The following is a 57671-nucleotide window of genomic DNA, read 5'->3' as shown; positions in this document are numbered from 1 at the left end:
ACGAAGCCACGGGGATGCTGGATTTCCTCACCCACACCACCAGCGGCGAAGAAAGCGCCCTGAGCCGCCAGCTGCAGACCATGAAAATCCCCGTGAAGGGGGATGCACTGCTCGAAGAAATCATGCAGGCCACCCACGTTGTGGTGGTGGAAGACGCGCGCACCGACCCGCGCACCAACAAGGCCGTGGTGGCGGCACTGCACAACCGCACCATCGTCAACGTGCCGCTGGTCATGGCCGACCAGCGCCTGGGCGCACTGGGCATGGGCACCTATGGCGACGAAGAAGGCGTGCGGCCGCCCAAGCCCTGGCAGGTCGCGCTGATGCAGGCCACCGCCGGGCATCTGGCCGTGGCGCTGGACCGGGTGCGCTTCATGACCGCGCGGCGCGAGGCCGAAGAAGCGCTGGTGCACCAGAAAGAGCGCCTGCAGGTGACCCTGCAATCGATCAGTGATGCCGTGGTCACCACCGATGCTGCGGGGCTGGTGCAATACCTCAACCCCGCTGCCCAGGCGCTGACCGGCTGGCCGCTGGCCGCCGCCTGCGGGCGCAGGCACCAGGATGTGCTGGGCCTGGGCACCGAGCCCGGCACCGACACAGCCCCCGACCTGGTGGGCCGCGCACTGGAGCAAGGCATTACCCAGTTCCATGCGAAGCTGCGATGCACGCCACAGGCGGGCGCACCGTTGCTGATCGATCTGTCGGCCTCCCCCCTGCTGCGCCCCGGTGGCGATGCCGACGGTGTGGTGCTGGTGTTTCGTGACGTGACCGAGGCCAGCCGGCTGAGCCGCGAAATGGAGTTCCAGGCCCTGCACGACACGCTCACCAGCCTGGGCAACCGCCGTGCGTTCGAGCACCTGCTGGCCCAGGCCTTTGCCGCCACGCGCGATGCCACGGCCCGCCACTGCGTGTGTTACCTCGACCTCGACAATTTCAAGGTGATCAACGACACCTGCGGCCATGCCGCAGGCGACGAGCTGCTGCGGCAGGTGGCGCGCCTGTTTCTGGCCCACCTGCAGCCCCAGGACCTGCTGTGCCGCCTGGGCGGCGACGAGTTCGGCATCCTGCTGTGGCAGCAGGATCTGCAACAGGCCTTGCAGGTGGCAGAGCGCATGCAGCAGGAACTGGCCGCGTTCCGCTTTGTGTGGCGCGACCATGTGTTCAGCGTGAGCGTCAGCATCGGGGCGGTGATGCTCGACGCCACCACCGAAAGTGTGGGCGCCTTGCTGCAGGCCGCCGACAGCGCCTGCTACGTGGCCAAGGACGGCGGCCGCAACCGCATCCATGTCTATGCCGAGAACGACCCGGCACTGGCGCAACGCTATGGCGTGATGGAATGGGTCAGCCGCATCGAAGACGCCCTGCAGCACGACCGGTTCGAGCTGTTCGGCCAGCCCATCATCGGCCTGGGCGCGGCCCCTGACAGCCAGCGCCGTGGCCTGCGTTGCGAAATCCTGCTGCGCATGCGCACGGCCGATGGCCGCCTGGTTTCGCCCGGAGAATTCATGCCCGCCGTGGAGCGCTACCAGCTGGCCGCCCGCGTGGACCGCTGGGTCATCAAAAAGGCCTTGGCATGGATGGCCGAACACCAGGAGGGGGTGGAGCTGTGCAGCATCAACCTCTCGGGCCAGTCGGTGGGCGACGCCGCCTTCCTGGGCCAGGTGCTGCAGGCCATGGACCAGACCCCGGTGCGCTGCGACCGCCTGTGTTTCGAGATCACCGAAACCGCCGCCATGGGCGACCTGGCAGCGGCCAACCGCTTCTTCCAGGCCCTGCGCGCGCGGGGCTGCCAGTTCGCGCTCGACGACTTTGGCAGTGGACTGTCTTCCTACGCCTACCTGCGCGAGCTGGCGGTGGACACGCTCAAGATCGACGGCCAGTTTGTGAAGAACATGGCCGACGACCCCGTGAGCTTTGCCATGGTGAAGTCCATCCACGAGATCGGTTGCCTGATGGGCAAGAAAACCGTGGCGGAGTTTGCCGAAAGCCAGGCCATCGTGGACCTGCTGACCGGCCTGGGTGTGCACTTTGCCCAGGGATACGCCCTGGGCCGCCCCGCCCCCATCGACGAATTGCTGCTGGAAACCGTGGCGCACTGAGCGCCTGCCATCGGCCACCGGCGTCCCGGGCGCTGATAACGGTATGCGTTCAAAAATACAAACCGTCCACGCTGAGCCTGTCGAAGCGCCGCGCGAGGCGCAGGCAGGCTCAGCCCGAACGGTTCTTGTTGACAGAAAATTTCAAGCCAAAACAGGCCCTTGCGCTCGACCATCATGCCCCGATAGCTATTAAATACATAGCAATCAACTCAACCCAGCGCTGTATCCAGCAGCATCATCACCACAAACCCCACCATCAGCCCGCCGGTGGCCCAGGCCTCGTGGCCCTTGCGGTGCGACTCGGGGATGATCTCGTGGCTGATCACAAACAGCATGGCCCCGGCCGCAAACCCCAGCCCCCAGGGCAACAGGCTGGCCGATGCGCTGACGACAGCCGCCCCCAGCACGGCGCCCAGGGGCTCGACCAGGCCCGAGGCCATGCCCAGCCCCACCGCCAGCGCGCGCCGGTAGCCCGCCGCCAGCAGCGCCATGGCCACCACCAGGCCCTCGGGCACATCCTGGATGGCGATGCCGGTGGCCAGCGCGTTGGCCCGCAGCGGGTCGCCGCCCGCATGCGCCACGCCAATGGCCAGCCCCTCGGGCAGGTTGTGCAGCGCAATCGCAAACACAAACAGCCAGGTGCGCTGCAGCGTGCGCGACGCCGGGGCGCCCTCCACGCCCTTGATGAAATGCTCGTGCGGCAGCAGGCGCTCCATCCACAGCAGCACCAGCGCCCCCAGCAGGATGGCCCCGCCCACCGTGGCGCCCGCCCCCCAGGCGCCCGCCCCTGCCCCGCGCGCCGCATGGAGGCCCGGGATGATCAGCGAGAACGCGCAGGCCGCCAGCATCACGCCCGCGCCAAAGCCAAACAGCGTGTCTTGCGCGCGCTCGGACAGGCGCTGCGACAACAGCACCGGCAGCGTGCCCAAAGCGGTGGCCAGTGCGGCCACCAGCCCGCCCCACCACGCCGCCTCCACCGTGGGCTGGCTGGCAATCCACTGCCACGCCTGGGCAGCGGCGGCCACGATGCCCAGCAACACAATGCCCAGGCCCAGCCACTGCCGCCAGCGCAAAGCCACGGCGCGCCCTGCAGGCGGGGTCACACCTTCAGCGGTGAGCGCAGGGGATTCCAAGGCGGTGTCGGGCGAACTGGGCGGCATCTGCATGGCGGCGGCTCCGGTGTGGGCAACAGGTGGGTCTAGGAACAGGAATCGCTGTGCAAGGCAGTCACGCCTGCGCGAGTGCAAAGCGGCGGGCCACCTCGGTCCAGTCGATCACGTTGTAGAACGCCGCGATGTACTCAGGGCGGCGGTTCTGGTACTGCAGGTAATAGGCGTGCTCCCACACATCCAGCCCCAGGATGGGCGTGTTGCCCGACATCGCCCCTGCCATCAGCGGGCTGTCCTGGTTGCCCGTGCTCTCCACCACCAGCTGGCCCGCCGCGCCCACACACAACCAGGCCCAGCCGCTGCCAAACCGCGTAAGCGCCGCCTTGGTGAATGCATCCTTGAACGCGGCAAAACCGCCCAGGTCGGTGTCGATGGCGCGTGCCAGCGCGCCCTCGGGCTGCCCGCCGCCCTGGGGCGACATCACGCGCCAGAACAGGCTGTGGTTGGCGTGCCCGCCGCCGTTGTTGCGCACGGCGCCCTGCAGGTTTTCGGGCAGCAGCACCAGCCGCGCCACCAGCTCATCAATGGGCAGATCGGCATGGGGCGTGCCCTCCAGCGCGGCGTTCAGGTTGTTGATGTAGGTCTGATGGTGCTTGGAATGGTGGATCTCCATCGTGCGCGCGTCGATGTGCGGCTCCAGCGCGTCATAGGCATAGGGCAAGGCAGGCAGCGTGTAAGGCATGGTTTTTTCGGTCGGGTTGAGAGAAGGAAGAACGGAAGAAACACATCCGGCGCGGGCAAAGTTGGCTGGTGTGCGAAGAAGGGGCCACAACGGCGTGGTGGTCGCGTTGCTGTCAGGACGACCGCCCAGCAGGCCCGCCCCCGGCAAGCGCCTGGGCAATGGCGGGATGGGGGCCATGGCTGCGCACATGGGCTAACAAGGCCGCATACGTTTCGCGCCCATGCCGCCACGCCGCCTGGCGCAGCGCGGCGCCACACCGGCCATCCGCCACAAGGCTCTGCAGCAGCCCATGGGCCCGGCCCAGCAAGCGCGCCGCCGCATCGGGCTCGGCCGCCTGCACCTGCAAATCGGCCACATTCAGGTGCGACACCACCAGGGCCGCAATGCAGTCATCCTCCCGCCCCGCCGGGGGCGTTTGCTGCACCAGACGCAACGCCAGCGCCAGCGCCTGCTGCTCAAACGCCAGCGCCATGGCCATCTGGCCCATCTGCCCGGCGGCGCGGGCACGCTGCATGGCGCGCTCCCACTGGGGCAAGGTGGCCGGGACTGGCGGCAAGCCTGTAGAGGTGGCGGCGCAGTCAGGGGTGTGGGGGTGGGAGGGGGTGCCCATCAGGTCCATCGCAAAACTCCTGGAGGAGCCTTTTGCGGTGGACGGGGTGTGGCGTACTCAGGCCACTAGATGATAACGATTTGCATTTGCAATGTCCAACTGGGTTGGGAAAAGCGTGCCTCTGCGTGGTGGATTGACGTGCGCACTCGGGGAATGGGAGGCCCACGTTGGCTCATGGCCCAGCTTGCTCGTTACCTGAAAGTTGCTTAATGGAGGGCTCAGGCCTTACCCGCTCGCAAGCTATAGTTTGCGTAATCAAACATCGCCGGGTTTTGCAGATTTAGACCAGAATATTTGAACAGCACTGCAACTGCAAACCCAAGCGTCAAGCCACTTTCAGGAAGATCCAATGCCCAGAATATCCCTCACGGCCTAGTTTATCCTGCAGGTTTTGCGGTCTAAGTTACGTTGGGCGTCATTAGCAGCAACTGTCGACTTGAAGGAATATGGGACTCAAATCGGACGTTGATGAAGTCACTAGTTATTGGGGTCGCGCACCATGGAGAGTGCGCATCGTGCTCGTTCTAGTACTCTTTCTTTCATCTACTTCACTGGCGTCCCTTTCCGAGTCAGTCATCAAGTGGAAGGGATTCCTGCTTGATGCTCTTACGTTCTATAGAGCGCATGTCCTGCGCCCTCTCACGGAAGTGGCCCAAAGCCTAGTCGGCCATCCTCTGTCAACAACCTTTTTAGACAACGCGGTTCTCTACGGCCTCTTTTTTGCGGCCCTGACCCGAGCGCTACTTCTTCGAAACTCTTCTAAACTAAAGAAGGCAGGGGATGTAGTCTTTATGGGTGCGATCTACGTCGCCATGCTCTGGAATCTTTCTGGCCTGCGTGACAACCCAGGAGAAACCACGATTTGGGCGCTGTACCCATTGTTCCTATTCAGCGCCTACTCAATCACAAAGGGAGCAGAGCGTCTTCTGGCCATGGTCTATATGCTTACGCCAGTCCTTGTTGTGGGAGTGCTAGCCGCTGTTTCTTTGGGCCTCTCGAAATGAAGCCCCGCCCTTCCATCAAGAGGACGCTCCCCGGCAAGCCGGGACTCGCCTCTCATGTCAAATGTCAGTCTTATTGGCGGACTCTATGAGCCAGGCTACAGACAGCTCGCAATTCACAACCAAACTGCTCCGCCCAACCACTTCAGGTGACGAGCATTCTTGGGCGTTTCTGGTTTTGCCAAAGTCCGTAAGTGAAAAACTACCCCGACGTGGGCGAACGAGCGTGGAAGGGACCATCAACGGCCATTCTTTTCAGGCAACGCTTGAGCCGGACGGTCAACTGAGCCACTGGTTGAAGGTTGACAACGCATTGCGCGAAGCCTCTGGTGCAGAAATCGGCGACATGGTTACGTTAAAGCTCGCTCCAGTGGAAAACGAGCCAGAACCAACGCTGCCCCCGGATTTTCATCAAGCTCTTTCTGCCTCCCCGAAAGCCAAGGCGGTTTGGGATGCCACGACAACCATTGCCCGTGTTGATTGGATTCACTGGATTGAATCCGCGAAGCAGGCGAGAACCCGCAAAAGTCGAGTGGAAACTGCCTGCGACAAGCTGGCGGCGGGCGAAAAACGCGTCTGCTGCTTTGATCAATCAGGCTTCTACAGCAAAAGCCTTAGCGCGCCCAAGGCGGCAGAGTGAGAACGTTGGGCTCGTTATGGTCAACCCGAGCATCCAATCATTTCTGAACGCCGCCCCTCAATCCCCCAGCCCCTCCTGCATCCCCCCACCCGGCGCAGCCACCAGCTCCCACTCGGCCAGCTGCTCATTGGTCGCAATCAACCGCCCCACCAGCAGTTTGATAAAGGCCTTGTCAAAGCGCGACTGCAAATCCTCCGACGCCTCGCGCAGTGCGGGGTTGCGCACCTTGAGGACCAGCACCTCGGTTTCGGCCACGGCGGTGGCGGTGCGCATTTTGTTGTCGGGGCGCAGGTAGGTCATCTCGCCCAGGGTGACGCCGGGGCCCAGGGTGCTGAGGTTCCAGCCCTGGCGGCTGATGGCGATCTGGCCTTCGATGAGGATGCAGAACGAGTCGCCCGGCGTGTTCTCGCGCATGAGCACGGTGCCCTGCTCCAGGCGGCGCCAGCTGCCCAGGCGCATCAGCTCCCACAGGGCCACGTCGTGAAAGTCTGCAAAAAACGGCAGTGCGCGCAGGCGGGCAAAACGTTCGGCCTCGGTGTCTTGCGAGCGCTGGCGGGGCAGGCCCCGGTGGGCGGCGAGCAGGGCCTGGGCAAAGTCGGGCCAGGTGGCAAAGCGGTCTGCGGGGTCTTTGGCCAGGGCGCGCAGCAGCACCTCGTCTACGTGCGGCGGCAGTGCGGCGCGCAGCAGGCTGGGGGGCGTGGGGGCTTCGTGGCTGATCTTGTAGAGGGTGGCGAAGTCAGTGTCGCCGTCAAACGGGCGGCGGCCGGTGAGCAGCTCGTACACCACCACGGCCAGCGAGAACATGTCGCTGTGGTGGGTGAGGTCGTGTTCGCGCACCTGTTCGGGCGACATGTACGAGGGCGAGCCGACCAGGCCCGACAGCTGGGTGGCGTCGCTGCGCAATGACAGGGCAGCGCCAAAGTCGGTCAGCTTCACATCCCCATCGCGCGCCAGCATGAGGTTGGCGGGCTTGATGTCGCGGTGCACCAGGCCTTCGCGGCAAGCGTAGTCCAGCGCGTTGCAGCATTTGAAGGCGATGTCGAGCACCTGGGGCATGGGCAGCAGCGCATCGGGCGTGGCAAAGTCCGACAGGGGCTGGCCGTCCACGTATTCGAGCACCAGGTACGGGGGCAGCGCCTCTTCGTCGGCATCGAGCAGGCGCACGATGTTGGGGTGGCGCAGGCGGCCCGACAAGGCGGCCTCGTTGCGCAGCAGCTTGCGGTAGCGCTCGGCCTGCTCGGGCACCTTGAGCAGGTGGGCGTGGGTTTGCTTGATGGCGACCTTGCGGCCCCGGAAGCCGTCGAGCCCCAGGTAAACAATGCCACTGGCCCCCCGCCCCAGTTCGCGCTCGATGCGGTACTTGCCGATGTTGGCGGGCGGTGCGGAGGTGGCTGTGGCCATGGCGGGGCTCCCGGTGAGGGTGGGCAGTGAAGGCGGCGGGTCGTCAGGCTCCGGCAAGCGCCTGCTCAAAATCGGCCAGCAGGTCTTCCGCCTCTTCCAGGCCCACCGACAGGCGGATCATGCTGTCGGCAATGCCCATGGTGGCGCGCACGGCGGGGCCGGCCTCCCAGAAGATGGTGTGGGCCACCGGGATGATGAGCGTGCGCGTATCGGCCAGGCCCGTGGCCTTGATGGGCAGCTGCAGGCGGTTGCACACGGGCAGGCATTGGTCGGGGTTGCGCAGCTCGAAGGACAGCAGCCACGAGCCCGCCTTGAGGTGCTTTTTTGCAAAGGCGTGCTGGGGGTGCGATGGCAACATGGGGTAGTGCACGCGCGCGATGGCCGGGTGGGCCTCCAGCCACTGCGCCAGCGCCAGGGCCGTGGCGCTGGTGCGGTCCATGCGCAGGGCCAGGGTTTCGGCGCCCAGGGCCAGTTGGTGGGCGGCGTGGGACGACAGCGTGCCACCCATGTCGCGCAGGCCCTTTTTGCGCAGCTGCTGCAGGCCCCAGCCCTTGGCGTCGCCCTTGCGGTAGGCAGCAAAGATGTTGGGGTAGCGCGACCAGTCGTACAGGCCCGTGTCGGTGATGGCGCCGCCCAGCGCGTCGCCCAGGCCGCCAATGCTTTTGGTGAGCGAGTTGACCACGAGGCCCGCGCCCACCGTAGAGGCGCGGAACAGGTAGGGCGAGGCCACGGTGTTGTCCACCACGTACAGCACGCCACGCTGCTGGCACAGCGCGCCAATGCCTTCCAGGTCGGGGATCTGGGTGCCGGGGTTGGCAATGGTTTCGACAAACACCATGCGGGTGTTGGGGCGCAGGGCGGCGGCCACGTTGGCAGCGTCAGTCACATCCACCGTGGTCACTTCCACGCCCAGGTCAGCCAGGGTGCCCAGCACGCTGTTGGTGTTGCCAAACACAAACTGGCTGGCCACCAGGTGGTCGCCCGCCTTGAGCAGCGTGAGGAACACGGCGCAGATGCCCGCCATGCCGGTGGAGAACACGATGGTGCCGTGCCCGCGCTCCATCTTGGTGACCTTGGCCTCCAGCGCCGCCGTGGTGGGCGTGCCCTGGCGCGCGTAGTTGAAGCCGCCCTTGGCGGTGCCCTGGAAGACGGCGATCAAGTCTTCGACCTTGTCGTAGCCGTACTGCACCGAGGTGTGGATGGGCTGGTGGATGGCGCCCTGCTCGGCGCCGCCCAGGCGGTCGGCGTGCACGATCTGGGTGGTGAAGCTTTGGTTCTGCGGTGTCGTCATAAAAATCAACGCTATATCTGCTGGTCTACGTGCAAGGCGGGGCGATAAATACCGGCGCGCCCGTAACGCCAGCGCTCCCGTGGAACTGGCTCTGCCAGGCCACCGGGTGCGTCCCCCTCCGGGGGAAGGCGCTCAGCGCCTCAGGGGGCTACCGTTCAGGAGCAATGTGTTCGGCGTAATCGTACAAGGCCCCCAGGATGTCCTGCGTGCGGTCGTCGTCTGCGGTCTCTGAGAGGGTATCGATTTCGGTGAACAGCTGCTCCACCGTGCGCGCCCCTCCCTGCCCGTCGAACAGGCAGGCGGCGCGGTGCGCCTCCCAGCGCTGCTGCTCTTCGGGGGTAAGGGTTTGCGGAAAGTTGCGCGCCCGGTAGCGCCAGACCAGTTCGGTCAGGCGCGGATCGTCAAAGCCCGTGCGGGCGGTGGCCAGCTTGGCGCCCGACATGCTGCGCAGGTCGTTCAAATAGCGCCGGTCGTTGTTGCCCACAAAGCCGCCATACAGGTCCTGGTCCACATCGGGCGCGGGCTCTTGCGGCCGGGCGAACACGGCGGGCCAGATGCCGCTCATGTCGGGCAGGCTGCGCGCCACCTCGGCGTGCTGCGCGGCCTGGGCCAGGTCGATGCCCCAGCGCTGCGCCAGCGCAGGCGTGAGGGTGTTCACATTGCCCACCACCATGGGCGACTTGTTGAGGTGGATGGTCTTGATGGGCAGGCGCGTGACGCCTTCGGGCAGGTCGGCCGTGCGGGTGAACATGCGCAGGCGGATGTCGTCCACGTTCAGCGCGGCCAGCTCGCGCGGGTCGTGGGCCAGGTCCCAGGCGATCAGCTCGTTCTTGTTGGTGGGGTGGCTGGCCAGCGGCCACATCACGCCCAGGCAGCCGCGCTCCACCGGGAACATGCCCGACACATGCAGAAACGGCCGCGCCGTGATGGCCGTGGCAGGCAGGCGCAGCTCGGCGGCCACGCGGTCCTTCTTGTGCAGGCTCAGCGCAAAGTCAAACAGCTTGGTGTTGTGCTGACGGATGAGGCGCGCGAGGGCAATGGTGGCGCGCACGTCCGACAGCGCATCGTGCGCGGCTTCGTGCAGCAGGCCGTTGGCTTTGGAGAGGTGTTCGAGCTTGAAGCTGGGCGTGCCATCTTCCTTCTTGGGCCACTGGATACCGTCGGGCCGCAGCGCGTAGGTCATGCGCACCACGTCCAGCAAATCCCACCGGCCACACTGGTTCTGCCATTCGCGCGCATAGGGGTCGATGAGGTTGCGCCAGAACATGAAGCGCGTGATCTCGTCATCAAACCGGATGGTGTTGTAGCCCACGCCGATGGTGCCGGGCTGGGCGAACTCGGCCTCGATGCGGTTGGCAAACTCGCGCTCGGGCAGGCCTTTCTCCAGGCAGAGCTGGGGGGTGATGCCGGTGATGAGGCAGGACTGTGGGTCGGGCAGGTAGTCGTTGGCCGGCTGGCAGTAGATCATCAGCGGCTCGCCGATCTCGTTGAGGTCGGCATCGGTGCGGATGGCGGCGAACTGCGCGGGGCGGTCGCGGCGCGTGTTGGCCCCGAAGGTTTCGTAGTCGTGCCAGAGGAAGGTGTGGGCAGCCATGGTCGGTGGGCAAACAGGGGGCGAGGCGGGATGCAGGCGGGGTGGAGGCGCAACTGTAACCGGATTTACAGGCTTTTTAGGCCCTCACCGCCTGTCCATCATGCCTTTATAGCTATATAAATGATAGCAATACATACCCGACGGCTGCAGGGCAGCCCACCGCATGCTCACAGGCATTCACGCCGTGATACACCTGCGCCCGGGCAATGGCATGGCTGCACGGGACAATGGCGCATGCATTGCCCTCACCCTGAATTCACCACCACCGCCGCCCCGCCCCACCGCCCACCTTCTCCTTCTGTACGGCTCGCACCACTCGCGGTCTGGTTCACGGCCGGGCTTGTGGGCCTGGCGCTGGCGGGCTGCGCAGCGGTTCCGGCTCCAACCCCCGGGCCATCCAAGCCCGCCAGCCCCAGCACCCCATCGGCACCTGCAGCCACAGGCACCACAGGCGCTGCATCCACCGTGGCAGCCGAGGCCTACGACCATGCCGCCGGTTTTGCCGCCTGGCGCACCGCCTTTGCAGCGCAGGCCCTGGCGGCGGGCATTGCGCCGCACACGGTGCGCGATGTGCTGGGCCAGGCGCAGTGGCAGCCGCGTGTGGTGGAGCTGGACCGGGCCCAGCCCGAGTTCTCGCGCACACCCTGGGCCTACCTCGACAGCGCGGTATCGGCCCAGCGCGTGGCCCAGGGCCAGGCCAAGTGGGCCGAGCACCGCCCCACGCTGGAGGCCGCCGCCGCGCGCTACGGCGTGCCCGCGAGCGTGGTCACCGCCATCTGGGGCATGGAGAGCAACTACGGCAGCAACTTTGGCAGCTTCCGCACCGTGGACGCGCTGGCCACCCTGGCCTACGAAGGCCGCCGCCGCGCCTGGGCCCAGGCCGAACTGCTGGCCGCGCTGCGCATCATCGACCTCGGCGACATTGCCTCCGAAGCCATGCTGGGGTCCTGGGCCGGGGCCATGGGGCACACGCAGTTCTTGCCGTCGGTGTTTCTGGCCCATGCGGTGGATGCGGACGGCGACGGGCGCCGGGACATCTGGGGCAGCATCCCCGATGTGGCGGCATCGACGGCCCGCTTTTTGGCCGATGCGGGCTGGCAATCGCAAGAGCCCTGGGGCGCCGAAGTGCGCCTGCCCCCGGGCTTTGACCATGCGCGCGCCGAGTTGACGGTGCGCCAGAGCGCGGCCCAGTGGGCGGCAGAGGGCTTGCAAACCATGGATGGCCGCCCGCTGCCCACCCTGGCATCGGCTGCCGTGCTGGAGCCTGCGGGCGCACGCGGCCCGGCGTTTCTGGTGGGGCAGAACTTCCGCACCATCCTGCGCTACAACAACTCCACCAGCTACGCACTGGCCGTGGCCCTGCTGGCCCAGCGCCTGGACGGCGGCCCCGGTGTGGTGGCCGACTGGCCGCGCAACCTGCAGCCCCTGTCGCGCGAGCAAACACGCCAGCTGCAATCGGCACTGAATGCGCGTGGCTTTGCCACCGGCACCCCCGACGGCGTGCTGGGCCCCGCCACCCGCGCCGGGCTGCGCCAGTACCAGCAAAGCCAGGGCCTGGTGGCCGATGGTTATCCGACGCTGGAGCTGTTGCAGGGCCTGGTGGGCGGCGCGCCTGCCAAGTAAGAACAGGTTTCAGGAGCAGCTGCAGCCGCCTGCCCCTCTCCGGCTTGATCTACCAGGCAAGCTGGCGCCAGGGCAGCGGGCACGGCAGCAATCAGGAGCCCAGGCCGTATTTGCGGATCTTGTCGTGCAAGGTGGTCTTGGCCACCCGCAGGGCCTCGGCCGTGCGGGCCAGGCTGCCGCCCTGCTGGCGCAGGGCTTCCGCGATCAGGGTGCGCTCAAACGTCTCTACCGCAGCCGCCAGGGCCTGGGGTTGCGCTGCGTCACCGGCGTCGCCCGCAGCCCCCGCAAAGGGCGCGGCGCCTGCGGCAATGCCCAGCACCACGCGCTCGGCCACGTTGCGCAGCTCGCGCACATTGCCGGGCCAGTGGTAGCCCAGCAGCTGGTGCAACTGGCCTGCGGGCAGTTCGGGCACGGGGCGCTGGTGGCGGGCGGCGGCGGCCATCACAAAATGCTCCAGCAGCAGCGGCACGTCTTCACGCCGATCGCGCAGCGGGGGCAGCTCGACCGTGGCGACGCTCAGGCGGTAATACAGGTCTTCGCGGAACTTGCCCTGGCGGCACAGCTCCAGCAAATCCACCTTGGTGGCGGCCACCACGCGACAGTCGATGGGGATGAGCGTGTTCGAGCCCAGGCGCTCCAGCACGCGCTCCTGCAGCACGCGCAGCAGCTTGATCTGCATGGCCAGGGGCATGCTCTCGATTTCATCGAGAAACAGCGTGCCGCCGCTGGCGTGTTCGATCTTGCCGATGCGGCGCTTGCCCGCGCCGGTGAAGGCGCCGGCCTCGTTGCCAAACATTTCGCTGTCGAACAGGGTGTCCGGCAGGCCGCCGCAATTGATGGCCACAAAGTGGCCTTTGCTGCGCGGGCTGGCCTCGTGCAGGCAGCGGGCGGCCAGCTCTTTGCCGGTGCCGGTTTCGCCGTGGATGAGCACATCCACCGTGCTGGCCGCCAGGCCCGCCAGCACCTCGCGCAGGCGCTGCATGTTGGGCGCGCGGCCCATCACCAGGCGCTCGATCACATCGCGCTGCGCCAGCTGGTTGCGCAGCTGGCGCACCTCCAGCACCAGGCGGCGCTTGTCGAGTGCGCGGCGCACGGCGCGCACCAGTTGCTCGGGGGCAAAAGGTTTCTGGATGAAGTCGTGCGCCCCATCCTTCATGGCCTGCACGGCCATGGAGATGTCGCCATGGCCGGTGATGAGCACCACGGGCAGCTCCGGGTCCACGGCCATGAGCTCTTGCAGGAAGGCCATGCCATCCATCTGGGGCAGGCGGATGTCGCTGACCACCACGCCGGGGTAGTCGCGCCCCAGGCGCAGGCGGGCCAGCTCGGCACTGGGGGCGCTTTCGGTGGCGATGCCTTCAAGCTGCAGGGCCTGCTCGCAGCCCAGCACGATGTCGGGGTCGTCTTCGACGATGAGGACCTTGAGGTCGGGGGTCATGGGCGGTCGGGGGAAAATTCCGGGGCTGATTCCGAATCTGGGCGGGGGGCTGCGGGCAAGGCCAAGTGGAACACAGCGCCACCGTCGGGGTGGTTGGCGCCGGTGAGGGTGCCGCCCGATTCGCGCACGATGCCGGCCGACAAGGCCAGCCCCAGGCCCAGCCCGTCGCCGGAGCTCTTGGTGGTGAAAAACGGCTCAAACAGGTGCGCCAGGGCTTCGTCGGTAAGGCCTGGGCCCAGGTCACGCACCTGCAGGTGTACCTGCTCACCCTCTGCTGTGGCCAGCTGCTCGCAGCGGATCTCGACCCGCAGGGCAGTGCTTCCCGCCATCGCATCCAGCGCGTTGTTGATGAGGTTGACCAGCACCTGCTCCAGGCGGTTGCCATCGCACCAGGCCACAGGCTCGGGCTCCGCCAGGTCCAGCAGCACCTGGGCGCCAGTCTGCTGGATGCGCGGCTCCAGCACCGCCAGCGCGTTGGCGAGCGCGGCGCGCAGTGGCACGGGCTGAGGCTCGCCAGTCGATTTGCGGGCAAAGGCCCGCAGCTCGCCGGTGATGCGGCCCATGCGGTCGGCCAGCTGGGCGATGCGCTCCAGGTTGACGCGCACCGTGGGCAAGTCGCCCCGTTCCAGAAACCGCACGCTGTTGCCCGACAGGGTGCGCAGCGCGGTGAGCGGCTGGTTCAGCTCATGCGCCACGCCGGTGGAGAGCTGGCCAATCACCGCCAGCTTGCCCGCCTGCACCAACTCGTTCTGTGCGGCGCGCAGCGTGCCTTCGGCGCGGATGCGTTCTTGCACTTCAGACTGCAGGCGCTCGTTGGTGCTGGACAGATCGGCCGTGCGCTGCTGCACCTTGCGCTCCAGTTCATCGTGCGCGGCCTGCAGTGCCTCACGGGCGGCCAGGCGGTCGCGCAAACGGTCGCGCTCATGGCGGCGGCGCTGGTTGAGCATGAAGCCCAGCAGCGCCACAAAGGCCGCACCGATGGTGGCAATCAGGGCATCGCTCTGCGCTGCCTCATCGGCGCGGGCCAGGTGCGAGAACACGGTCAGTGTCCAAGGTGTGCCCGGTAGCGCGCGTGACTGGGTCAGAAACCGTCCCGTCACGGGGTAGACGGAGGCCATCTCGGTGCCCTCGCGCGCCACGCGAACCACCCGCGCGCCCTGGTCCAGGTCGCTCAGCACCTTCATGCCCAGGGGCGTGAGGGCCTTTCGGTTGTATTGCAGGGTCTGGTCAAAGGCTTTGCGCGTGGCGTCGTCCAGGGGGCGCAGCGCCGTGAACTTCCAGTCGGGCACGGAGCCCAGGATCACCACGCCGTTCTCGTCGGTCACGATCACCGGCGCCTCGACCGTGGACCAGGACTGCTCCAGCTGCTCCAGGCTGACCTTGGTGACAGCCACACCCACGGTGCGGTTGCCGTCGAGCAGGGCCGACGCCAGGTAATACCCCGGCTCCCCGCGCGTGGTGCCGATGCCAAAGAACCGCCCGCTGCCCGTGCTCAGGGCATCCCGGAAATAGGGCCGAAAGCGCAGGTCCTCCCCCATGAAGCTGTCGGGTCGGCGCCAGTTGCTGGTGGCCACCACCTGCCCCTGCAGGTCGATCACATAGATGGAGAGCGTGTCCGCGCGCTCGTTGAGCTGCTCCAGATAGGCATTGACGCTGTCTGCCCCACGGCCCGGCGCGGAGGCCGACAGCAGGGTCTGCACCTCCTGCTCCAGCTCCAGCGTGCCCGGAAGAAAGGCGTATTTGCTGATCTCGCGCTGCAGGCTGGCCGTGTACAGCTCCAGCCGGTGCAGGCCCGTGGCCTGGATCTGCGCCTGCCCCAGGCGCTGGGCCAGCAGGTAGGCCAACCCGCCGCTCAGCCCCACTCCGGCCAGCAACAGCAGGACCGTGAACAGGCGCAAGGATCGGGGCAAAGGCATGGGGGGTGGGATGTTAGCAGCGAGCCCCCCTGCGCCCCGCCCGCTCATCCCAGGGGCGGCGGCAGGCCACCTCCGGGCGGCGTGAGAAGGATCAGGCCACGCGGGGCTGCACCTCGTCGTCGCCCGCTGCGGGCAGCATCTCTTCGCGCTCTGCCAGTGCCTCTGGCACGGGGTCGATGGCGTTCTCCCACTTGGCCACGACGGCTGTCGCAATGGCGTTGCCCAGCACGTTGGTCAGCGTGCGCCCCATGTCCAGGAAATGGTCAATGCCCAGGATCAGCAGCACACCCGCCTCAGGCAGGTGGAACATGGGAAGCACGGCCGCCACCACCACCAGCGAGGCGCGGGGCACGCCCGCAATCCCCTTGCTCGACACCATGAGCACCAGCAGCATGGTGATCTGGGCAGACAACGGCATGTCGATCCCGTAGGCCTGGGCAATGAAGATGGCGGCAAACGTGGTGTAGATCATGGAGCCGTCCAGGTTGAACGAGTACCCCAGCGGCAGCACGAACCCTGTTACCTTGGGCTTGATACCGAATTTTTCGAGCTGTTCCATGAGCTTGGGGTACACCGATTCACTGCTCGCCGTTGAAAAGCCGACCAGCATGGGGGTGCGGATCAGCTTGAGCAGGCGAAACACGTCGCGCCCCAGCACCAGGTAGCCCGCACACACCAGCACCAGCCACAGGGCCGCCAGGGCCAGGTAGAAACTGAGCATGAATTTGCCAAACACCCCCAGCATGCCCAGGCCCTGGGTGGTGATGGCGCCAGCCACCGCGCCAAACACGCCCACGGGGGCAAAACGCATCACATAGTCGGTGACCTTGAGCATCACATGGACCACCTCGTCGAGCGTGGCCACCAGCGAGCGCGCGGCCTGGTTGTGCAGATGCCCCAGCGCCAGGCCAAAGAACAGCGAGAACACCAGGATCTGCAGGATGGCGTTGTTGGCCATCGACTCCACGATGCTCTTGGGGAACACCTGGGTGATGAAGTCCCGCAGGTTCAGCGCTCCGGTCTTGAGCTGCGTGGAGGTGCCCGCATCGGGCAACGGGATGGACAAGGCGCTGCCAGGCTGCGTGAGGTTGGCAATCACCAGCCCCAGAGCCAGCGAGATCAGGGAAGCCCCCAGAAACCAGACCACCGCGCGCGTGCCGATGCGGCCCACCGTGCGCGAATCGCCCATGCTGGCCATGCCTGCGGCCAGCGTGGCGAACACCAGGGGCGCAATGATCATCTTGATCATGCGCAGGAAGATGTCGGTGAGCAGGCCAAAGTAGCCCGCGATCTCTTTGGCAGCCTCGGGCGTGGGCGCCCATGCGTGGCAGGCGTAGCCGACCAGAACCCCCAGAACCATGGCCAGGATGACCATCGTGGTCAAGCGATTGAGTTTCATGCGATGTGTGTGAATGGATGAAGCGAACATGGAGCGGCCGAACAGCCCAACCCGGCTACGGCCGCACCTCCGGCGGAATCGGCACGGCTGCGCAACGCAGCGAGCACACCTGCGCTCACCCGGGTGGGCGCGATGTCGACCGCAGACGGGAACCGGGCGCATGGGCGCGCCCGCAGTGAATGGCTTGTGGCAAGGCTTGTCTCCCCCAGAGTGGCTGACCGCGTCGGGCGCGGCCTGGCACCGTCATTGCACGCAATGTGCCAGGCGCCGACCCTGCGCCAAGTCCTTGATTTACCTGCAAAAAGCTGAACGCACGGCAGCCTTAAGGTTCGGTTTTCCGAGCACTCCAACCACCGTGCATTCGGAATTCCGAACAAGCCAGGGCGATGATCAACCTACACAAACCGCACGGGCTCCGCCGCAGGTTGCGGCCAGGGACGTGCTGGCCCCCTTTCTGCCCAGAACCTGCCTGCGTTTTCCCAGCCTCCCGCCCCCCCCCTTACAGCACACCAGCAAAAAGAAAAGCCGGCCCCGAGGGGCCGGCTTTGACGCTGAGGTGGAGACAGCGGGTCGGGACTCGCCAGCAATCAGTCTGCCGTGGCCTCTTCCGGCTCAGCAGGCTCGGACTTGGCAGACCGCTCCTTCTTGGGCAGCGGCTGGATGTCGAGCAACACCTCGGGCGTTTCCACCCCCTTGTCGTCGGTCTTCATCTCGATGTCCACCGTCAGGCGCCCACCTTCGGTCAGGCGACCAAACAGCAACTCGTCGGCCAGCGCACGGCGGATGGTGTCCTGGATCAGGCGCTGCATCGGGCGTGCGCCCATGAGCGGATCGAAGCCCTTCTTGGCCAGGTGCTTGCGTAGCTGGTCGGTAAAGGTGACTTCCACCTTTTTCTCGGCCAGTTGCGTCTCCAGCTGCAGCAGGAACTTGTCCACCACGCGCAGGATGATCTGCTCATCAAGCGCCTTGAAGTTGACGATGGCATCCAGCCGGTTGCGGAACTCGGGCGTGAACAAGCGCTTGATGTCGCCCATTTCGTCGCCCGCCTGGCGCGGGTTGGTGAAACCGATGGTCGCTTTGTTCATGGTCTCGGCGCCAGCATTCGTGGTCATGATGATGAGCACGTTGCGGAAGTCGGCCTTGCGGCCGTTGTTGTCCGTCAGCGTGCCATGGTCCATGACCTGCAGCAGCACATTGAAGATGTCAGGGTGCGCCTTCTCGATCTCGTCGAGCAGCAGCACCGCGTGCGGCTTCTTCGTGATGGCTTCCGTCAGCAGACCACCTTGGTCGAAACCGACATAGCCCGGAGGCGCGCCGATCAGGCGGCTCACGGCATGGCGCTCCATGTACTCGGACATGTCGAAGCGGATCAGCTCGATGCCCATGATGTAGGCCAGCTGCTTGGCCGCTTCGGTCTTGCCAACGCCGGTGGGGCCGCTGAACAGGAACGAACCAATCGGCTTGTCGCCCTTGCCCAGGCCCGAGCGTGCCATCTTCACAGATGAAGCGAGCACTTCGAGTGCCTTGTCCTGGCCGAACACCACGCTCTTGAGGTCACGCTCCAGTGTCTGCAGCTTGCTGCGGTCGTCGTTGCTGACATTGGCGGGCGGGATGCGCGCGATCTTGGCCACGATCTCCTCGATCTCGGCCTTGCCAATGGTCTTCTTGCGCTTGCTGGGCACCAGGATGCGCTGCGCAGCACCGGCTTCATCGATCACGTCGATGGCCTTGTCGGGCAGGTGGCGGTCGTTGATGTACTTGGCGCTCAACTCGGCTGCTGCCTGCAGTGCCGCAGCGGCGTACTTCACGCTGTGGTGCTCCTCGAAGCGGCTCTTGAGGCCCTTGAGGATGTCGATCGTCTCGGCCACGCTGGGCTCGACCACGTCCACCTTCTGGAAGCGGCGGGACAGCGCGGCATCCTTTTCGAAAATGCCACGGTATTCCGTGAAGGTGGTCGCACCGATGCACTTGAGCTGGCCGCTGGAAAGCGCTGGCTTCAAGAGGTTGGATGCATCCAGCGTGCCGCCCGAGGCAGCACCCGCGCCGATCAGGGTGTGAATTTCGTCGATGAACAGGATCGCGTTGGGCTTGTCCTTGAGCGACTTGAGCACGCCCTTGAGGCGCTGCTCGAAATCCCCCCGGTACTTGGTGCCCGCCAGCAGCGCACCCATGTCGAGCGAATACACCGTGGCCTCGGCCAGGATCTCGGGCACGTCGTTCTGGGTGATGCGCCAGGCCAGGCCCTCGGCAATCGCAGTCTTGCCCACACCGGCTTCACCCACCAGCAGCGGGTTGTTCTTGCGGCGGCGGCACAGGATCTGGATCGTGCGCTCGACTTCGTAGTTGCGGCCGATCAGCGGGTCGATCTTGCCGTCCTTGGCCGCCTGGTTCAGGTTCTGGGTGAACTGCTCCAGCGGCGAGGCCTTTTCGTTGCGTTCGCCACCGCCACCTTCTTCGCCCTCGGCCTGGTTCTCGGCCTTGGCAGGTTCCGGCGGCTCGCCTTTCTTGATGCCGTGGGCAATGAAATTGACCACATCCAGGCGCGTCACGCCCTGCTGGTGCAGGTAGTACACGGCGTGCGAATCTTTCTCGCCGAAGATGGCCACGAGCACATTGGCACCCGTCACCTCTTTCTTGCCATTGCCCGTGGACTGCACGTGCATGATGGCGCGCTGGATCACCCGCTGGAAGCCCAGCGTGGGTTGTGTATCCACCTCGTCGGTACCGGCGACCTGGGGGGTGTTGTCTTTGATGAAGTTCGACAGCGATGAACGCAGATCATCGATATTGGCCGAACATGCGCGCAGCACCTCCGCTGCGCTGGGGTTATCGAGCAATGCAAGCAACAGATGCTCCACGGTGATGAATTCGTGGCGCTGCTGGCGGGCCTCAACAAAGGCCATGTGCAAGCTGACTTCCAGTTCCTGGGCAATCATGTGAACTCCTTTGTGCTTGCGTGGAAGGGATAACTGTATTTCGGGATCAAAGACCTGTTATTCAACAGGCTCACTGACACATTGCAGTGGGTGGCCCGCCTTGAGGGCGGCGTCAAGCACTTGCTCCACCTTGGTGGCAGCGACATCGCGGGAGTACACGCCGCAAACGCCTTTTCCGTCGAGGTGGATCTTCAACATGATCTGGGTCGCTGTTTCGCGGTCCTTGCTGAAGAACTCCTGCAGCACCACGATGACGAATTCCATGGGGGTGTAGTCGTCATTGAGCATGACCACCTGATACATCTGGGGCGGCTGGGTCTTTTGCGTGCGCCTTTCGAGCACGACCGAACCGCCATCATCCCGCGCTGGCCGTGTAACCGGTGGCGCGGTGGGGGGTGAAGGTGGTTTTGTTGCCATGAAAATCATTCTAGCGACCCGCGCGGGGGGCTGCCGCTGAAGAAGTTGGGAGTTGACCCGGTATTTTTCAAGCCATGGCTCCACAAAGGGAGCCACACCCTGGGACCGCGCCGCCCGCTTACCCCCTGCCCTATTCGTACACCACCGTGGCCGCCCCTGGGCCCGCCTGCGCGGTCCATGCCGCCAGGGCCGCATCCGACGGGAAAAACCGCGCGTTTTCCCCCAGTTGCAGCTCTGCCACCGCCGCTGCGTCCTCGGCCTTGCAGCGCACACCCATGCGCACCCGCAGGCCATGCACCGCGACCTCGCCCTCGGCACTCTCCTCCCGCCGCGCGGGAAACTCCTGCACCAGGCGGGGCACATCGGGCAGCTTGTCTCCCACCACCACATGCAGGTACTTGCCAAACCGGCAGCGTGCACCAGCCAAATCCCACACCTGCTGCACCTTCACGCGCAGGCCTCCGCTGAAATGGTCCAGCTGCAGGCGCCCCATCATCACCACGAACTCGTCTTCCTTGAGCTGGTTGCGGTAGGTGTTGAGCAAGGCCTCATCGGCCGATGCCTCGATGACAGCGGATTTGTCATCCAGCTTGAACAGGGCCAGCTTGCCCCGCTGCCCGTTGATGACGCGGAAGTCGCTGATGATCCCGGCCAGCACCTGGGGCTCGCGGCTGTCGAGCAATTCGTCGATCTGTGTGCGCACAAAGCGGCGCACCTCGGTAGCCACTTCGTCGAACAGGTGGCCGGACAGGTAAAAGCCCACTGCGGTTTTTTCCAGCGTGAGCCGTTCCTTGATACCCCAGGGCAAGGCCTCCACCAGGTCAGGCTCCTGCGTGCTGGAGCCATGGGCGTCATCACCTATCATGTCGAACAACCCACCCTGGTTCACATTGGCCAGCGAGGCTGCCGCGAAATCGAAGGCCCGGTCGATGGACGCCACCAGCGCCGCGCGGTTCATGTTGATCGAATCGAACGCACCCGCCTTGATAAGGGCCTCCACCGTGCGCTTGTTCATGCGCGACTTGTCTACGCGCAGGCAGAAGTCGAACAGGCTCTTGAACGGCCCGGTGGTGGACCCGTTCGGCCCCTCGCCCCGGCCTTCGCGTGCGGCCACCATGGCTTCGATCGCCTGCTGGCCCGTGCCCTTCACGGCACCCAGGCCGTAGCGGATGATCTTGTCCGTGACCGGCTCGAACCGATACTTGCCCCGGTTCACGTCCGGCGGTTCGAAGGTCATGCCGAAATGCTTGACCGCGTCCTCGTACAACACCTTGAGCTTATCGGTGTCGTCCATTTCCACGGTCATGTTGGCGCAGAAGAACTCGGCCGTGAAGTGCACCTTGAGCCAGCCCGTGTGGTAGGCCAGAAGCGAGTAAGCGGCGGCGTGCGACTTGTTGAAGCCGTAGCCCGCGAACTTCTCCATCAGGTCGAACACCTCGTCGGCCTTTTCCTGCCCGATGCCTTTTTCGGCCGCCCCCTTGCGGAAGATCTCGCGATGCTCGGCCATCTCCTCGGCCTTTTTCTTGCCCATGGCCCGGCGCAGCATGTCGGCGCCGCCCAGGCTATAGCCGCCCAGCACCTGGGCGGTCTGCATCACCTGCTCCTGGTACACCATGATCCCGTAGGTTTCGGCCAGCACGGGCTCGACCAGGGGGTGCGGGTACTCCACCGGCTCCTTGCCGTGCTTGCGGTTCACGAACGTGGGGATCAGGTCCATGGGGCCCGGGCGGTAGAGCGCATTCAGGGCAATCAGGTCCTCCAGGCGGCTGGGCTTGGCCTCCTTGAGCATGCCCTGCATGCCCCGGCTTTCAAACTGGAATACGGCCTCGGTCAGCCCGTCCTGAAAAAGCTTGTAGGTCTTGCCATCATCGAGCGGCACGGTCTCGAAGGTGAAGTTCTCCTGGCCCTTGTGGCGCTTGATGATGAACTCGCGCGCAATCTCCAGGATGGTGAGCGTGGCCAGGCCCAAAAAGTCGAACTTCACGAGGCCGATGGCCTCCACGTCGTCCTTGTCGTACTGGCTCACAGCCGATTCGCTACCCGGCTGCTGGTAGAGCGGGCAAAAATCGGTGAGCTTGCCCGGCGCAATCAGCACGCCCCCCGCGTGCATGCCGATGTTGCGCGTCATGCCTTCGAGCTTCTGCGCCATCTCGATGACGGTCTTGACGTCTTCTTCCTTGCGCACGCGCTCGTAGAGCATGGGCTCCAACTCCAGCGCGTAGTTGTTCTTGTCGCCCTCCTTCTTCACTTCGGGCGGGTACTGCAAGGTGTACGACATGCCCGGTTTGCCCGGCACAAGCTTGGAGATGCCGTCGCAGAAGGTGTAGCTCATGTCCATCACCCGGCCCACGTCACGGATGGCCGCCTTGGCGGCCATGGTGCCGAAGGTGGCGATCTGGCTCACTGCGTTCTTGCCGTACTTCTCCTTCACATAGTCGATCACACGGTCGCGGTTGCCCTGGCAGAAGTCGATGTCGAAGTCAGGCATCGAGACCCGCTCGGGGTTCAGGAAGCGTTCGAACAGCAGGTTGTACTCAAGCGGATCCAGGTCGGTGATCTTGAGCGCATAGGCCACGAGTGAGCCCGCGCCCGACCCCCGTCCGGGCCCCACGGGGCAGCCGTTTTCCTTGGCCCACTGGATGAAGTCGCCCACGATCAGGAAGTAACCGGGGAACCCCATCTTGAGGATGGTGCCGATCTCGAACTCCAGCCGCTCCACATAGCGCGGGCGCTGCTGTTCGCGGTCGGACTCTTTGGGGAAAAGCAGCTTGAGCCGCGCCTCCAGCCCCTCAAAAGAGGCGTAGCGAAAGTACTCGTCGATCGGCATGCCATTGGGTGTGGGGAAATCCGGCAGTTGCGGCTTGCCCAGCACCAGCGTCAAGTTGCAACGCTGGGCGATTTCCACCGTGTTCGCAATGGCCGAAGGCACATCGGCAAACAGCGCCTCCATCTCGGCCGATGACTTGAAATACTGGTCGCGGGTGAATTTGCGCACCCGGCGCGGGTTGGCAAGGATTTCGCCCTCGGCAATGCAGATGCGGGCCTCATGGGCCTCGTAATCATCCGCCGTGGCAAATTGCACCGGGTGTGTGGCCACCACCGGCAGGTTCAGGCGCGCCGCCAATTGGGCCGCTGCGGCCACATGGGCTTCATCGTCGGCGCGGCCCGCGCGTTGCAACTCCATGTAAAAGCGGTGCGGAAAAATCCCCGCGAGTCGCAGCGCGATGTCAGCCGCGCCAGACTCATCCCCCTTCAGCAAGGCCTGCCCCACCGGACCCGCCTGCGCGCCCGCGAGGGCAATCAGGCCTTCCGACAGCTCCTCCAGCCACGCCCAGGTGCACAGCGCCAGGTTCTTGACAACGTTGCGCGTCCAGGCGCGGGCCAGCAGCTCTGACAGGTTGAGGTAGCCCTGACGGCTTTGCGCCAGCACGATCATTCGCGATGGCGCCGCCCCCGCTTCGCCTTCCAGAAAAATTTCTGCACCCAGAATAGGCTTGACGCCCTTGCCCCGGGCTTCCTTGTAGAACTTGATCGCGCCAAAAAGGTTGTTGAGATCGGTGATGGCCAATGCAGGCTGGCCATCCTTGGCGGCCGCCTTGGCCACCTCATCGATTCGGTTGGTCCCGTCCACGACGGAGAATTCGGTGTGCAGGCGCAGGTGAACAAACATGGAGCCATTGTAGAAAGCCCTGCACCTGCCCACCTGAAAGCAGAGCTTACGGCGCCGCAGGGCGGCAACGGCCCCCAGTACAATGCCTTTTCTGTTCAAGATGCCTGTGGACCCTTGGGCCGGAAGCGCAACTCACGCCCCGGACGAACCCAGCCCCATGTGCACCTGTTCCCTCATTTGCTGAAAGCTGCTTGCGATGCTGCGTGCCCCATTGCCCCTCGTTTCCGCCCTGCTGCTTGCCGGTCTGCTGGCGGGCTGCTCCAGCACCCCAGAAGACAAAACGGCCGGCTGGAGCCCCAACCGTATCCATTCGGAAGCCAAGGACGAAATGAGCAGCGGCGCCTACGACAAGGCGGTTCCGCTGCTCGAAAAGCTCGAAGGCCGTGCAGCCGGCACACCGCTGGCGCAACAGGCCCAGATCGACAAGGCCTACGCCCACTACAAGGCCGGTGAAAAGGCCCAGGCCATCGCCACGCTGGACCGCTTCATGAAGCTGCACCCAGCCAGCCCCGCGCTGGACTACGCGCTCTACCTCAAGGGCCTGGTGAATTTCAACGACAACCTGGGGTTGTTCTCCTTCATCTCGCGCCAGGATCTGTCCGAGCGGGACCAGAAGGCCGCCAAGGACTCGTTCGAAGCCTTCAGCGAACTGTCCACCCGCTTCCCAGACTCGCGTTACACGCAGGACGCGCGCCAGCGCATGACCTACATCGTCAACTCGCTTGCGCAGTACGAAGTGCATGTGGCCCGCTATTACTTCCAGCGTGGCGCCTATGTGGCGGCCATCAACCGCGCCCAGGTGGCCGTGGCTGATTACCAGGGCGTGCCTGCGCTGGAGGAAGCGCTGTACATCCTGATCCAGTCGTATGACGCCCTGGGCATGACCCAGTTGCGTGATGACGCGCGCCGCGTGATGGACAAGTCCTATCCCCAAAGCCCCTATATGAGTGGCGGCTTCAAGGGCAAGTCGGATCCGTGGTGGAAGGTCTGGTGAGCAGCGCCTGCAAGGCCTCTTCAAAAGCCTCTTCCGACTCCAGCCGCCGCATTGGCGGCAATGCGGCCAGCAGGCGTTTGCCGTAACCCATGGTGACAAGGCGGGTGTCCCCCACCACCAGAATCCCCCGGTCTGACTCTCTCCGGATCAAGCGTCCCGCCCCTTGCTTGAGCGCCACGGCCGCCTCAGGCAGTGCATAGGCCTTGAAAGCCTTTCCTCCCGCCTTTTCGATCCGCTGCGTGCGCGCCTCGACCAAGGGGTCGCCAGGTGGCGGAAACGGCAGCTTGTCGATGACCACAAGCTGCAGCGTGTCACCGGGCACATCGAACCCCTCCCAGAAGGTGGCGGACGCGACCAGCACACAGCCCGGCTGACCATGGTCAGCTCCTTCCCGAAAACGCTCCATCAGCCGCCGCTTGGGCCACTCGCCCTGTACCAGCACCTCCAGCGCTCCTGATGATGCAAACCGCTTCTGAAGCGCGTCACCCACTGCGCGCAACGCCTTCAACGTAGTGGTCAGCACCAAGGTGCGCCCCCCCAGCCGCTCGGCAGCCAGGCCCACCCATTGCGCCAGCGCTGGGCTGTGGGCCGGGTCGGCGGGTGAAGGCAAGTGGCGCGGCACATACAGTGCGGCCTGCGCCGGGTAGTCGAACGGACTGGCCACTCGCAGAATTTGGGCCTCCTGCAGCCCCGCCCGTTCAGTGAACCAGCTCAGGCGCTCGTCGTCGCCCAGGGTCGCCGAGGTGAAGATCCAAGCCCGGCCCGGCCCTGCGGAACTGTCATCCGGCCAGCCATCGCCGCCCGCGCCCTCAGAAGCCTCGGCAGGCGCTCCCAGCAAGCGCGTGCGCATGGCATCGGCAATGTCCAGCGGCGATTCGACCAGCCGCAATTGGGTGCCCACATCCACCCAGCGCACCACCTCGGGATCGCTGGGACCTGAAAAGCGGGCCAGGCGCGCCAGCAGCTCCGAGCCGCGCTCATACAGGCGCACAAAGTCTGGGGCGATCTCGCTGACCGTATCGAGCGCCTCCTGGGCCTGCGCGCAGGCCAGCGCCACGCCGCGCAAGGCGCCGTGCCAATGCTCGGCCGGGAATCCCTCCGGGGCATCATCCGCCCATCGCAGCTTGGTGGCACCCGTGGCCGTGCGAGCGACCAGGCGCAGGTCCTGCGCCGACAGCTCCACCCGGCGGGACAACCCCACCCAGTCCGCCAGGCCCCGGGCATGCTGCAGGCCTGCGGCCAGCAGGTCCCTGCTGAAATCCGTCACCTGCCCTGTGGACAACTGGGTGCCGAGGAACTGCACGCCCGTCTCATTGATCTGGTGCGCCTCATCAAACACCACCACGCGTACCGTGGGCAACAGCTCGGCCATGCCGGACTCGCGCACTGCAACATCGGCAAAAAACAGGTGGTGGTTGATGACCACGATGTCGGCCGCCAGCGCCTCGCGCCGCGCCCGGTGCACATGGCAGGGGCGGAACTGGGGGCATTGCGAACCCAGGCAGTTCTCGCGGGTGGATGTAACCAGCGGAATCACGGGCGAGCGGTCATCCAGCCCCGTCAGTTCCGCCAGGTCGCCCGACTGGGTGTGGTGTGACCAGTCTTCGACCTTGGCCAGCACACGCGCCACGCCCCGGTCCTGGGCCTGCGCGTCCTGGCGCGCAAGCTCCATGCGGTACAGGCACAGGTAGCTGGAGCGGCCTTTAAGCAGCGCCATGCGCACCGGCATGCCCAGCGTTTCGACAAGCCAGGGCAGGTCCCGCGCAAAAAGCTGGTCCTGCAGCGCCTTGGTGGCGGTGGACAGCAGCACCCGCTCGCCGCTGAGCAGGGCGGGCACCAGATAAGAAAAAGTCTTGCCCACCCCGGTACCCGCCTCCACCACCAGGGCGCCCCCTGCTTCGATGGTCCGTGCGACGGCGCAGGCCATCTGGGTTTGCCCTTCGCGGGGCTGGAAGTGTGCGTCCGCCCGCTCCAGAACACCACCGGCGGCAAACACCTCCGCCACCATGTCAACCAGCGCCATCAGGCAGGCTCTTGCGGCAGAAGCTCACGTTCCAGCCGGTCCATCGCATCACGCAGGACCAAGCGGCGCTTCTTCAGCCGCCGCAGCGCCAGTTCGTCGGGCGCCGCATCGGGGGCGCAGCGATCGATCAAGGCATCCAGATCGGCATGTTCCATGCGCAATTCGATCAGTTGTCGGTGGGGAGAGTGGAGGCTGGGTTTCAAGGCAGGAGCGCCACAAGCATGGCGAAAATGCCACAGGCGGGCGGATAATACGCGCTTAGCCCGTTTTCACGACGAGCGTTTGTGCACGCGCCCCCACAATCACCAGCATGACCAAAGCGTTTCGCCTCATCGCGTCCACCGGCATCCACAAGGGCGACCGGGAATACCAGCAAGACCAGGTCGCCCTGATCTCCCACGCCCGACACAATGGCTGCGTGCTGGGCGTGATCGCCGATGGCATGGGCGGTCGCAGTGGCGGCCGCAAGGCATCGGACCAGGTCATGATGACCGCACGGCAGCTGTTCGAGCGCTACTCGCCCGACACCGACGACGCGGTGTCCATGCTCAAGAACATGGTCGAAGAGGCCCACATCGTCATTCGCCTGACGGCCATTTCGGCAGAACAGGAACCCCACAGCACGATTGCGGCCTTCCTCATCAACCCCCGAGGGGACTGCCACTGGGTGCATGCAGGCGACTCGCGCATCTACCATTTCCAGGGCCCCCGCATGGTGTTCCGCACCAGCGACCACTCCTATGTCCAGGCGCTGGTGGACCGGGGCGAGCTGACCGAGGCCGAGGCCAACAACCACCCCCACTCAAACATCCTGGTGGGCTGCCTGGGCACCGAGAGCGACCCGCCCATCACCACCCACATCATTCCGCAACTGCAACCGGGTGATGTACTGCTCGCCTGCAGCGACGGTGTCTGGCACTACTTCTCGCCCACCGAACTGGCCTCGGTGGTGGATTCGCTGTCGCCCCGCGAAGCCACCGAGTTCCTGATTGAAAAGGCGCGCTCCCGGGCCCGGGGCGGCGGTGACAACCTGTCGCTGGTCATCGTGAAGATCGAAGCGCTGGTCGAAGAAAAGAAGATCGCACGCCTCGTTCCGATCGACGCAGGCCGCGCCTGACCCACAGCCCACGGCGCCTGTATCAGGCTATCTGGAAGCCAGGCTGCTATGACGGCGACCCACCAGCGGAGCAGCTTGCCCCCATAAATCAATGGGCCAGCGGGCCGACGATGCCCCTGCTGTGCTTTTCAGGCAATCAGCGCACTGGACTGGATACTGCGCGCGCCGGTGTTGGCAACGGCGCAGCAGGCGGGTGCCCCTTTGCGGCCGCATCAGCCTGGGACTTTTCGACCCGGGCGCGGCGCTCCTCCGCCGCTTTCAGGGTTTCTGCATGGCGAATGCGCGCCTGGGCGGCGCGGTCGGCCTGGACAGCCGCACGGGCAGCCTGCTCGCTGTCATGCTGCTGGACCCGGCTGCGCTGCAAAAGTGCGCGCTGCTCGGCATCGTGGTCCCGCTGCGCCTTGGTGCTCGCGGGGTCTGCCGGGGTTTTGCGCACCGTGGCATCCGTGCCCTGCCCTCTGGACGCCGGAGGCGGCACGGCCTTCTGCTTTTCCTCAATGGAGCGCAGGCGCTCAGCCGCCTTTTCCCTGCGCTCGGCGTCGTTCAACTCCACCTCCTGGGCACGGAGCCGATCGCCGGCTTCACGCGCCTTGGTGCGGACACTGCGCAGGCAGTCCTCCACCGCAAACTGCTTGTAGCAGGCTGCTTCCTCCTTCTGGCGCACGGCAGCCATCGCCTCGCGCTCGTGGCGGATGCGTTCGTGCTCGGCCTTGCGATGCGCAGCCGCAGCGGCCTGAGCGCTGTCCTGTGTTCCATCGGCGGCCTGGGCCCACACGGGAGCCACTGGCAGCACCAGCACAGTGGCAAGCACCGTTGCAGCAAAAAATGCACGCTGCATCATGTCAGCCCCGTATCCACCATGCGACGCTCCAGGTCCAGGAACTCCTTGGACTGCATCTCGTTGAGACGCGACACAGTGCGCGGGAACTCGTGTGCCAGCGGCCCATCGGTGTAAAGCTGCTCGGGCGGCACAGCCGCCGACAGAATGAGCTTGACACGCCGGTCATACAGCACGTCCACCAGCCAGGTAAAGCGCCGCGCGGGCGACGCCATGCTCACCGGCATGTAGGGCACGTCGGAAAGCAGCACGGTGTGGAACTGCGTGGCAATCTCCAGGTAGTCGTTCTGCGAACGCGGGCCGCCGCACAGCGCCTTGAAGTCGAACCACACCACGCCACCGGCCTTGCGCCGTGCGCGGATCTCGCGCTGCTCGATGTGCAGCACCGGATCTTCGTCATGCACTTCGGCCAGCTGGTCGAAGGCCTGGCTCATCTCGGCGTCGGCCTCGGGGCCCAGAGGCGTGTGGTAGAGCTTCACATGCTCCAGCGTGCGGCGTCGGTAGTCGGTGCCGTTGTCCACGTTGACCACTTCCAGCTTCTCGTTGAGCAACGCAATCGCGGGCAGGATGCGGTCGCGGTGCAGGCCGCCGGGGTAAAGATCGTCCGGTTTGAAATTGGACGTGGTGACAAAACCCACGCCGTTGTCGAACAGCGCCACCAGCAAGCGGTGCAGGATCATGGCATCGGTGATGTCCGCCACGTGGAACTCGTCGAAGCAAATGAGCTTGTAGCGCTTGGCAATGCGCTCGCCCAGCACATCCAGCGGGTTCTGCGTGCCCTGCAGCGCCACCAGCTCGCGGTGCACCTCGCGCATGAACTCATGGAAGTGCAGGCGCACCTTGCGCTTGAGTGGCACGGCGTCAAAAAAGCACTCCATCAGGAAGCTCTTGCCCCGCCCCACCCCGCCGTACATGTACACGCCACGCGGAATCTCGGGCCGGTTGATCAGCTTCTTGAGCGCGTTGGAACGCCGCGCCTTGTAGGCGGCCCATTCATCGGCACAGCGCTGCAGCGCATCCACGGCCCGCAGCTGGGCGGGGTCGCTTTGGTAGCCTTTGGCGGCCAGCTCGGCCAGGTAAGCCTGTTTGACTGTCACGGGATGCGCACCCTTCTGATACTATGAATTTGATAGCTACCAGCGCATGAATAGCAGGCGCTGGAGCCCTTTTTTATTCAAATATCAGAAGTTGAGAGTGCGCTTGTCCACGGCCAGGGCCGCTTCCTTGGTGGCTTCGCTCAAGGAGGGGTGTGCGTGGCAGATGCGTGCGATGTCTTCGCTGCTGGCCTTGAACTCCATGGCGACCACAGCTTCGGAGATCAGCTCGCTGGCCTGCGGGCCCACGATGTGCACGCCCAGGATCTCATCGGTTTCGGCATCGGCCAGCATCTTGACCATGCCGGTGGTGTCGCCCAGTGCGCGTGCGCGGCCGTTGGCCAGGAAGGGGAAACTGCCCGCCTTGTACTTGACGCCATCGGCCTTGAGCTGCTGCTCCGTGCGCCCCACCCATGCGATCTCGGGGCTGGTGTAGATGACCCAGGGAATGGTGTTGAAGTTGACGTGACCGTGCTGGCCGGCGATGCGCTCGGCCACGGCAACGCCTTCTTCCTCGGCCTTGTGTGCCAGCATCGGGCCACGCACCACGTCGCCCACCGCCCAGACGCCGGGCAGGTTGGTCTTGCAGTCGCCGTCCACCACGATAGCGCCGCGCTCGTCCAGTTGCAGGCCCACAGCTTCGGTGTTCAGACCGATGGTGTTGGGCACGCGGCCGATGGAGACGATGAGCTTGTCCACTTCCAGCGACTGGGCTTCGCCCTTGGCGTTGGTGTAGGCAATGCTCACACCCTTTTTGCTGGTCTTGATCTCGCCGACCTTCACGCCCAGCTCGATCTTCAGGCCCTGCTTGTCGAAGGCCTTCTTGGCTTCCTTGGCGATCTGCTCGTCCACCGCGCCCAGGAACGTGGGCAGGCCTTCGAGGATGGTGACTTCAGCACCCAGGCGGCGCCACACCGAGCCCATTTCCAGGCCGATCACGCCCGAGCCGATGAGGCCCAGCTTCTTGGGCACGGCGCCGACGCGCAGCGCGCCGTCGTTGGACAGCACCAGTTCTTCGTCAAACGGCGTGCCGGGCAGCGCACGGGCGTTGGAGCCGGTGGCGATGATGATCTGTTTGCCAACGATGGTCTCTTCAGCGGCACCCGCCACCTTGATCTCGTAGCCCCCTTCGGCAGCCTTCACGAACGAGCCGCGGCCGTGGAAGAAGCTGACCTTGTTCTTCTTGAACAGGTACAGGATGCCGTCGTTGTTCTGCTTCACGACGGTGTCCTTGCGGGCAATCATCTTGGCCACGTCCATCTTGACGCCAGTGGCCGTGATGCCGTGCTCGGCAAAGTGCTTGTTGGCATGCTCGAAATGCTCGGACGACTGCAGCAGCGCCTTGGAGGGGATGCAACCGACGTTGGTGCAGGTGCCACCGGGTGCGGGGCCGCCCTTGTCGTTCTTCCACTCGTCGATACAGGCGACGTTGAAGCCCAGTTGGGCGGCACGGATGGCAGCAATGTAGCCACCAGGGCCGCCACCGATGACGATCACATCAAATTGTTTGCTCATGGGAAATCTCGTTCAGTCAGTTGGAGAAAGACCCACCGGCGGGCAGGACCAGAGGCCGGGCCACGCGGGTGGGTCGATGCAGTCAGGGGATCAGATGTCGAACAGCAGGCGCGATGGGTCTTCCAGCGCGTCCTTCATTGCCACCAGGCCCAGCACGGCTTCGCGGCCGTCGATGATGCGGTGGTCATAGGACATGGCCAGGTAGTTCATCGGGCGGATCACGATCTGGCCGTTTTCCACGACAGCGCGGTCCTTGGTGGCGTGCACGCCCAGGATGGCCGACTGGGGCGGGTTGATGATGGGGGTGGACAGCATTGAGCCGAACGTGCCGCCATTGGAGATGGAGAACGTGCCGCCGGTCATTTCTTCAATGCCCAGCTTGCCTTCAGCGGCCTTCTTGCCGAACTCGGCGATCTTCTTCTCGATGTCAGCGAAGCTCATCTGGTCTGCATTGCGCAGGATGGGCACCACCAGGCCACGGGGCGAGCCCACGGCGATACCGATGTCGAAATAGCCGTGGTAGACGATGTCGTTGCCGTCCACCGATGCGTTGAGCACAGGGTACTTCTTCAGGGCGTGCACAGCGGCCTTCACGAAGAAGGACATGAAGCCCAGCTTGGTGCCGTGTTCCTTGGTAAAGCTGTCCTGGAACTTCTTGCGCAGGTCCATCACCGGCGCCATGTTCACTTCGTTGAACGTGGTCAGGATGGCGTTGGTGGCTTGCGACTGCAGCAGACGCTCTGCCACGCGGGCGCGCAGGCGGCTCATGGGCACTCGCTGCTCGGGACGACCGCTCAGGTCTTCCTTGCCAGCGGGCGCTGCCACCTGGGGCAGTGCCTTGGAGGGCACACCAGTGGGGATCACGCTGGGAGCTGCGACGGCAGCCTTGGCACCACCGGCCACGGCGGCCAGCACGTCACCCTTGGTCACACGGCCGTCCTTGCCCGAACCGGCCACGGCCGAGACAGACAGGTTGTTGTCGGCCAGCAGCTTAGCAGCGGCGGGCATGGCCACATCCCCCTTGGAGCCACCAGCGGCGGCAGGCGCTGCAGCAGGTGCGGCGGCAGCGGGGGCTGGTGCGGCAGCGGCAGGAGCTGCTGCAGCGGCACCCGCTTTGCCTTCCGTGTCGATCTTGGCGATGAGCTGATCAGCCACCACAGTGGCACCGTCGCCCTGGATGATTTCAGACAGCACGCCAGCGGAGGGTGCGGGCACTTCGAGCACGACCTTGTCGGTTTCGATCTCGATCAGGATCTCGTCCACGGCCACGGCTTCACCGGGCTTCTTCTTCCAGTTGAGCATGGTGGCTTCTGCCACGGATTCGGACAGCTGGGGGACTTTGACTTCTACGATAGCCATTTTGAATTCTTTCGGTAGGGGTTCTGTTCTGTGTTCGTTCGGGTAGCTGGCCTTACTTGGTCAGGACAAAACCCTTGAGCTTGGCGAATGCTGCGTCCACCAGCGCCTTTTGCTGCTCCTGGTGCAGGTGGGCATAACCCACGGCAGGCGAAGCAGACGCGGCGCGGCCTGCGTAGCCCAGCTTCTGGCCATCGAGCATGTTCTCGTGGATGTTGTGCTGGATGAAGAACCAGGCACCCTGGTTCTGCGGCTCGTCCTGGCACCACACCACATCCGTCGCGTTGGGGTACTTCTTGAGTTCGGCCCCAAATGCCTTGTGGGGGAACGGGTAGAGCTGCTCCACACGGATGATGGCCACGTCTTCGTCTTCGCGTTCGGTGCGCTTCTTCACGAGGTCGTAGTACACCTTGCCCGAGCACGCGATCACGCGCTTGACCTTGGCGGCCTTCTTCACGATGGCTTCGTTCTGCTCGGGAATCACCGTCTGGAAGCTGCCCTTGGTGAACTCGGACAGCGGCGAGGTGGCGTCCTTGTTACGCAGCAGCGACTTGGGCGTCATGATGATCAGCGGCTTGCGCAGGTCGCGCACCATCTGACGGCGCAGCACATGGAAGATCTGGCTGGCCGTGGTGGGCTGCACGATCTGCATGTTGGTGTCGGCCGCCAGCTGCATGAAGCGCTCCAGGCGGGCCGAGCTGTGCTCAGGGCCCTGACCTTCATAGCCGTGCGGCAGCATCAGCGTAATGCCGTTCACCCGGCCCCACTTCACTTCACCAGAGGCGATGAACTGGTCAATCACCACCTGGGCACCGTTGGCGAAGTCGCCGAACTGTGCTTCCCAGATCACCAGGGTGTTGGGGTCGTTCGATGCATAGCCGTACTCGAAGCCCAGCACCGCCTCTTCAGACAGGATGGAGTCGATCACGACAAACGGGGCCTGGTTGTCGGCCACGTTCTGCAGCGGCACATAGGTGCCAGCATCCCACTTTTCGCGGGCCTGGTCATGGATCACGGCATGGCGGTGGGTGAACGTGCCGCGTCCGCAGTCTTCGCCCGACAGGCGCACCGGGTAGCCGCTGGCCACCAGGGACGCGAAGGCCATGTGCTCGCCCATGCCCCAGTCCACATTGATTTCGCCACGGCCCATGGCAGCGCGGTCATCGTAGACCTTCTTCACCAGTTGGTGCGGTGTGACGCTGGCAGGAATGGTGGTGAGCTTTTCGGACAGGCGCTTCCATTCCGTCAGTGGAATCGCGGTATCGCCCGCATCGGTCCACTTCTTGCCCAGGAAGGGCGACCAGTCCACCGCGTACTTGCTCTTGAAATTGGTCAACACCGGATCGACGGTGTGCTTGCCCGCATCCATGGCAGAGCGGTACGCCTTGACCATGTCGTCGCCCAGCGTCGCACCCAGGCCCTGAGTGGCCAGCTTGTCGGCGTACAGCTTGCGGGTGCCGGGGTGGGCCGCAATCTTCTTGTACATGAGTGGCTGGGTCAGCGAGGGCGTGTCCTGCTCGTTGTGGCCCAGCTTGCGGAAGCAGGTGATGTCCACCACCACGTCCTGGCGGAACTCCATGCGGAATTCCAGCGCCAGCTGGGTGGCCAGCACCACCGCCTCCGGATCGTCACCGTTGACGTGCAGCACGGGGGACTCGACCATCTTCACGATGTCGGTGCAGAACGCGCTGGAGCGCATGTCGCGCGGGTCGGAGGTGGTGAAGCCGATCTGGTTGTTGATGATGATGTGCACCGTGCCGCCTGTGGTGTAACCACGGGTCTGCGCCAGCGCCAGGGTTTCCTGGTTGACGCCCTGTCCGCCAAATGCGGCATCGCCGTGCACCAGCACGGGCAACACCTGGCTGCCCCGGGGGTCATCACGGCGGTCCATGCGGGCGCGCACCGAACCTTCCACCACGGGGTTGACGATTTCCAGGTGCGAGGGGTTGAACGCCAGCGACAGATGGACCGGGCCGCCGGGGGTGGATACGTCCGAGGAGAAACCCTGGTGGTACTTCACGTCGCCCGCTGGCAGGTCTTCCGGAGCGGTGTGGTCAAACTCGGCAAACAAGTCGGCGGGCATCTTGCCCAGCGTATTGACCAGCACATTCAGGCGGCCACGGTGGGCCATGCCAATGACGATTTCCTGGATGCCCTTGGAGCCCGCCTGCTGGATCAGCTCGTCCATGGCAGCAATGAAGCTCTCGCCCCCTTCGAGGGAGAAACGCTTCTGGCCAACGTACTTGGTGTGCAGAAAACGCTCCAGGCCTTCAGCAGCCGTCAGGCGGTCGAGAATCTGCTTTTTCTTTTCCGCGCCGAAGCTGGGCTTGCTGCGGATGGTTTCGAGTTTTTCCTGCCACCAGCGCTTCTGGTTCTGGTCGGTGGCGTACATGTACTCGGCGCCGATGGAGCCGCAGTACGTTTCGCGCAAGGCATTGATCAGCTCGCGCAGCGGCATGGATTCCTTGCCGAAGAACGTGTTGCTGGTGTTGAACACGACTTCCTGGTCGGAATCGCTGAAGCCGTAAAAAGAGGGTTCGAGTTCGGGAATCGCGGGGCGCTCGGTGCGCTTGAGTGGGTCCAGATCGGCCCAGCGTGCGCCCACATTGCGGTAAGCGGCGATCAGTTGCTGAACAGCGGTGCGCTTGCGACCCAATTCGGAGTCCGCGCCGGTGGCGACGACCACCTTGGTACCGCCCTGCTTTGCACGCTCGGCAAAGGCATTGATCACCGGCAGATGGGGAACGTCCTTGGCATTGCTGCCATCCACTGCGGGCACATTTTGCAGTGCATCAAAGTACTCGCGCCAGTTGTCTGGCACGCTACCTGGGTTGGCAAGGTAGTTTTCGTACATCTCTTCGACATAGGGCGCATTGCCGCCGAAGAGGTAAGTGTTGCCTTGGTAGGCTTGATAGACGGATGTCGTATCGCTCATATTCCGCTGACCTCCGCTCTCCTTGGGAAAGCATTAGCTGGTTGAGAAACCTTCCGCGACACGGCTGAACCGATTGGCGGATGCGACTGTGGCTGGGGAAGGGCCTTGGTACGGGCGGTATTGTGCCACCGAACGGGCGATCGCCCAAAGGAAGGGTCATGCGCGCACCCACAACAGGCCGCCGAAAAATTGACGTCAGCGGGCCTCGCGTACATTCCGGGTATCTCATTGCCTCCAAGCGACATGACACCCAATCACCTCCAAGACAAAGCCTTCCTGCTGCTGCTGATCGCCGTGACCATCGCCTTCGGAGCCATCCTCTGGCAGTTTCACGGCGCTGTTTTTTGGGGCGTGATTCTGGCCATCCTGTTTGCCCCGCTGCATCGCAAGCTACTCAAGCGCATGCCCAAGCGCCCCACCCTGGCAGCCCTGTGCACGCTGGGGCTTTGCCTGGTCATCGTCATCCTGCCCATGACCGCCATCACCGTGTCGCTGGTTCAGGAGGCCAGCGTCATTTACGAACGGGTGCGCTCAGGCCAGCTCAATTTCGGGCTCTATCTGCAGCAGGTGATCGCAGCCCTGCCAGCGTGGGCCGCCAATCTTCTGGAGCGACTGAATCTCACCAGCATCGGTGAGTTGCAGCAAAAACTCTCCTCCGTTGCCGTACAAGCCAGCCAGTTCGTCGCAACACAAGCGCTGAGCATTGGTCAGAACACGCTGGAGTTCCTCGTCGGCTTCGGCATCATGCTGTACCTCCTGTTTTTCCTGCTGCGCGATGGCGCCAGCCTGGCCCGCCGGATTGGCCATGCGACCCCACTGGACGATGCCCATAAACGGCAGCTGGTCAGCAAGTTCACCACCGTCATCCGAGCCACCGTCAAAGGCAACATCGTGGTGGCGGCCTCTCAGGGGGCCCTGGGCGGCCTGATCTTCTGGGTGCTGGGCATCCAGGGCCCGGTTCTGTGGGGGGTACTGATGGCCTTCCTGTCACTGCTGCCTGCTGTGGGTGCAGGCCTGATCTGGGTACCGGTGGCCATCTACTTCCTCGCCACCGGAGCCGTGTGGCAGGGCGCCGTGCTGACTGCATTCGGAATCGGCGTGATTGGCCTCGTGGACAACGTCTTGCGCCCTATTCTTGTCGGCAAGGACACCAAGATGCCGGACTACATCGTGCTCATCTCCACACTCGGAGGCATGGGACTTCTCGGCCTGACAGGCTTCGTCATTGGTCCCGTGATCGCTGCGCTGTTCATGGCCAGTTGGGACCTTTTTGCACCGAACCACACGGACTCTTCGGCCAATCCGTGACGCGCAACACGCCCCTCATATGTGGCGCGCGTGCACAACGGACACCGAAAAAACAAAGACCTTCGCGAGGAGTCCTTTGAAATTGCACATCAGACGCTCCATCCCGGTGTACCGGTAGCCCACTTCCAGCGCAGCCACCCCAGTGGAGCTGAGCCCATGAACGGGTCCGCCCTGAAAGACGCCACCCGCGCCATCCACGCGCACAGCGCCAGAACTCAAGAGAAAAAAGGCTCCAGCGCGCATCCATCAAGCACTTACAGCTATCAATTGCAGAGCATCACGTGCCCGCCCGCTCCAGCATCGCATGCAGCAGCACGTTGCAGCCCGCCTCGATGTGCTCAGGTTTCGCATCCTCGATCTCGTTGTGGCTGATGCCGTCCTTGCAGGGGATGAAGATCATGCCGCTGGGAGCGAGCTTGGCCATGTAGACAGCGTCGTGCCCGGCACCCGAGACGGCGGGCATGTGGCTGTAGCCCAGCTTGGCAGCGGCGCGGCCCACGGCCTCCACGCACTCGGGCTGGAAGAGCTGCGCGGGGTAGCTGGATACCATTTCGATGTGCACCTGCACACCATGCTCCTGGGCCACCTGGTCGGCGAAGGCCTTGACCTCGGCGGCCATGGCGTCCACCAGCGCATCGGTGCTGTTGCGCAGGTCGATGCTGAACTTGACCCGGCCCGGAATCACGTTGCGGCTGTTGGGGAACACCTGCACCATGCCCACAGTGCCCCGGCCGTGCGGCGGATGGCGGTGGGCGGCGGCCACCACGTCTTGCATGATGCGCGTGGCGGCCAGCATCGCGTCTTTGCGCAGGGCCATGGGCGTGGGGCCGGCGTGGGCTTCCATGCCGGTGACGGTGCAGTCAAACCAGCGGATGCCCAGCACGCCGCTGACCACACCAATGGTCTTGTCGTTGTCTTCCAGCACCGGGCCTTGTTCGATGTGGGTTTCAAAGTACGCGCCGATGGGGTGGTCGCCCGGCTCCTGGTCGCCGATGTAGCCGATGCGCTCGAGTTCGCCTTTCACCGTCTTGCCCTCGGTGTCGGTGGCAGCGTAGGCGTGCTCCAGCGTGAAGGCTTTGGCGAACACGCCGGAGCCCATCATGACGGGCACGAAGCGGCTGCCTTCTTCGTTGGTCCAGAACGCGACTTCGATGGGGGCTTCGGTTTCGATGCCGTGGTCGTTGAGCGTGCGCACCACCTCAATGCCCGCCAGCACACCATAGTTGCCGTCGAACTTGCCGCCCGTGGGCTGGGTGTCGATGTGGCTGCCGGTCATGATGGGCGGCAGGCTGTTGTTGCGGCCGGGGCGGCGCATGAAGCCGTTGCCGATCTTGTCGATGGTCACCGTCATGCCCGCTTCGCGTGCCCAGCGAGTCACCAAGTCACGGCCTTGTTTGTCCAGGTCGGTGAGGGTGAGGCGGCATACGCCCCCCTTGGGTGTGGCGCCGATCTGCGCCAGCTCCATGAGCGAATCCCACAGGCGCTGGCCGTTGATGCGCAGGTTTTCGATGTCGGGTTTGGCTTTCTTGTCCATAGAAGCTCCAGAGATATAGCTCAGTCAGGGGTAAGCGAGCACGTCGCCCAGCGGGTAGACAGGCTGGCGCAGGTTCTCAAAAGGGAATAGCCGGTAGTCCGAACTGGTGACGCCGGGGCTGTCGCACTCGACCAGCCCCGCAGAGAGCGGAACGAACACCGGCCGGCAGTACATACGCGACTTGAGCAGTAGGTAGCGGTAGGCCGTGGGATCCAGGCCCACGCAGGAGAAAACGCCCAGATCCCACGGCTCGTGCGGCTGCTCCACCACCACGATCTGTGTGCCTCCGGCATCCAGCCAGACGGCGCGTCCCATGGAGCAGCGCTGGCCGGTGTAGATGGGACCGGTCACGGTGTAGCTACCGTCGCTGATGGCACGCACAGTGCCCTGCACCATCACGGGCTCTTTGACAATGCCCAGCCGGGCCAGTGGTACCTTGTTGCCCAGGCGTACCGACACCTGCGCGCCCACACCGGCTGCCAAGAGCTGTGCAACGGCCTCTGGATCAGACAGCGGCCCCGTGGCGATACCGGTCAGGCCATGCTGCCAGGCGGCCTGCAGCACGTCCATGGTGTCGCAGGTTCCTCCGGACATACAGTTGTCACTATGGTCCAGCAACAGCACGGGCTTGTCCGCCCCTTCGGCCATGCGCTGCGCCCGCGCGAAGGCGTCGGCCAAAGGCTCGCTGGCATACACGTAGCCCTCGCGCTCCGCCCAGATCTGGGCAGCCACGCGGTCCAGCGCAGTGGTGCACAGCGCCTCCCCCTCAGCAGTGCATTCGGCCGTGGCCACCACGCTCACGCACGGCGCGGCGATGTCGGCCAAGGAGAAGCCCGCAAAGATGGTCATGGCCGGCACGCCCTCCCCTTCGGCCTGCCGCGCCGATGACACGGCAGCGGCCATGGCACCGCCCAGGGTGGTGCTGCGCAGCGTGTGGCTGAGCAGCGGCAACTGTCGCCAGCGCACGGCATAGCGCGTGCCTTGCTGCAGCATTTGCAGCACCAGGCGCGCCGCGTGCTCGCCCGTCTCGTACATGTCCACATGCGGGTAGGTCTTGAACCCCACCATCACATCGGCGTGGTCGATCATCTTTTGCGTGATGTTGCCGTGCAGGTCCAGGGCCACGCCCAGCGGCACGCCGGGCGCCGCCGCTCGCACGCGGGCCAGCAGGTCACCCTCGCCGTCTGGCATGTTCTCGGCGACCATCGCGCCATGAAGGTCGAGCAGGATGGCGTCGCAGCCCGCCGCGGCGGCAACGATGCGATCCGTCAACTGGTTGTAGGCGTCAGCATCCACCGGCCCACTGGGGTTGGCCGTGGCGGAGACGGGCGTCACGCACTGCGCCCCCACCCGCTTTGCTGCATCAATGAAAGCTGCCATCGCCGTTCGCATGCCGGCATTGGCCTGGAAGGCTGCGGTGTCGTAATCGGGTGCAAACGCCTGCAAGGACGTGGGCACCGGAGAAAAGGTATTGGTCTCGTGGTTCAGACGAGCGATCAGAAACTTCATGAAGTGCCCTTTGGAATGCAGTGTGGGATGGGCCAGAGCTCAGGCCAGTCCCACGCCGAGGTAGCGGTCCTTGACCTCTTCGTCCGCCAGGAAGCTTGCGTTGTCAGCGGTGTAGACGATGCGCCCCTGCTCCAGGATGCAATGCCGGTCCGCCAGCTGGGTGCAGACCTCCAGGTTCTGCTCGACCAGCAAAATCGCCACGCCCGCAGCCTTGATGGTCTTGAGCTGGGCCACGATTTCTTCCACGATCACGGGAGCCAGCCCCTCCACGGGCTCGTCCAACATGAGCAGCTTGGGGTCGTTCATCAGCGCGCGGCCGATGGCCAGCATCTGCTGCTCGCCGCCCGACAGCTGCCCGCCGCCGTTGCGCCTGCGCTCCTTGAGCCGGGGGAAGATGCGATACACATCGTCCAGTTGCCAGGGGGAGCGCTTGCGCAGGCCCAGCATCAGGTTCTCTTCCACGGTCAGCAGCTTGAAGATGCCCCGGTGCTCTGGCACCAGACACACCCCCTGCCGGGCGATCACATGCGAAGCCTGACCCTGCAGCGGTTTGCTGGCAAATGCCACACGGCCCTGCGTGGGAGCGACCACCCCGGCAATGCTCTTGAGTGTGGTGGTCTTGCCTGCGCCGTTGCGCCCCAGCAGGGTGACCAGTTCGCCGTTACCCACCGTGAAACACACACCCTGAAGCACATGGCTTTTGCCGTAGTGGGCATGCAGGTTGTCAACTTCGAGAATCATGCCTTGCCCCCTGTGATCATGTTGCCCAAGTACGCAGTCCTCACCCTTTCGTCGCTGCGTACGTCGTGTGGCATGCCTTCGGCCAGCACGCGCCCCATCTGCATCACCGTCACGGTGTCCGAGATATCCATCACGATGTTCATGTTGTGCTCGATCAAGACCACCGTGTGTTCGTCGCGCAGGCTCTTGATCAATCGCTTCATGTCATCCAGGTCATCGATGCCCATGCCAGAAGTGGGCTCATCCAGGAAGATGGCCTTGGGCCGTGCAGCCAAGGCCATGCCAACTTCCAATCGACGCTGCTGACCGTGCGAAAGATTGCCAGCGGGAGTGTCTGCGAGGTTCTCCAGTCCCACCTTGGAAAGAACAGCCTCAACCACCTGCGATTGAGCACGCGCCCCGACCGGCTCATGCCACGGATTTAGGGCGCGTGCAGGCTGTACGCCTTGTGCACCAAGGCGCAGGTTCTCACGCACCGGCAAGCTCAAAAAAAGGCTGGTCACCTGAAATGAACGCGCAATGCCTCGCTGCACCCGCCGATGGTCTGGCTCATGCGTGACATCCTGTCCATCAAAAAGAATCCGGCCCCCACTGACTGTCTTGGTGCCGGTAAGCATGTGGAACAACGTGGTCTTGCCAGCACCGTTAGGGCCAATCACCGAATGCACGGTATTCGCACGCACCTGGAGACTTACACCGCCCAGTGCTGCAAACTTGCCATAGTGCTTTTCGACATCAATGGCTTCCAACAAGATCGGGGTCTTTGGGCTCATGCCTGTTCTCCTTTCGCAGCTACCGCAGTTGCCGATGGCGTCACCACCGTGTCAGCCGACTGCTTGCGATGACCTTGCAGCCGATTCCAGACCGTTTCACCCAAGCCCCACAGCCCACGCTGCATCCAGAGGCTCACGGCCATCAATGCAATGCCCAGTAGCAAGAGCCAACGCGGCCATAATTGAGACAGCCAGTCGGCCAGCAGCAGGTAGAACGCAGACCCCAGCAGCGAAGCAAACAGGTTGCCCGTCCCGCCAATAACGGTCATCACCAGGATCATTTCACTGGTGTGGTACTCCGCGTTGGACAGCGGAGCCAGGCCGGTCATCATGGCGTGCAGTGCCCCCGCGAGACCGGTGACAGCACCCGAGATCACAAACGCCTGCAGCTTGAGCAGCCTGAGGTTGTAGCCAATGGCAGCCGCACGCTCTTCGTTGTCTCGCACTGCCAGCAAGGTTCGCCCGAATGTCGAGCGTGACACCTTGAGCAGCAGCCAGAACACCACCAGAAAAATCAGCGAAACAAAACCATAGAACTGCCAAGGCGACGCCAACGTCCACAGGTCAAAGCCCAGGATGGACAAATTGGGACGAGGGATATCCATCAACCCGTTGTCCCCCCCCGTCAAGCCGGTAGCCGTATAGGCAATGAAATAGAACATCTGCGCAAAGGCCAAGGTCAGCATCACAAAGTAGGTGCCACGCTGGCGAATGGCCACCCAGCCCACCACGGCCGCCCCGAGCGCTCCCATGACTGTGGCGAGCAGCAGCGCAAGCGGCATGGGAACAGGCCAGCGGGTCAGCATCAAGGCAACGGTGTAGCTGCCCAAACCAAAGAAGATGCCCTGCCCGAACGAGAGCAAGCCAGTGAAACCGAGCAACAGATTGCAGCCCATGGCCGCCAGCGCAAAGATGAGCACCTCGCTGGCCAACGAACCCGACTGCATCAGCAAGGGCATGGCAGCCACCACCACCGCAGCAAAAATGAAATGTGTGTACTTTTTCATGGGGTTCACTCCTTGCGGCCCAGCAGGCCGTGGGGACGCAACAGCAGCACCGCCGCCATGGCCACGTAGATCATCAAGCGCGCCCCTTCTGGCCACAGGGTGCTCATGACGCTTTGCACGATCCCGATCATCAAACCGCCCAGCAGCGCACCACTGAAGCTGCCCATGCCACCCACCACCACAACAACAAAGGCCACGGCCAGGGCTTCGACGCCCATGAAAGGCTCGGCCCCGCGGATCGGCGACGCCAGCACACCGGCCAGTGCAGCCGTGGCCGCGCCCAGGCCAAACACCAGGCTGAAGATACGCAGCACATTGATACCCAGCAGCGAAACCATTTCAGTCGATTCACTGCCCGCCCGCACCGCACTGCCCAGCCGCGTGCCTTCCAGCACCCACCACAGCAATACGGCCAGCACGGCCGTGAAACCAATCACAAACAGGCGGTACTTGGGGTAGATGAAACTGCCCCACATCACCACCCCTTGCAGCGCGTCGGGCACCGCCACGCTGTCGCCCAGCGGGCCCCATTGCAGGATCACCAGTTCCTGCACCGCAAGCGCCAGGCCCACGGTCACCAGGATGTGAAACTCGTGGTCCGTGGCATACACGTGGCGCAGGATGAGCTTCTCGGTGGCCCAGCCAATGGCGCCCACCACCAGCGGCACCACCACCAGGGCCAGCCAGAAGCTCATGCCCCAACGGGTCATCTGGTAGCAGAAATACGCCCCGATCAGGTAGAACGCGCCATGCGCGAAGTTCACGAATCGCAGCAAGCCAAAAACAATGGACAGGCCCACCGCCAACAGGAAGTACAGCATGCCAATGCCGATCCCGTTGATGACCTGCAGAAGGTAGATATTCATAAAGTGCTCGGTCGAACGACCGCCAGCCGCACCCTGTCGGTGCCGCTGGGGTCTTCAAAACAATGGGCATCCACAGCGCTCGCACCGGGCTGTGCCCAGCCCGAAGGACGCCGTAAGGGTCAGGCGCGTTTGCAGCCCGTCTGGTCGATGGGCAGGAACGACTTGCCCGAACTGAGCACATCCACGTAGTCGTCCTTGTTTTTCATCTTGGACTTGGCCTTGCCCTTGAGCAGGTAGTAGTTCTTGAGCACCTGGTGGTCCGCCTTGCGCACTTCTTCTTCGCCGGTCAGCCCTTGGTACTTGTGGCCTTCCAGCGCGGCGATCACGGCCTTCTGCTCCACCGATCCGGCCTTGACGATGCCATCGATCAGCAGCTTGGTGCAGATGTAGGATCCCGCCAGGCTGTAGTTGGGGTTCATCTTGAGCTTGTCATTCGTGCGCTTGACGAGGTCGCGGTTGAGTTCGGACTCCACCGTGTGCCAGTATTGGGCGCCGAAGTAGATGCCATCGCACAGGTCAGCGCCCAGCGACTCGAACTGCTCCAACCCCGAAGCCCAGGCCACCAGGATCGTCATGTTCTTGTGCATGCCAAAGCTCACGGCCTGGCGCAGGGTGTCGGCGCACTGCGCACCAAAGTTCAACAGCAGCAGCACATCGGGTTTGGCGGCCAGCGCGTTGGTGATGTAGCCACTGAACTCTTTTTCGGTCAGCGAGTGGTAGCTGTTGCCAACGTGTTCGATGCCCTTTTCCTTGAAGATGTTCTTGGCCGCCGACAGCAGGCCGTCGCCAAACACGTACTGCGGCGTGATGGTGTACCAGCGCTTGGCCTTGGGCATGGAATCGATCAGCGGACGTACTGTCTGCTCGATGGCGCCGAACGTAGGTACGGACCAGCGGAAGGTCGCGGCATTGCAGTCCGATCCTGTGATTTCATCGGCACCTGCCGTGGTCACGAACAGGCCGCCGGCCTTCTCGGCTTCTTTGCCCATGGCCAAAGCCTCGCCCGACAAGATACCACCCGCGAAGAAGCGGGCGCCCTGCTGCTGCGCAGCCTCCTGCACTTTGCGCACGGCGGTGGCAGGCTTGCCCTCGGTGTCCAGCAGCGTATAAGCCAGCGGGCGGTTGAGCGCCTTGCCATATTGCTCGATGGCCAGTCGCATGCCCATGTCGGCGAACTTCCCGTTGGCGGCAAAAGGACCGGACATAGGCACCGGACAGCCAAACTGAATGGCGCCTGAGGCCTGCGCAAAAGCATGGCGGGTCAAGCTCATGGACGCAGAAAGTGCACTCAGTGCCGAGACTTGCAGGAGATGACGACGTTGCATGGAGGGCTCCGATGTATAGAAGTGGGAGATCAAGAGATGCCACCTACATGGTGTGTTGGAAACCCCCTTCCTGGTCTTTCCAAATCTTTCATTTGGATTCATGCAAGCCAAGGGTTAACCCGCCACGCCCATCCTGCGGGCGCAGCTGCGCTGGGAGCACACCTCGCCCGGGTGGCACCCCGATGAACAGGGAGCGGGAGGATCAGTGCAGCCGCTGGGCGTCCTGTGCCAACTGCGCCGTGGCGGTGAAGGCGTAGCCAATCTGGTGCAGTGTCTTGACAGGCAAGGGCTCGGCAAACGCCTCGGCCGCCTTCTTACGCAGCCGTGTCAGCAGCAAGTTGAGCCGCTCGGCGCCGTTCTGGGCGCGTGCACCAAACAAATGCGTGCTCAGGTCACGCTTGGACACGGGCTGACAATCAGCGCGCATGAGCTGCTGCAGGAACATGAACTCGTGGGTGGTTAACTGCAGACACTTGCCCTGCGGTGAAGACAGCACCCAGTCCTTCATCGCAAGCACCCAGCATGCAGGCTGTGCCGCAGATACGGCCACCGCGCCCAGCGATCCAGGGGAGTCTGCAGCGGCCCGAGGGGCCAGACGACTCGCCGTAGCATCGATATTGGCGGCCAACTCCAACAGGTTGACCGGCTTGACTAGGTAACGGTCTGCCCCCGCGCGCATGCCCGCAAGCCTGTCATCGAGAGAATCCCGGGCGCTAAGGATGATCACACCGACCTCGGGTCGGGACTTGAGAAGCGATGCCACGCTGAGCCCATCCTCGCCAGGCAGGCCCAAGTCCAAGAGGACAACATCAACAGGCTGAACAGTGAAACCCTTGTAAAAAGCTTCGGCACTGCACGCCCCCCAAACGCTGTAGCCCGAATCGAGCAAAAACTCTTCGATGCTGTGCAGTTGGTCGGAGTCATCCTCCACGATGGCGATGCTGGGCTTAGATTGGGTCATGTTGCAAATACCTCCGGCGCCCGACCGGAATGCAACATTCAGGCCACCGGTGTCACTGTCAACGGAATGTCGATTACGAAACGCATGCCCTTGGGCCGGAGTACCTGTAGTTGGACCGCTCCACCGTGCAAATCAACGATGCGTTTTACCAAAGCCAGTCCCAATCCGGCACCGGGTTTGCCCTCTGCCGTGCGTCCACGGCGGTACTTCTCAAACACCAGTTTCTGTTCTTCTGGCGGAATGCCGGGCCCCTCGTCCTCAATGACAAAACGGCACTGAGCCCCCTCCTGGTGCACGCCAAAGGACACCGTGGTACCTACTTCGGAATACTTGAATGCATTCGACAGCACATTCATGAGCATCACGCGCAGCAGCACTGGATCGCCATTCAATGAAGGCAACCCAGGCTCCACCGCAAGATGCAGCGAATGCTCGACGGACAGTTGCCCGCCGTTTTCAGCTACCCACAAGCACAACTCCCCTGCATCGACGGGTGATGGCTCTACTGCAAAGTTGTGGCTATCGATGCGGTCCTGGGTCAGGCAGTTGTCAAAGAAGTAGCTCAATCGCGCCGAGCCCCGCAGGATGCGCCGGGCCAGCGCCTGCTGTGCTGGTACGTCTTTGGATCGCAAAGACAACAACTGCCCAGCCGCATTGATCACGGCCAAGGGAGACCGAACCTCATGCGACAACATCGCAATGAAGTGGCGCTGATCGGTCAGCGTCTGCTCAATGGAGGCCACAGCGTTTTCCAACTCCTGCGTGCGCTGCGCCACCATCTGCTCCAGATCCTCAGCGTGCTCCTTCAGGTGCCCTGCCATGTAGCCCATGGAATCAGCCAGGGACCGTAACTCGCGGATCGGGCTTGATTTCGGTGCTTGGGCATTCCAGTCGGCCTGGGTCAACCTGACCGCCCAATCACTGAGTACCTGCAAGGGCCTCACCAACCGGCTGGCCACAAACACCGAAAACATCACCGAAGCCAACAGGACTGCTACCGTGGTGTAAATCGTGTTGCGCAACACCCCGCGCAAAGGCGTATTGAAGCGACTCTCAGGCAGGATGATCGCCATGGTTAGCACGGGACCGCGATCCAGGGCGTGCGTCCACCAACGCGCCAGGTGGCGCACGCCGTCAACCTCCATGAACCGGTTGCCTTCTCGTTGTCCGCTGTGCAGGATGTGCCCCCCTAACGCACGCATCACTGGGTCACGGCTTTGGTCGATGCGCACCCGCTGCCCTTCGACCAAAGCAGACACACCCGCAGACGGATCGTGCGAGGACATTGCCAGCAGTTCACCCGACGCCTCGGCCAGAAAGGCCCTGCCCCCCGACTCTGAGGCCAGCGCGGCCAGAAAGTCGTTGAGCTGGGACAGCGCCACATCGGCGGTGACCACCCCGATCAGCTGACCATCGCGCGAGCGGACGGGTGCGGAAATCCCCATACCAATGGCGGCATACGCACCTTGCGCATCGTTGATCATGTAACGATAGGGTGCGTACCACGCGACCCCATCATTGGCTATCGCAGACTGGTACCACGGACGGCTGCGTGCATCAAAGCTCACCTCACTACGAGAAATCAGCGTCGGCTGGCGACTTATGGCGTCGATGCGCAGAACCTCCATCGCCCGGCCGTCGCTGATCCGTGCGCGCAGCATGCGCAATGCACGGTCCTCTCCAAGTGGGGGGCGGCTACCGGCGTAGTACTGGCCATCGGGCATGCCCATGGATATGAAAGTCAGTTGGGGCTGCTGGTCGATCTGCAGCATGAACTGGCGCATCAGCACGTCGGGTTGCTGAACCATCAGGTATCCCGCGCGCACCTGCTCGACATTGAAAGCCACTACGCGCTGCGGCACGTCAAAGAAGGAGACTACCTTTTCGCGAACCCTGCCTGAGACCTCGTCAGCCAACTGCAGCGCGAACTCTTCCATGGCACCAGTAGCAGAGCGATAAAACAAACTGCTGCTGGCAAGTACTATGGGCAGCAAGACCGCCAGTAGCGCAAGTGTCAGAAAAGTGCGCAGGGCAAGACGGCGGACAAACATTGGGCGATCGAGGGTGTGTAAGCGCTGCGACCTCAGAGACATCTGTTCGCGCAGTTGGACGCATTGCGTCAAATTCAATCACATGTACACAATCTGGCGCATTAGACCTTTGTTTGTTGCCCATATGCGACCAAATCCTACGGTTCGACTAACAGTTGTCAATCTGCCGCCAGATCAGCACCTGCGGGCAATCTGGGAAGCCGGCTGACCAGTGCCCGCATCAGTGCGGTCCCGAGTCCTTGGTTCAAGTCAGCGGGGTTTGCGAGCGATTGGTCAATGCCTCGCACACCGGGATCAGTCTCTCCTTCCCACCAACCATCTTCACTACCGATTGCGATGTAGGACTACGCGTAGCCGAGCGGTTCTGCGCCGATCATCACGATGTATGGGGTGACTACTTCAACGGCGAGCACACTAGAGCGGTAGTGTTGCAGGACTTCCTCAAGACTCGGAAATATATCCTCTCCGCCCCACCATTCGACACCATGTGGCCGGTTGAGCCACTCGTGAAGCATCTCCAAAATCGGCCTCGTTCATCAGGCGGAGCGTAACTTCAGCAACCACGCCTTGCTGTGCAAGGATGTTCTTCTATGTCGCATTCATTGTTGGCGAGAGTAGAAGAAAACATCGGCCATTCGTGGCATACCCACCTTTTCGTAGAAGGCAACCGCGTCTGGCATGGAGGCCAGCACCAGCGTCACGCAGGGGCCGAGTTCGGCATGAACCGCTTGTAGGAGCTGCCGCCCCACGCCCTTGCCCTGCGCACTTCGTGATATCGCCAGTTCGGCCAAGTAGGCCACCCAGGCCCCGTCGCTCAGGCAGCGTGCCACACCCAACAAGTTCCCGTCGCGCGCACGGGCAGATACGACGAGACTCGCACCGGCCAGCATCTGCCGCAATCGCGGTCCGTCGTCGATCGGCCGCGTCGCCCCCAGCCCCGACTCAAGCAATATGCGCCGGAACGCCTCCAGGGGCAAATCTGGTTCGCGCGCGCAGACGACGGCAGTCATTGCGCCTCCAGTTCGAAAGGCGGCACCAAACGGCCATCGATGTCAGTGAAGCCATAAACCCGTACCAGGTCGCCCACGCGAAGCACTTGGCCGCTTCGCTCCAGCACCCGGGGATCGCCGGCCAGGGCCACAACCGCACGCCCGAGGTAGCGGGGCGATTCTGTGGGGGTGAGCGCCGGTCGCTCGCGCCAATGGGCCTCGTCGGTCTGGTGACCGGCCAGGACGAACTCGGTGCGCATCCAGCCCGGGGACACTGCCACCGAGGCCACCCCATGTGGCCTCAGCTCCTGCGCTATGCCAAAGGCCAACCGCGTCATCGCGGCCTTGGCGAGGTCGTAGAACAGATTGCCCTGCATGTAGCGGTCGCGGTCCCAGAACGTCGTGGTGACGATCAGTCCCCGGCCCTGACGCACGAGCATCGGTGCGGCCAGCCTGCTGGAGAGGAGGTGATTGCGAACGCCACGATCAAACATCGCATCCCAGTGCACCATCGGGCGTTCCCAGAAGGGCGCCTGAAACACGCCATCGAAGGACTCGTGTCCGCCCCAGGCGTTGTTGACGAGGAGATCCAGGCGACCCTGTTCGCGATGCACACGTTCGAAGAGTGCCTCGACCTGCACCTCATCCGTGTGATCGCAGGCGACCGCAATGCCCCGGCCGCCCGCACGTGTCACCTCTTCGGCTGTCTCGTCGATGCTGCCCGGCACCCGCTCCAGGTTCGACAGCAATGAGATCTGTTCGTAACCCGGTGCCGCTTGCTCGCGCCGGCTGCGTCCGGTCACGTACACGGTGGCGCCGGCCGCGCCCAGTTCTGTCGCGCAGCCGCGACCAGCGCCACGGCTGGCGCCCGTCACAACGGCAATGCAATTGGTGAGGCTGTTCATGTGCATGGTGGAGGTGGATTCTGGTGAACCGCGACTTTAGGTAGTGTTGCGGTTCGATGTATTGGAAGAATCCGAAACGGCGCGTTGCAGAAGCTGCTTCGGCGTCAGGCCGCACAGGGCGCGGAACTCGTTGATCAGGTGTGACTGGTCGTAGTACCCAGCGCGCAGGGCAACCTCGGACCATTGATGCGTCTCGGCCTTCCGCAACAAGCGCAGCGTTCCGTGAAGGCGTTGCAGGCGGCGCCAGACACTGGGCGCTAAACCGATGTGCGAGGCGAACAGCTGCTGTACGCGCCGTTCGCTGAGATTCAACTCTGCGGCCAGTTCCCGCACAGAGACATCGCCCACCTTGGGGCCAAGGCGTCTCGCTGCGTCCTCCAACAAGTGGCGCGAGGAGTCTGGGGGGCGCTGGATTGCCTGTAGCGTCTGCAGGACGTACTGAACGCGCGTGGCGTCGTCGGTTGCGGCCAGCAGTTGCTCGGGTACGTCACGATGCGCCTTGGTGACGATGTCGTCCCATTGCACGGTGAGACCCGCCAATTCGTTGGCCGGAACGCCGAACAGACCCAGTGTTGCCCCGGGGTTCAGCGTGATCGAGAGCCCGTGCATATGGCCACTCATCGTTAACAAGACCGGGTTGGCCCGTGCCCCAGCAACGTGGATGGATGCCGCCCCGTCGTGCAGCACGATGAGCAGACGGGAGGCCCCGTCGGGCAGCACTCGCTCAACGACCTCTCGATCAGGGGCGAACCGCTCCTCGTAGGCCATGACATGGGCCACCACTGATTGCAGGGCGGCCGGCACGGAAAACTCAGTCAACGTGCTCGCAGGGACGGTGGTCCCAGGCGCGCACACCGGGTCTTCTGGCAGTCGGATGAATAGACGTTCAGACATCTGCAGCTCGGTCACCACACAAAGTATGGCGGACTAGGCGGCTGCCGGATTCGTTGACTTCGGGCTAAGCCGCCTGAACACCTGCTGGCGGCCGGTTGCGGCAGTCTAGCCGCAGCATCGATACACGCAAGACGTCGAAATTGAACACCAGGATCCGAACGTCTGGGAAGTGGCGCAGTTCGCAGGATCAAGACGCTAGCTCAGCCGATTGCGACCAGCCTGAAGCGCTCTCTGCGCGGGTAGGTCGAAAACACCAACCCGTTTAAGCCGGGATGGCCAGAGCGGCATTGGCTGCCGCGACCGAATGACCATACGGTCAATCACAATGCATACACTGCAAGACCAAGTTGCAACGCTAAAAATGCTGGCAATGATCTGGCAACGGCAGCAAAAACAAAAAACCCCGCTACATTTCTTGTAGCGAGGTTTTTATATTTCACGGTATCTTGGTGGTAGGACGTACTGGATTCGAACCAGTGACCAACGGATTAAAAGGGGCCTAAAAACCCTTATTTTTCAACAACTTAGCTCGCCTTCGCTTGCCGAACACCGCGATCGCGCACCAACATTGTCACGCTACTGGCGACGATCCAGGTCAGCAATCGACCACGGGTAACCAGCCAGCAAGGATAGATGATAAAAACATACTCTCAACGCTAGATTTCAGTGGATGGCGCAGGTGGCCTAGTAGGGGAGAATTTAGGTCGTACCTGCTGCATCTGGCCCGTGTGTCGGCTGATTACCTTTGGGAAGTAACTCGGAGAATCGAACTGCAGCCAGAAGCAGGCGAGGGATCATCGCTCGCAACTCCGTGTTGTATCGCTCCCACGTCGGCTTCGATGTGTGCACTGGGTGCCAAGGGCCTCGCGCCAGCATGTCAACCGTGGTGATTCCATAGTCCGGCTCTGGAATAACTGAGAACGGTATGGCCGTGGCGAATATAGCCATCGACAGAGTGAAGTGAGAGGAGACAGACGGCGTCCCTAAAACAAGGCCGTCCTTTGGCTCAATCCAATCCTCTCGCGCATCGACGAATGCTTGCAGAAAAGTCGGATGCGTTGATAGAGACATTTTTTGTTTCATCTCTCCAACGATCTCATTGTCTGCGCCAAGCCAGCTAATTGCGCGCGCGTCAAAGTACTCTTTTAGCCATTTTTCATTCTTCTCCTTCGAGATGTACTTGTGCCAGAACTTGTTCGCCGCCTCCGCTGTCGTGGCCGTTTGGAATTCAGCTCGAAACGCGGGGTCCACCAAAACGCGCTGCCAGACAAGGGAAGTCTCGTATAGGAGGCGAAGCTGCATTCGCGCATTTCCATCAAGACCAGCGGCGCAAAGCACACGAACAGCAGAAAGATTCCGGATCTGCTTTACCGCGAGTCGGTGGAAGAGCATTGCAGCCTGCCCAGATGGAGGAACGCCGCTCAGAAAGTAGTAAGTGCAATAGCGGAGTAGACCAAGGTACTCGTCTACAAAGACATATAGCGCCCCCAACTCCGTTTCTAATGGAGACGTGCCTAGTTCCTCCGCAACAGACTCCGACAGAAGCTCTGGCAATGGCTCAAAGCCAGCATGCTTCCAATGTAGACGAATATTATTGCGAGCGTGCTGCGCTGAGAGCAATGTGACCATATCGTTCGTGCATGTTTGTTTCTGGAACTTAGGGAAGTGTTGCCCCCCTCAATCCTAAGGACCAACTCTGACTCCGTAAAACGTCAGATGACGGCTTTACGGGGCTGCTATGAAGTACATACCGAGATCAGATTGAGAAATTTCCAGCGATCATTCCGATGATGCAGCTTGTTGTTGACATCACCTCTGCCGCTCGGCTCATCCAAGCTATGGCCCCCGACTGGCTTTGGCTCCTCAAATACATCGAATCAGAGGATGGCTACGTACGCTTTCCCCCCGCAGTCTCCCAGTGGATCAAAAACCTCAACATAGGCAACTATCCGGGACTATACGAAGATGAACGCGCAATCGGCGCCGTCTTACTTAAGGCCTTTTTGTCAATCGAGCAGATCGAAGAGCTCAACGCCGAGTTGGAGCTCTGTTCCTCCGATGAACGCGGGCAGTTATTGCTTGAGTACATCAGCAACCTTGGTGACGGAATAGACGCCATCGAGCTACCCAAGACGCCGGCCGCACAAAAGCGTGCCGATGCACAGTTCTTGGCAATGTCCGACGAAGAACGACAACATGCCGTCGAATTTACGCAGCGCTTTGTCATGGGCATGCTCGCAGGCTTCTATCAGTCGCTGTCCATCATGGTGCATGGAGAAAAGCTCACCGCCCTGGTGGCACAAGCCAAGGCGGGGAACGACAAGGCGTTTGCGAAGGCCGTCCAGATCGACAAGCGCATCCTGCACGCCCTGCCCTATTTCAATGATCGTTTTGCAGCGGCAAATTCGGAAGGCCAACGCGAATTTGTCGAACTTGTCACAGCACACATGTCTAGGCCTCCCTACAAGGGAAAGATTCGGCATAAAGCTTTGTATTTAGCCTTTTCCCTGTTGGATCAGGTTGGCGTGCTAGACAGAATGAAACACAGTGAACTGTTGGATCTCTGCACCCAGGCTGGACTCGATTCCCATGCCAACCGCATCGATGATGTGAAGAACATGTCCAAGCGACTGGCGGAATATCGCGCCTTCCAACGTCGAGGATTCGACTTGTCCACCCCCTGAAAACCTTTTTCACGGCGTCGCCTGAGAGGCTCGTCGTGTATTCAATCCATAACCGTTCCAGGAAGCCAAAGTGGCATGCCTGGCGCGGTTAAAGGATTGAATCCATGTCGAAGCGAAACTCTGGTGGCGAGGCCACGAAGCACCCACAAACCCAAAACCAGGCCGCGTCGGATTCGATGGGGGCGCGCGGAGCGCGCACCGGCGAATCCGATGCGGAAGGTATTGCAGGTGCGGCGCCTAGTAACACAGCACCTGATAACAGCAAATTCCACTACCAACCCTTGCGATGGGGCGTGGATAGTTTGTATCTCTCTTACCCCGGCGTTCTCTCGCCGGATCGCGTTTCTCAACTGCGCCACCTCAAATCCATAGCCCAAGGACCAGACCATGAAGCGGCGAAAGCCCAATTGCAGTTGGGCTCCCATGTCTTCGAGGTCAAAGACAAAAGCTCAGGCTTGTTCGCTTTCACCCTGGTAGACGGCTCGTACATGATCCGCCTGGGCGCTGGCAAGTCCAAGCAGTTGCCCATGGCCTACGTCCAGGTCTCCAGCCAACTCTTGAGCCACAAGGGGCCGATGGAGATTGAATCGGAGTTGCGGGACCTCCTGCGTCAACTCGGGGAAGTTCACGCTCCGAAGGTCAGCCGGGTCGATCTGTTTCTCGATTTCGCGTGCGATCTAAGCATGGAAGGATGGAGCCGGGAAGCCTGGGTCACTCGGGCTTGTGCAGTCAATCAGTACGCGGAAGACAAGACGTTCACCGGCTGGACCATCGGGGCCGGTGGCGCTCTCATGGCCCGGCTGTATCACAAGCTCCTAGAGTGCAAGAAAAGCGGGAAGGAATACCTGCTCGACCTCTGGGCGCGAGCCGGATGGGATCAAGAGATGCCCGTCTGGCGCTTGGAATTCCAGTTCAAGCGTGAAGTCTTGGTGCAACTGGACTTGGACACCCTGGGCTCTGTGATGGAAAACCGTGCAGGCCTGTGGAGCTATGCCACCACGGATTGGCTGCGTCTGTGCCTCCCCACAGAAGCGGACAACACCCGCAGCCGCTGGCCGATCCACCCCCTGTGGATGGCTGTGTCGTCGGTAGACTGGGGCGCGCAAGGCGGCCCGTTGCTACGCAGCTACCAGGCGCTGCGGGCCCCTTCCCTCGCATGGCTCGGTGCTCGCACTCTCTCCGCCTATGCCTCCATCGGGGCGATCACAGGGATCACAGACTTCGATGCCGCGGCCCTTGAGGCTAAGAAGCACGCATACGACGTCCTAGGCAAGCAGAACGGCGGCGGCCTGAGTGGGGTTGGTGATGAGCAGTTCTTTCGCGAGAAAGTCGAGGCCCTCACACGCCTCTACAACACGCGCATGAATCCAGCGTTGCCGCCTGCGCCTGAGCCCTACCAGCGCAACGAATACGAACGCCAGTCACGAGGCTGACCATGGAAGAAACCGGCCTGCCCTTGCCTGCGGCCCGCTGCCTATCCAAAGAACAAGCCGCAGCCTATCTCGGTATTGGCGTCACGCTCCTGGCGCAAATGGACGTGCCTAGTTTGCATTTTGGACGGCGTTGTGTGTACGACAGGGTTGACCTCGATGCCTGGCTCGAAGACCATAAGGGCGAGCGAAGGCGGGCCGGAAAGGAGAAACAGATATGGCCCGTAATGAAGGTGTCTACAAGCGGCCAGACTCCGGCCACTGGTGGATCAATGCAACGCTCCCCAACGGCAAGCGCATACGCCAAAGCTCTGGGACTGCCGACCGAGCCGACGCGGAAGCGTACTTAGCCAAACTCAAGCTGGATGCGTACAGGGAAACCCACTTTGGGATCAAACCGGAACGCACCTGGCAAGAGGCTGTGATTCGGTACCTTGAACTCAAAAGGACGCTGAAGAGTTTTTCGGATGTGCAACGGATTTGCCGCCAACTCGACCGCTACCTGGGCGATGCTTCACTCAGACAGATCAATGGTGATCTGATCTGGAGCATCGTGCAGGGCGAGCTCAAGAAGGGCAACAAACCCGCCACGGTGAACCGCTATCTCGCCACGGTCCGCAGCCTTCTTCGAATGGCCCGCGACGAATGGCAGTGGATCGACACCATGCCGAAAATCCGTCTGCTGCCTGGCGAGGTCGAGCGGGATCGGTGGTTGACGCGGGAGGAAGCGGATCGGTTGATTCGTGCATGCCCGCCTCATCTGGCGGCCCTGGTGCGGTTTGCCCTGGCTACGGGGTGCCGAGCGTCCGAGATTAAAGGCCTAGAGTGGAATCGTGTGGATCTGAGCCGGGGCACTGCTTGGCTCAATCACACGAAGAACGGCACGCCACGGGGAGTGCCCTTGAATGAAGATGCGATAGAAGTCTTGGAAGAACTGCTGGGCCAACACCCGCGCTTTTGCTTCACCTACCAGGGCAAGGCGATTACGTGGGAGTTGACGAACTCAGCGTGGCATGCGGCGCTGGCGGCTGCTGACATTCAGGATTTCCGGTTCCATGACCTGCGGCACACGTGGGCCTCATGGCATCGGCAAGCGGGAACGTCTTGCGATGAGCTCAAGGACTTGGGCGGCTGGAAATCTCGGGTGATGGTGGACCGTTATGCGAAGTACGCCACGGAACATCTGGCGGTTGCAGCCAGTCGGATTCAGCGTATGCGGGATGAGAACGTGGTGAACCTTGTCACGTTTTCGTCACGGCCCAAAGAGAAAAGGGCCTAGCCTCTTCGGCTAAGCCCTTGATATCTCTGGTAGGACGTACAAGATTCGAACTTGTGACCAACGGATTAAAAGTCCGCTGCTCTACCAACTGAGCTAACGTCCCGACCGATTGCATCAATCCAAAACTATCAGACTGCTGCAAAGCCTTGAATTATAGCGTCTTTTTTGCGCCCAACCTGGAAGCTGTCGCAAGTTTGTCAAGCACCCACCCAGCAGCGCACTGCCCAAAGGTGGCCGTGACCGCGACCACCGAGCCATAGCCATGGCAGTTCAAAGTGCCGTCGCCCTGGATGTTGCAGGACGCATCGGGAGGAGCCACAGCTTCACGGCTGAACACGCAGGTCACACCGATCTTCTTGCCCTCGCGCGGTGCGCGGTGGTGCTTGCGCATCTGGTAGCGCAACTGCGCCAACAGAGGGTCATGGGTCGTGTAGGCCAGGTCATCCACATCGACCTTGTGGGCCTGGCGCTTGCCACCGGCAGCGCCGACAGCAATGTGCAGAACACCTGCAGATTGCGCCCATGCTGCGATAGCCACCTTGGCCCGCACCTGGTCACAGGCATCGATGACCGCATCAACTGGGGTCGTCAACAACCCAGGCCAGTTGCCAGGCTCCACAAACTCCTCAATGCAATGAATGGTGCACGCCGGATGGATCTGGGCAATACGGTCCCGCATCGCCAGCACCTTGGCCTGGCCCACCGTATCTGTCAGCGCATGAATCTGGCGGTTGATATTGGACTCGGCGACATGGTCCAGATCGACCAGGGTGATCTGGGCCACGCCGCTGCGCGCCAGCGCCTCTGCGGCCCAGGACCCCACCCCGCCAATGCCGATGACGGCAACATGAGCGCGGCGGATTCTCGCCACGCCTTCCACGCCATACAACCGCGCCAACCCACCAAACCGGCGCTCCAGTGAAGCCTCAGACTCTTGCGGCAAAGGCAACCCCGGCGAAACGATCTCGCCCGGCATTACTTCAAGCGGGACAGACGCTCTTTGGCAGCGACAGCCGCCTCAGATTGTGGGTAGGCGCGAACCAGATCTTCCAGCGTCTTGCGTGCGGTGCGCGTGTCCTTGAGTTCGATCTGGCAGTTGGCAATCGACAAAGCGGCCTCCGGAGCCCGGGCATGGCCGGGCGCGTCCGCCAGCATTTGCTTGAAGTTACCGATGGCCTCCTTGTACTCCCGCGTGGCGTACTGGGCATTGCCAAGCCAGAAGCGCGCTGATGGCACAAAACCGCTGCGCGGATACTGGCGCACAAATCCCGCGAATGCCGTGCTGGCCTCGGGGAATTTGCCGGATCGGAAGACCGCAAGTGCGGCCTCGAAATCCCGTTTTTCTGCAGGATCCGCCTGAAACTCCTTGCCATCCACCGCCACCTTGACGGGCTCGAACTGGCGAAGCCGCTCATCCACCCCTTGAGCGATGTCCTTCTGGCGCCGCTGAAGGTCGCCCACATCGCGCAGCAGTTGCTCGTTTTGGCCATTGAGCTTGGCCTGCTCAGCCCGCAGGGTCTCTATTTGTGTCTGCAGATCCAGAAGGCTGCGGCGCAGCTGGGCATTTTCTTCACCCAGCTTGCGCAGTTCCTCGGCAGAGCGCTGGCTGGACATTTGCAGACCATCAACACGATGGCCCATTCCCAGGATGGCCCGG

The 57671-nt window shown here is 63.2% G+C and carries 44 protein-coding genes, 1 tRNA gene and 1 pseudogene (1 of these 46 running past the window's edge); 10 read left to right on the top strand and 36 right to left on the bottom strand.

Features of this window, described 5'->3' with window-relative positions; genetic code table 11:
* On the top strand, positions 1-2099 hold the 3' portion of the coding sequence (locus ACTPOI_RS00795) for an EAL domain-containing protein (protein WP_440105547.1). The gene continues 181 nt to the left of window position 1, outside the view; the window shows 2099 of its 2280 coding nt (coding positions 182-2280); its start codon lies beyond the left edge, outside the window; the stop codon is at positions 2097-2099.
* A 209-nt stretch (positions 2100-2308) separates the two neighbouring features.
* On the opposite strand, the gene ACTPOI_RS00790 is transcribed toward ACTPOI_RS00795, so the two are convergent.
* The 3 genes from ACTPOI_RS00790 to ACTPOI_RS00780 all read right to left on the bottom strand — a co-directional run bounded on the left by ACTPOI_RS00790 (position 2309) and on the right by ACTPOI_RS00780 (position 4569).
* On the bottom strand, positions 2309-3265 hold the full coding sequence (locus ACTPOI_RS00790) for a ZIP family metal transporter (RefSeq protein WP_440105545.1): 957 nt from the start codon (positions 3263-3265) through the stop codon (positions 2309-2311).
* A 61-nt stretch (positions 3266-3326) separates the two neighbouring features.
* Positions 3327-3950, bottom strand: a complete 624-nt coding sequence (locus ACTPOI_RS00785) for a superoxide dismutase (protein ID WP_440105543.1) — start codon at positions 3948-3950, stop codon at positions 3327-3329.
* A 112-nt stretch (positions 3951-4062) separates the two neighbouring features.
* Complete coding sequence (locus ACTPOI_RS00780; RefSeq protein ID WP_440105541.1) at positions 4063-4569, bottom strand: hypothetical protein; 507 nt, start codon at positions 4567-4569, stop codon at positions 4063-4065.
* Between the two features lie 506 nt (positions 4570-5075).
* Between ACTPOI_RS00780 and ACTPOI_RS00775 the strand changes: the two genes are divergently transcribed.
* Positions 5076-5564, top strand: a complete 489-nt coding sequence (locus tag ACTPOI_RS00775) for a hypothetical protein (RefSeq protein WP_440105539.1) — start codon at positions 5076-5078, stop codon at positions 5562-5564.
* A 61-nt stretch (positions 5565-5625) separates the two neighbouring features.
* Positions 5626-6201 (top strand): YdeI/OmpD-associated family protein, encoded by a 576-nt coding sequence (locus ACTPOI_RS00770; RefSeq protein ID WP_440105537.1) that lies wholly within the window; start codon positions 5626-5628, stop codon positions 6199-6201.
* Between the two features lie 57 nt (positions 6202-6258).
* On the opposite strand, the gene ACTPOI_RS00765 is transcribed toward ACTPOI_RS00770, so the two are convergent.
* The 3 genes from ACTPOI_RS00765 to sbcB all read right to left on the bottom strand — a co-directional run bounded on the left by ACTPOI_RS00765 (position 6259) and on the right by sbcB (position 10487).
* A complete protein-coding gene (locus tag ACTPOI_RS00765; protein WP_440105535.1) occupies positions 6259-7602 on the bottom strand; it encodes a protein kinase domain-containing protein in 1344 nt (447 codons plus the stop codon).
* 43 nt (positions 7603-7645) lie between these two features.
* Positions 7646-8893 (bottom strand): cystathionine gamma-synthase family protein, encoded by a 1248-nt coding sequence (locus ACTPOI_RS00760; RefSeq protein ID WP_440105533.1) that lies wholly within the window; start codon positions 8891-8893, stop codon positions 7646-7648.
* 148 nt (positions 8894-9041) lie between these two features.
* Positions 9042-10487 (bottom strand): exodeoxyribonuclease I, encoded by a 1446-nt coding sequence (gene sbcB / locus ACTPOI_RS00755; RefSeq protein WP_440105531.1) that lies wholly within the window; start codon positions 10485-10487, stop codon positions 9042-9044.
* A 234-nt stretch (positions 10488-10721) separates the two neighbouring features.
* Between sbcB and ACTPOI_RS00750 the strand changes: the two genes are divergently transcribed.
* Positions 10722-12110 carry a lytic murein transglycosylase gene (locus tag ACTPOI_RS00750; protein WP_440105529.1) on the top strand — a complete coding sequence of 463 codons (1389 nt, stop codon included), beginning with the start codon at positions 10722-10724 and terminating at the stop codon, positions 12108-12110.
* A 91-nt stretch (positions 12111-12201) separates the two neighbouring features.
* Here ACTPOI_RS00750 and ACTPOI_RS00745 read toward each other — a convergent pair whose 3' ends face one another.
* From ACTPOI_RS00745 to dnaE, 6 genes are all read right to left on the bottom strand, one after another.
* The gene (locus ACTPOI_RS00745) at positions 12202-13548 is read right to left on the bottom strand and encodes a sigma-54-dependent transcriptional regulator (RefSeq protein ID WP_252661472.1); all 1347 of its coding nucleotides are present in this window, start codon (positions 13546-13548) and stop codon (positions 12202-12204) included.
* Positions 13545-15464, bottom strand: coding sequence for a sensor histidine kinase (locus ACTPOI_RS00740; RefSeq protein WP_440105527.1), 1920 nt, complete (start codon positions 15462-15464; stop codon positions 13545-13547). The genes ACTPOI_RS00745 and ACTPOI_RS00740 overlap by 4 nt, the downstream gene beginning before the upstream one ends.
* Before the next feature lie 91 nt (positions 15465-15555).
* Entirely contained in the window at positions 15556-16863 is a 1308-nt protein-coding gene (locus ACTPOI_RS00735) for a dicarboxylate/amino acid:cation symporter (protein WP_440105525.1), read from the bottom strand.
* Positions 16864-17450: 587 nt separating this feature from the next.
* Positions 17451-19799, bottom strand: coding sequence for an ATP-dependent Clp protease ATP-binding subunit ClpA (gene clpA, locus ACTPOI_RS00730; protein WP_094291043.1), 2349 nt, complete (start codon positions 19797-19799; stop codon positions 17451-17453).
* A gap of 57 nt (positions 19800-19856) precedes the next feature.
* Complete coding sequence (gene clpS / locus ACTPOI_RS00725) at positions 19857-20225, bottom strand: ATP-dependent Clp protease adapter ClpS (protein WP_015013909.1); 369 nt, start codon at positions 20223-20225, stop codon at positions 19857-19859.
* A gap of 121 nt (positions 20226-20346) precedes the next feature.
* Positions 20347-23886, bottom strand: a complete 3540-nt coding sequence (gene dnaE / locus ACTPOI_RS00720) for a DNA polymerase III subunit alpha (protein WP_440105523.1) — start codon at positions 23884-23886, stop codon at positions 20347-20349.
* A 196-nt stretch (positions 23887-24082) separates the two neighbouring features.
* Here dnaE and ACTPOI_RS00715 point away from each other — a divergent pair, with 196 nt between their 5' ends.
* Positions 24083-24880, top strand: coding sequence for an outer membrane protein assembly factor BamD (locus ACTPOI_RS00715; RefSeq protein ID WP_094291041.1), 798 nt, complete (start codon positions 24083-24085; stop codon positions 24878-24880).
* Here the strand turns inward: ACTPOI_RS00715 and ACTPOI_RS00710 are convergent.
* Both ACTPOI_RS00710 and ACTPOI_RS00705 read right to left on the bottom strand, forming a co-directional pair.
* Positions 24843-26903, bottom strand: coding sequence for an ATP-dependent DNA helicase (locus tag ACTPOI_RS00710; protein ID WP_440105521.1), 2061 nt, complete (start codon positions 26901-26903; stop codon positions 24843-24845). The genes ACTPOI_RS00715 and ACTPOI_RS00710 overlap by 38 nt on opposite strands.
* On the bottom strand, positions 26903-27106 hold the full coding sequence (locus ACTPOI_RS00705; protein WP_094291039.1) for a YdcH family protein: 204 nt from the start codon (positions 27104-27106) through the stop codon (positions 26903-26905). The genes ACTPOI_RS00710 and ACTPOI_RS00705 overlap by 1 nt, the downstream gene beginning before the upstream one ends.
* 107 nt (positions 27107-27213) lie before the next feature.
* On the opposite strand from ACTPOI_RS00705, the gene ACTPOI_RS00700 reads away from it, so the two are divergent.
* Positions 27214-28020, top strand: coding sequence for a PP2C family protein-serine/threonine phosphatase (locus tag ACTPOI_RS00700; protein WP_094291038.1), 807 nt, complete (start codon positions 27214-27216; stop codon positions 28018-28020).
* A 136-nt stretch (positions 28021-28156) separates the two neighbouring features.
* Here ACTPOI_RS00700 and ACTPOI_RS00695 read toward each other — a convergent pair whose 3' ends face one another.
* From ACTPOI_RS00695 to ACTPOI_RS00675, 5 genes are all read right to left on the bottom strand, one after another.
* Positions 28157-28861 carry a hypothetical protein gene (locus ACTPOI_RS00695; protein ID WP_440105518.1) on the bottom strand — a complete coding sequence of 235 codons (705 nt, stop codon included), beginning with the start codon at positions 28859-28861 and terminating at the stop codon, positions 28157-28159.
* A complete protein-coding gene (gene zapE, locus ACTPOI_RS00690; protein WP_094291036.1) occupies positions 28858-29955 on the bottom strand; it encodes a cell division protein ZapE in 1098 nt (365 codons plus the stop codon). Before zapE ends, ACTPOI_RS00695 begins: the two co-directional genes overlap by 4 nt.
* 84 nt (positions 29956-30039) lie before the next feature.
* Positions 30040-31467: a dihydrolipoyl dehydrogenase gene (gene lpdA / locus ACTPOI_RS00685; RefSeq protein WP_094291035.1), complete on the bottom strand. Its 1428-nt coding sequence runs from the start codon at positions 31465-31467 to the stop codon at positions 30040-30042.
* 90 nt (positions 31468-31557) lie between these two features.
* Positions 31558-32826, bottom strand: coding sequence for a 2-oxoglutarate dehydrogenase complex dihydrolipoyllysine-residue succinyltransferase (odhB, locus tag ACTPOI_RS00680; RefSeq protein WP_252661482.1), 1269 nt, complete (start codon positions 32824-32826; stop codon positions 31558-31560).
* A gap of 52 nt (positions 32827-32878) precedes the next feature.
* Entirely contained in the window at positions 32879-35758 is a 2880-nt protein-coding gene (locus tag ACTPOI_RS00675; protein WP_094291033.1) for a 2-oxoglutarate dehydrogenase E1 component, read from the bottom strand.
* A 243-nt stretch (positions 35759-36001) separates the two neighbouring features.
* Between ACTPOI_RS00675 and ACTPOI_RS00670 the strand changes: the two genes are divergently transcribed.
* A complete protein-coding gene (locus ACTPOI_RS00670) occupies positions 36002-37066 on the top strand; it encodes an AI-2E family transporter (protein WP_440105679.1) in 1065 nt (354 codons plus the stop codon).
* A gap of 277 nt (positions 37067-37343) precedes the next feature.
* Here the strand turns inward: ACTPOI_RS00670 and ACTPOI_RS00665 are convergent, their stop codons facing one another.
* The 14 genes and pseudogenes from ACTPOI_RS00665 to ACTPOI_RS00600 all read right to left on the bottom strand — a co-directional run bounded on the left by ACTPOI_RS00665 (position 37344) and on the right by ACTPOI_RS00600 (position 52250).
* Positions 37344-38600 carry a Zn-dependent hydrolase gene (locus tag ACTPOI_RS00665; RefSeq protein WP_440105515.1) on the bottom strand — a complete coding sequence of 419 codons (1257 nt, stop codon included), beginning with the start codon at positions 38598-38600 and terminating at the stop codon, positions 37344-37346.
* A gap of 24 nt (positions 38601-38624) precedes the next feature.
* Positions 38625-40109 carry a M81 family metallopeptidase gene (locus ACTPOI_RS00660; RefSeq protein ID WP_440105513.1) on the bottom strand — a complete coding sequence of 495 codons (1485 nt, stop codon included), beginning with the start codon at positions 40107-40109 and terminating at the stop codon, positions 38625-38627.
* A 39-nt stretch (positions 40110-40148) separates the two neighbouring features.
* On the bottom strand, positions 40149-40850 hold the full coding sequence (locus tag ACTPOI_RS00655; protein WP_116747968.1) for an ABC transporter ATP-binding protein: 702 nt from the start codon (positions 40848-40850) through the stop codon (positions 40149-40151).
* Entirely contained in the window at positions 40847-41623 is a 777-nt protein-coding gene (locus ACTPOI_RS00650; RefSeq protein WP_440105510.1) for an ABC transporter ATP-binding protein, read from the bottom strand. Before ACTPOI_RS00650 ends, ACTPOI_RS00655 begins: the two co-directional genes overlap by 4 nt.
* Positions 41620-42630, bottom strand: coding sequence for a branched-chain amino acid ABC transporter permease (locus ACTPOI_RS00645; protein WP_440105508.1), 1011 nt, complete (start codon positions 42628-42630; stop codon positions 41620-41622). Before ACTPOI_RS00645 ends, ACTPOI_RS00650 begins: the two co-directional genes overlap by 4 nt.
* A gap of 5 nt (positions 42631-42635) precedes the next feature.
* Positions 42636-43496 (bottom strand): branched-chain amino acid ABC transporter permease, encoded by an 861-nt coding sequence (locus tag ACTPOI_RS00640; RefSeq protein WP_440105506.1) that lies wholly within the window; start codon positions 43494-43496, stop codon positions 42636-42638.
* Between the two features lie 119 nt (positions 43497-43615).
* Positions 43616-44821 (bottom strand): ABC transporter substrate-binding protein, encoded by a 1206-nt coding sequence (locus tag ACTPOI_RS00635; protein WP_440105504.1) that lies wholly within the window; start codon positions 44819-44821, stop codon positions 43616-43618.
* A gap of 202 nt (positions 44822-45023) precedes the next feature.
* The gene (locus ACTPOI_RS00630) at positions 45024-45782 is read right to left on the bottom strand and encodes a response regulator transcription factor (protein WP_440105502.1); all 759 of its coding nucleotides are present in this window, start codon (positions 45780-45782) and stop codon (positions 45024-45026) included.
* Positions 45783-45820: 38 nt separating this feature from the next.
* On the bottom strand, positions 45821-47833 hold the full coding sequence (locus tag ACTPOI_RS00625) for an ATP-binding protein (RefSeq protein ID WP_440105500.1): 2013 nt from the start codon (positions 47831-47833) through the stop codon (positions 45821-45823).
* 161 nt (positions 47834-47994) lie between these two features.
* Positions 47995-48370 (bottom strand): annotated as a pseudogene (locus ACTPOI_RS00620) (GNAT family N-acetyltransferase); the annotation flags it as partial.
* Between the two features lie 62 nt (positions 48371-48432).
* Complete coding sequence (locus tag ACTPOI_RS00615) at positions 48433-48843, bottom strand: GNAT family N-acetyltransferase (RefSeq protein WP_440105498.1); 411 nt, start codon at positions 48841-48843, stop codon at positions 48433-48435.
* On the bottom strand, positions 48840-49727 hold the full coding sequence (locus ACTPOI_RS00610; RefSeq protein ID WP_440105496.1) for an SDR family NAD(P)-dependent oxidoreductase: 888 nt from the start codon (positions 49725-49727) through the stop codon (positions 48840-48842). Before ACTPOI_RS00610 ends, ACTPOI_RS00615 begins: the two co-directional genes overlap by 4 nt.
* 36 nt (positions 49728-49763) lie before the next feature.
* Positions 49764-50636, bottom strand: coding sequence for a helix-turn-helix domain-containing protein (locus ACTPOI_RS00605; protein ID WP_440105494.1), 873 nt, complete (start codon positions 50634-50636; stop codon positions 49764-49766).
* Positions 50637-51320: 684 nt separating this feature from the next.
* Positions 51321-52250, bottom strand: coding sequence for a hypothetical protein (locus ACTPOI_RS00600; RefSeq protein ID WP_440105492.1), 930 nt, complete (start codon positions 52248-52250; stop codon positions 51321-51323).
* A 158-nt stretch (positions 52251-52408) separates the two neighbouring features.
* Here ACTPOI_RS00600 and ACTPOI_RS00595 point away from each other — a divergent pair, with 158 nt between their 5' ends.
* From ACTPOI_RS00595 to ACTPOI_RS00585, 3 genes are all read left to right on the top strand, one after another.
* On the top strand, positions 52409-53305 hold the full coding sequence (locus ACTPOI_RS00595) for a hypothetical protein (protein ID WP_440105491.1): 897 nt from the start codon (positions 52409-52411) through the stop codon (positions 53303-53305).
* Positions 53306-53409: 104 nt separating this feature from the next.
* On the top strand, positions 53410-54738 hold the full coding sequence (locus ACTPOI_RS00590) for a hypothetical protein (RefSeq protein ID WP_440105489.1): 1329 nt from the start codon (positions 53410-53412) through the stop codon (positions 54736-54738).
* A gap of 214 nt (positions 54739-54952) precedes the next feature.
* Positions 54953-56014 (top strand): tyrosine-type recombinase/integrase, encoded by a 1062-nt coding sequence (locus ACTPOI_RS00585; RefSeq protein ID WP_440105487.1) that lies wholly within the window; start codon positions 54953-54955, stop codon positions 56012-56014.
* A 27-nt stretch (positions 56015-56041) separates the two neighbouring features.
* On the opposite strand, the gene ACTPOI_RS00580 is transcribed toward ACTPOI_RS00585, so the two are convergent.
* The 3 genes from ACTPOI_RS00580 to ybgF form a co-directional block, all read right to left on the bottom strand.
* A tRNA-Lys gene (locus tag ACTPOI_RS00580) sits at positions 56042-56117 on the bottom strand.
* 48 nt (positions 56118-56165) lie between these two features.
* Positions 56166-56990, bottom strand: coding sequence for a tRNA threonylcarbamoyladenosine dehydratase (locus ACTPOI_RS00575; RefSeq protein WP_440105485.1), 825 nt, complete (start codon positions 56988-56990; stop codon positions 56166-56168).
* Positions 56990-57671: tol-pal system protein YbgF (ybgF, locus tag ACTPOI_RS00570; RefSeq protein ID WP_440105483.1), on the bottom strand; the 682-nt coding region annotated here is incomplete at its 5' end. The genes ybgF and ACTPOI_RS00575, both read right to left, overlap by 1 nt.

Source organism: Acidovorax sp. BL-A-41-H1, from assembly GCF_051942715.1.
This window is presented reverse-complemented; position numbering and strand designations above follow the sequence as displayed.

Excerpts from the sequence above, each read along its gene's own strand:
- ACTPOI_RS00655 (WP_116747968.1), bottom strand. The coding sequence starts at position 40,850 with ATGATTCTCGAAGTTGACAACCTGCATGCCCACTACGGCAAAAGCCAT.
- ACTPOI_RS00670 (WP_440105679.1), top strand. The coding sequence starts at position 36,002 with ATGACACCCAATCACCTCCAAGACAAAGCCTTCCTGCTGCTGCTGATC.
- lpdA (WP_094291035.1), bottom strand. The coding sequence starts at position 31,467 with ATGAGCAAACAATTTGATGTGATCGTCATCGGTGGCGGCCCTGGTGGC.
- ACTPOI_RS00790 (WP_440105545.1), bottom strand. The coding sequence starts at position 3,265 with ATGCAGATGCCGCCCAGTTCGCCCGACACCGCCTTGGAATCCCCTGCG.
- ACTPOI_RS00585 (WP_440105487.1), top strand. The coding sequence starts at position 54,953 with ATGGCCCGTAATGAAGGTGTCTACAAGCGGCCAGACTCCGGCCACTGG.
- ACTPOI_RS00615 (WP_440105498.1), bottom strand. The coding sequence starts at position 48,843 with ATGACTGCCGTCGTCTGCGCGCGCGAACCAGATTTGCCCCTGGAGGCG.
- ACTPOI_RS00765 (WP_440105535.1), bottom strand. The coding sequence starts at position 7,602 with ATGGCCACAGCCACCTCCGCACCGCCCGCCAACATCGGCAAGTACCGC.
- ACTPOI_RS00715 (WP_094291041.1), top strand. The coding sequence starts at position 24,083 with ATGCTGCGTGCCCCATTGCCCCTCGTTTCCGCCCTGCTGCTTGCCGGT.
- ACTPOI_RS00780 (WP_440105541.1), bottom strand. The coding sequence starts at position 4,569 with ATGGACCTGATGGGCACCCCCTCCCACCCCCACACCCCTGACTGCGCC.
- ACTPOI_RS00640 (WP_440105506.1), bottom strand. The coding sequence starts at position 43,496 with ATGAATATCTACCTTCTGCAGGTCATCAACGGGATCGGCATTGGCATG.
- ACTPOI_RS00660 (WP_440105513.1), bottom strand. The coding sequence starts at position 40,109 with ATGAAGTTTCTGATCGCTCGTCTGAACCACGAGACCAATACCTTTTCT.
- ACTPOI_RS00700 (WP_094291038.1), top strand. The coding sequence starts at position 27,214 with ATGACCAAAGCGTTTCGCCTCATCGCGTCCACCGGCATCCACAAGGGC.
- ACTPOI_RS00630 (WP_440105502.1), bottom strand. The coding sequence starts at position 45,782 with ATGACCCAATCTAAGCCCAGCATCGCCATCGTGGAGGATGACTCCGAC.
- ACTPOI_RS00595 (WP_440105491.1), top strand. The coding sequence starts at position 52,409 with ATGATGCAGCTTGTTGTTGACATCACCTCTGCCGCTCGGCTCATCCAA.
- dnaE (WP_440105523.1), bottom strand. The coding sequence starts at position 23,886 with ATGTTTGTTCACCTGCGCCTGCACACCGAATTCTCCGTCGTGGACGGG.
- sbcB (WP_440105531.1), bottom strand. The coding sequence starts at position 10,487 with ATGGCTGCCCACACCTTCCTCTGGCACGACTACGAAACCTTCGGGGCC.
- ACTPOI_RS00600 (WP_440105492.1), bottom strand. The coding sequence starts at position 52,250 with ATGGTCACATTGCTCTCAGCGCAGCACGCTCGCAATAATATTCGTCTA.
- ACTPOI_RS00770 (WP_440105537.1), top strand. The coding sequence starts at position 5,626 with ATGTCAGTCTTATTGGCGGACTCTATGAGCCAGGCTACAGACAGCTCG.
- ACTPOI_RS00740 (WP_440105527.1), bottom strand. The coding sequence starts at position 15,464 with ATGCCTTTGCCCCGATCCTTGCGCCTGTTCACGGTCCTGCTGTTGCTG.
- ACTPOI_RS00760 (WP_440105533.1), bottom strand. The coding sequence starts at position 8,893 with ATGACGACACCGCAGAACCAAAGCTTCACCACCCAGATCGTGCACGCC.
- ACTPOI_RS00665 (WP_440105515.1), bottom strand. The coding sequence starts at position 38,600 with ATGGACAAGAAAGCCAAACCCGACATCGAAAACCTGCGCATCAACGGC.
- ACTPOI_RS00785 (WP_440105543.1), bottom strand. The coding sequence starts at position 3,950 with ATGCCTTACACGCTGCCTGCCTTGCCCTATGCCTATGACGCGCTGGAG.
- clpS (WP_015013909.1), bottom strand. The coding sequence starts at position 20,225 with ATGATTTTCATGGCAACAAAACCACCTTCACCCCCCACCGCGCCACCG.
- ACTPOI_RS00735 (WP_440105525.1), bottom strand. The coding sequence starts at position 16,863 with ATGAAACTCAATCGCTTGACCACGATGGTCATCCTGGCCATGGTTCTG.
- ACTPOI_RS00745 (WP_252661472.1), bottom strand. The coding sequence starts at position 13,548 with ATGACCCCCGACCTCAAGGTCCTCATCGTCGAAGACGACCCCGACATC.
- odhB (WP_252661482.1), bottom strand. The coding sequence starts at position 32,826 with ATGGCTATCGTAGAAGTCAAAGTCCCCCAGCTGTCCGAATCCGTGGCA.
- ACTPOI_RS00695 (WP_440105518.1), bottom strand. The coding sequence starts at position 28,861 with ATGATGCAGCGTGCATTTTTTGCTGCAACGGTGCTTGCCACTGTGCTG.
- ACTPOI_RS00575 (WP_440105485.1), bottom strand. The coding sequence starts at position 56,990 with ATGCCGGGCGAGATCGTTTCGCCGGGGTTGCCTTTGCCGCAAGAGTCT.
- ACTPOI_RS00625 (WP_440105500.1), bottom strand. The coding sequence starts at position 47,833 with ATGTTTGTCCGCCGTCTTGCCCTGCGCACTTTTCTGACACTTGCGCTA.
- ACTPOI_RS00610 (WP_440105496.1), bottom strand. The coding sequence starts at position 49,727 with ATGAACAGCCTCACCAATTGCATTGCCGTTGTGACGGGCGCCAGCCGT.
- ACTPOI_RS00645 (WP_440105508.1), bottom strand. The coding sequence starts at position 42,630 with ATGAAAAAGTACACACATTTCATTTTTGCTGCGGTGGTGGTGGCTGCC.
- ACTPOI_RS00710 (WP_440105521.1), bottom strand. The coding sequence starts at position 26,903 with ATGGCGCTGGTTGACATGGTGGCGGAGGTGTTTGCCGCCGGTGGTGTT.
- ACTPOI_RS00650 (WP_440105510.1), bottom strand. The coding sequence starts at position 41,623 with ATGAGCCCAAAGACCCCGATCTTGTTGGAAGCCATTGATGTCGAAAAG.
- ACTPOI_RS00590 (WP_440105489.1), top strand. The coding sequence starts at position 53,410 with ATGTCGAAGCGAAACTCTGGTGGCGAGGCCACGAAGCACCCACAAACC.
- clpA (WP_094291043.1), bottom strand. The coding sequence starts at position 19,799 with ATGATTGCCCAGGAACTGGAAGTCAGCTTGCACATGGCCTTTGTTGAG.
- ACTPOI_RS00635 (WP_440105504.1), bottom strand. The coding sequence starts at position 44,821 with ATGCAACGTCGTCATCTCCTGCAAGTCTCGGCACTGAGTGCACTTTCT.
- ACTPOI_RS00750 (WP_440105529.1), top strand. The coding sequence starts at position 10,722 with ATGCATTGCCCTCACCCTGAATTCACCACCACCGCCGCCCCGCCCCAC.
- ACTPOI_RS00675 (WP_094291033.1), bottom strand. The coding sequence starts at position 35,758 with ATGAGCGATACGACATCCGTCTATCAAGCCTACCAAGGCAACACTTAC.